General features: G+C 34.9%; 38 protein-coding genes and 1 riboswitch. Of the genes, 15 read left to right on the top strand and 23 right to left on the bottom strand.

All coding sequences use genetic code 11. The features are described from left to right. Positions 1–37: 37 nt before the first annotated feature. Positions 38–493 (bottom strand): DUF1307 domain-containing protein, encoded by a 456-nt coding sequence (locus HMPREF2597_RS09310; RefSeq protein WP_002478656.1) that lies wholly within the window; start codon positions 491–493, stop codon positions 38–40. A gap of 165 nt (positions 494–658) precedes the next feature. On the opposite strand from HMPREF2597_RS09310, the gene HMPREF2597_RS09305 reads away from it, so the two are divergent. From HMPREF2597_RS09305 to HMPREF2597_RS09290, 4 genes are all read left to right on the top strand, one after another. Beyond that, positions 659–1,735, top strand: a complete 1,077-nt coding sequence (locus tag HMPREF2597_RS09305) for a M42 family metallopeptidase (RefSeq protein ID WP_002478655.1) — start codon at positions 659–661, stop codon at positions 1,733–1,735. A gap of 234 nt (positions 1,736–1,969) precedes the next feature. After that, positions 1,970–3,517: an AbgT family transporter gene (locus HMPREF2597_RS09300; protein WP_002460377.1), complete on the top strand. Its 1,548-nt coding sequence runs from the start codon at positions 1,970–1,972 to the stop codon at positions 3,515–3,517. A gap of 309 nt (positions 3,518–3,826) precedes the next feature. After that, positions 3,827–5,365: an exopolyphosphatase gene (gene ppx, locus HMPREF2597_RS09295; protein ID WP_070817281.1), complete on the top strand. Its 1,539-nt coding sequence runs from the start codon at positions 3,827–3,829 to the stop codon at positions 5,363–5,365. 92 nt (positions 5,366–5,457) lie between these two features. Continuing rightward, positions 5,458–7,623 (top strand): RNA degradosome polyphosphate kinase, encoded by a 2,166-nt coding sequence (locus HMPREF2597_RS09290; protein ID WP_002478653.1) that lies wholly within the window; start codon positions 5,458–5,460, stop codon positions 7,621–7,623. A gap of 382 nt (positions 7,624–8,005) precedes the next feature. Here HMPREF2597_RS09290 and HMPREF2597_RS09285 read toward each other — a convergent pair whose 3' ends face one another. Further along, a complete protein-coding gene (locus HMPREF2597_RS09285; RefSeq protein WP_002460380.1) occupies positions 8,006–9,250 on the bottom strand; it encodes an acetylornithine deacetylase in 1,245 nt (414 codons plus the stop codon). 190 nt (positions 9,251–9,440) lie between these two features. After that, a complete protein-coding gene (locus HMPREF2597_RS09280; protein WP_002478651.1) occupies positions 9,441–10,136 on the bottom strand; it encodes an SDR family oxidoreductase in 696 nt (231 codons plus the stop codon). A 154-nt stretch (positions 10,137–10,290) separates the two neighbouring features. On the opposite strand from HMPREF2597_RS09280, the gene HMPREF2597_RS09275 reads away from it, so the two are divergent. Continuing rightward, positions 10,291–10,557 carry a DUF1413 domain-containing protein gene (locus HMPREF2597_RS09275; protein WP_002478650.1) on the top strand — a complete coding sequence of 89 codons (267 nt, stop codon included), beginning with the start codon at positions 10,291–10,293 and terminating at the stop codon, positions 10,555–10,557. A gap of 154 nt (positions 10,558–10,711) precedes the next feature. On the opposite strand, the gene HMPREF2597_RS09270 is transcribed toward HMPREF2597_RS09275, so the two are convergent. From HMPREF2597_RS09270 to HMPREF2597_RS09260, 3 genes are all read right to left on the bottom strand, one after another. Beyond that, entirely contained in the window at positions 10,712–10,903 is a 192-nt protein-coding gene (locus tag HMPREF2597_RS09270) for a hypothetical protein (RefSeq protein WP_002460385.1), read from the bottom strand. 183 nt (positions 10,904–11,086) lie between these two features. Next, the gene (lpdA, locus tag HMPREF2597_RS09265) at positions 11,087–12,439 is read right to left on the bottom strand and encodes a dihydrolipoyl dehydrogenase (RefSeq protein WP_002478649.1); all 1,353 of its coding nucleotides are present in this window, start codon (positions 12,437–12,439) and stop codon (positions 11,087–11,089) included. A 350-nt stretch (positions 12,440–12,789) separates the two neighbouring features. Beyond that, positions 12,790–14,283 (bottom strand): glycosyltransferase, encoded by a 1,494-nt coding sequence (locus HMPREF2597_RS09260; RefSeq protein ID WP_002478648.1) that lies wholly within the window; start codon positions 14,281–14,283, stop codon positions 12,790–12,792. A gap of 240 nt (positions 14,284–14,523) precedes the next feature. On the opposite strand from HMPREF2597_RS09260, the gene HMPREF2597_RS09255 reads away from it, so the two are divergent. Together HMPREF2597_RS09255 and HMPREF2597_RS12950 are read left to right on the top strand one after the other, a co-directional pair. Beyond that, a complete protein-coding gene (locus HMPREF2597_RS09255; RefSeq protein ID WP_070817280.1) occupies positions 14,524–16,164 on the top strand; it encodes a phospho-sugar mutase in 1,641 nt (546 codons plus the stop codon). A gap of 153 nt (positions 16,165–16,317) precedes the next feature. Then, positions 16,318–16,533: a DUF6007 family protein gene (locus HMPREF2597_RS12950; protein WP_371089512.1), complete on the top strand. Its 216-nt coding sequence runs from the start codon at positions 16,318–16,320 to the stop codon at positions 16,531–16,533. 69 nt (positions 16,534–16,602) lie between these two features. On the opposite strand, the gene HMPREF2597_RS12785 is transcribed toward HMPREF2597_RS12950, so the two are convergent. The 12 genes from HMPREF2597_RS12785 to HMPREF2597_RS09195 form a co-directional block, all read right to left on the bottom strand. Further along, entirely contained in the window at positions 16,603–16,911 is a 309-nt protein-coding gene (locus HMPREF2597_RS12785; RefSeq protein ID WP_002478645.1) for a DUF1433 domain-containing protein, read from the bottom strand. 410 nt (positions 16,912–17,321) lie between these two features. Beyond that, positions 17,322–18,188 carry a UTP--glucose-1-phosphate uridylyltransferase GalU gene (galU, locus tag HMPREF2597_RS09245; protein ID WP_002460395.1) on the bottom strand — a complete coding sequence of 289 codons (867 nt, stop codon included), beginning with the start codon at positions 18,186–18,188 and terminating at the stop codon, positions 17,322–17,324. Between the two features lie 117 nt (positions 18,189–18,305). Next, positions 18,306–19,664: a gluconate:H+ symporter gene (locus HMPREF2597_RS09240; RefSeq protein WP_002478644.1), complete on the bottom strand. Its 1,359-nt coding sequence runs from the start codon at positions 19,662–19,664 to the stop codon at positions 18,306–18,308. 26 nt (positions 19,665–19,690) lie between these two features. After that, on the bottom strand, positions 19,691–21,229 hold the full coding sequence (gene gntK, locus HMPREF2597_RS09235) for a gluconokinase (RefSeq protein ID WP_002478643.1): 1,539 nt from the start codon (positions 21,227–21,229) through the stop codon (positions 19,691–19,693). 24 nt (positions 21,230–21,253) lie between these two features. Continuing rightward, positions 21,254–21,934, bottom strand: coding sequence for a GntR family transcriptional regulator (locus HMPREF2597_RS09230; RefSeq protein ID WP_002460400.1), 681 nt, complete (start codon positions 21,932–21,934; stop codon positions 21,254–21,256). 210 nt (positions 21,935–22,144) lie between these two features. After that, a complete protein-coding gene (locus HMPREF2597_RS09225) occupies positions 22,145–22,855 on the bottom strand; it encodes a MerR family transcriptional regulator (RefSeq protein WP_070817279.1) in 711 nt (236 codons plus the stop codon). A gap of 105 nt (positions 22,856–22,960) precedes the next feature. Further along, the gene (locus HMPREF2597_RS09220) at positions 22,961–23,833 is read right to left on the bottom strand and encodes an alpha/beta fold hydrolase (protein ID WP_002478642.1); all 873 of its coding nucleotides are present in this window, start codon (positions 23,831–23,833) and stop codon (positions 22,961–22,963) included. 113 nt (positions 23,834–23,946) lie between these two features. Then, positions 23,947–24,642, bottom strand: a complete 696-nt coding sequence (locus HMPREF2597_RS09215) for a GTP pyrophosphokinase (RefSeq protein ID WP_002460404.1) — start codon at positions 24,640–24,642, stop codon at positions 23,947–23,949. Between the two features lie 259 nt (positions 24,643–24,901). After that, on the bottom strand, positions 24,902–25,318 hold the full coding sequence (locus HMPREF2597_RS09210) for a DUF2188 domain-containing protein (protein WP_002478641.1): 417 nt from the start codon (positions 25,316–25,318) through the stop codon (positions 24,902–24,904). 66 nt (positions 25,319–25,384) lie between these two features. Then, entirely contained in the window at positions 25,385–27,325 is a 1,941-nt protein-coding gene (locus HMPREF2597_RS09205) for an FUSC family protein (RefSeq protein ID WP_002478640.1), read from the bottom strand. Positions 27,326–27,592: 267 nt separating this feature from the next. Further along, positions 27,593–27,877 (bottom strand): putative quinol monooxygenase, encoded by a 285-nt coding sequence (locus HMPREF2597_RS09200; protein WP_002460409.1) that lies wholly within the window; start codon positions 27,875–27,877, stop codon positions 27,593–27,595. A 123-nt stretch (positions 27,878–28,000) separates the two neighbouring features. After that, positions 28,001–29,275 carry a pyruvate MFS transporter gene (locus HMPREF2597_RS09195; protein ID WP_002460411.1) on the bottom strand — a complete coding sequence of 425 codons (1,275 nt, stop codon included), beginning with the start codon at positions 29,273–29,275 and terminating at the stop codon, positions 28,001–28,003. A gap of 535 nt (positions 29,276–29,810) precedes the next feature. Next, a riboswitch (TPP riboswitch) is annotated at positions 29,811–29,922 on the top strand. A gap of 62 nt (positions 29,923–29,984) precedes the next feature. Here HMPREF2597_RS09195 and HMPREF2597_RS09190 point away from each other — a divergent pair. From HMPREF2597_RS09190 to HMPREF2597_RS09160, 7 genes are all read left to right on the top strand, one after another. Beyond that, positions 29,985–30,575 carry a thiamine phosphate synthase gene (locus HMPREF2597_RS09190; protein ID WP_002478639.1) on the top strand — a complete coding sequence of 197 codons (591 nt, stop codon included), beginning with the start codon at positions 29,985–29,987 and terminating at the stop codon, positions 30,573–30,575. Beyond that, positions 30,568–31,683 (top strand): glycine oxidase ThiO, encoded by a 1,116-nt coding sequence (gene thiO / locus HMPREF2597_RS09185; RefSeq protein ID WP_002460414.1) that lies wholly within the window; start codon positions 30,568–30,570, stop codon positions 31,681–31,683. Before HMPREF2597_RS09190 ends, thiO begins: the two co-directional genes overlap by 8 nt. Beyond that, positions 31,667–31,867, top strand: coding sequence for a sulfur carrier protein ThiS (gene thiS / locus HMPREF2597_RS09180; RefSeq protein ID WP_002460415.1), 201 nt, complete (start codon positions 31,667–31,669; stop codon positions 31,865–31,867). The genes thiO and thiS overlap by 17 nt, the downstream gene beginning before the upstream one ends. A gap of 1 nt (position 31,868) precedes the next feature. Further along, on the top strand, positions 31,869–32,636 hold the full coding sequence (locus HMPREF2597_RS09175) for a thiazole synthase (protein ID WP_002478638.1): 768 nt from the start codon (positions 31,869–31,871) through the stop codon (positions 32,634–32,636). Further along, positions 32,636–33,634, top strand: a complete 999-nt coding sequence (locus tag HMPREF2597_RS09170) for a ThiF family adenylyltransferase (RefSeq protein ID WP_070817278.1) — start codon at positions 32,636–32,638, stop codon at positions 33,632–33,634. Before HMPREF2597_RS09175 ends, HMPREF2597_RS09170 begins: the two co-directional genes overlap by 1 nt. A 141-nt stretch (positions 33,635–33,775) precedes the next feature. Continuing rightward, the gene (locus tag HMPREF2597_RS09165; RefSeq protein ID WP_002460418.1) at positions 33,776–34,390 is read left to right on the top strand and encodes an undecaprenyl phosphate transporter UptA; all 615 of its coding nucleotides are present in this window, start codon (positions 33,776–33,778) and stop codon (positions 34,388–34,390) included. 165 nt (positions 34,391–34,555) lie between these two features. Beyond that, positions 34,556–36,520, top strand: a complete 1,965-nt coding sequence (locus HMPREF2597_RS09160; RefSeq protein ID WP_002478636.1) for a fructose-bisphosphatase class III — start codon at positions 34,556–34,558, stop codon at positions 36,518–36,520. 58 nt (positions 36,521–36,578) lie between these two features. Here HMPREF2597_RS09160 and HMPREF2597_RS09155 read toward each other — a convergent pair whose 3' ends face one another. After that, positions 36,579–38,366, bottom strand: coding sequence for a cation:proton antiporter (locus tag HMPREF2597_RS09155; RefSeq protein WP_002478635.1), 1,788 nt, complete (start codon positions 38,364–38,366; stop codon positions 36,579–36,581). A 299-nt stretch (positions 38,367–38,665) separates the two neighbouring features. Between HMPREF2597_RS09155 and HMPREF2597_RS09150 the strand changes: the two genes are divergently transcribed. Further along, entirely contained in the window at positions 38,666–39,730 is a 1,065-nt protein-coding gene (locus HMPREF2597_RS09150) for a YkvI family membrane protein (protein ID WP_002478634.1), read from the top strand. Between the two features lie 53 nt (positions 39,731–39,783). Here HMPREF2597_RS09150 and HMPREF2597_RS09145 read toward each other — a convergent pair whose 3' ends face one another. The 4 genes from HMPREF2597_RS09145 to HMPREF2597_RS09130 form a co-directional block, all read right to left on the bottom strand. After that, positions 39,784–40,377, bottom strand: a complete 594-nt coding sequence (locus tag HMPREF2597_RS09145; protein WP_002478633.1) for a methylhydroquinone degradation carboxylesterase MhqD — start codon at positions 40,375–40,377, stop codon at positions 39,784–39,786. 19 nt (positions 40,378–40,396) lie between these two features. Further along, positions 40,397–41,302: a ring-cleaving dioxygenase gene (locus HMPREF2597_RS09140; RefSeq protein WP_002478632.1), complete on the bottom strand. Its 906-nt coding sequence runs from the start codon at positions 41,300–41,302 to the stop codon at positions 40,397–40,399. Positions 41,303–41,313: 11 nt separating this feature from the next. After that, on the bottom strand, positions 41,314–42,282 hold the full coding sequence (locus HMPREF2597_RS09135) for a ring-cleaving dioxygenase MhqE (RefSeq protein WP_012990722.1): 969 nt from the start codon (positions 42,280–42,282) through the stop codon (positions 41,314–41,316). Between the two features lie 67 nt (positions 42,283–42,349). Next, positions 42,350–42,784, bottom strand: coding sequence for a MarR family transcriptional regulator MhqR (locus HMPREF2597_RS09130; RefSeq protein WP_002478630.1), 435 nt, complete (start codon positions 42,782–42,784; stop codon positions 42,350–42,352). Between the last annotated feature and the right edge of the window lie 293 nt (positions 42,785–43,077).

Raw genomic sequence — 43,077 nt, 5'->3', positions numbered from 1 at the left:
CTGGTGAATTTCTTCTCGAAATTCTCTTTGTTGGCCCCTATTTGGTCATTTTGCTTTTTTCTTCGAAGCCTAGTTTTTTGAGGTATTTGACGCTATTTTCCATGTTGACTTTGTGGTTGTTTTTGTCGTATGAAAATAAGTCGAAGTTGCGTTTTATTTTTTGGATATCTGCTTTGTTATAATCGATATCTACTTTTTCGTCTATTTTATCCCGCTCACTCGTTAAACGGTAGTCGACGCCTTTAGCATTTTCTAAAGCTTTGTGTTTCTTAAATAATGCTTTTCCTTCTTTTTCTGATAAGCCCATGTCATCATATTTTAAAGTGCTTATTGTTGATTGTGATATCACTTTATTATTTTTATAGGTTAATGAAGTAATGACATGCTTACCATCAATGTCCCCTTCATATGTCTTTGTGCGCTCTTTATCACATGCTGATAAAGTCACTATTGTAATAACAACAATGGCTATCATTGCTATAAACTTCTTCATACCTTCACCTGCTCATTTTTAGTTTATTTTATTATACCACTATATAAAAAATTTAGAACTTGTATGTAATGATTATTATGCATTGTTTGAAAATTCTATATACTTTTATTTTCTAAAACAAAACATGTTACAATGTAGTTATTCCAAGCTTAGGGGGTTATACATATGAAAGCGTCGATAGAATTATTAAAGACATTAACCGATGTTAATGGTATCGCTGGTCAAGAAATGCAAGTTAAAGAAACAATGAGAGATTATCTAAACCCAATTAGTGATAGTATCATTGAAGATCATTTGGGTGGCATTTTTGGTAAAAGAGAAGCTACGTATGGAACTAAGTCGATTATGTTAGCAGGTCATTTAGATGAAATTGGCTTTATTGTTACGAAAATTGATAATGAAGGCTTTATTAAGTTTCAACCCATTGGTGGCTGGTGGAGCCAAGTCATGCTATCGCAAAAAGTGACAATTACAACGGATCAAGGACAAGAAATACGAGGCATTATTGGATCTAAACCGCCCCATGTCCTTGAAGCTGAAGAGCGTAAAAAGGCTGTTGATATTAAAGACATGTTTATTGATATTGGTGCACGCAGCCGTGAAGATGTTGAGCAGCATGGTATCGAAGTAGGAAATATGATTACGCCATATAGTGAATTTGAAACATTAGCCAACAGTAAATATTTGACGGCTAAAGCATTTGATAATCGTTATGGCTGTGCTGTAGCAGTTGAAGTATTAAAAAACCTTAAAGATGAAAACCTTGGCATTAATCTGTACGCAGGTGCTACAGTCCAAGAAGAAGTAGGTTTACGTGGTGCTAAAGTGGCAGCTCAAACCATTAAACCCGATTTAGCTATCGCAGTTGATGTATGTGTACCTTATGATATTCCTGGTATGTCGGGTCAAACAAGTGAAACCGCACTAGGTAATGGTCCTGTAGTAATTATGATGGATGCCTCAAGCATAGCACATCAAGGCTTACGTCAACATATTAAAGAAGTTGCGAAAAAGCATTATATCAGTGTTCAATGGGATACTACACCAGGTGGTGGTACCGATGCCGGTAGTATTCACGTCGCAAATGAAGGCATTCCAACTATCACAATTGGTGTAGCCTTGCGTTACATGCATTCTAATGTCTCTGTTTTACATACAGATGATTATGAAAACTCAGTTCGACTTATTACTGAAATTGTTCGTTCTTTAAATGACGAGACCTATCAACAAATTGTGTGGTAAGTTACTTGGGTCAACACGTTTGACATCCTCATTCGCTGTCAGACGTGTTTTTTTAAAGTCATCTTCTTTTATATTGTTCCAAAGACCAATCATCTTTTAAAAGATTAAAATTAAATCATATTATTATGTGCTATTACACACGATAAGTAAAACAAATTATAAAATATCGGAATATTCGCTTATTTAGTTATTGTATTTGATATACTGGGTGTTATCTTAAAGGAGGATGATGACATGCCCTCAAGTGTGAAACGTAAAGAGAAAGCATCGTTTATCACAAGATTTTTAAATGGCGTGGAATGGGTTGGAAATAAACTTCCTGACCCTGCAGTGTTATTCTTTATGATGTGTGTACTATTAGCCGTAATGACTTGGGTCATTTCTTGGTTCAATGTATCAGTCAAACATCCTGGTAATGGCCATACAATTCATATAAAAAGCATCATCAGTACTGACGGTATTGCTATGATTATGAATGATGCCATTAAGAACTTTTCAGAATTTCCTGCGCTTGGACTCGTATTAGCTGTAATGATTGGTATTGGCGCAGCAGAAAAATCTGGCTACTTTGACAAGCTTTTAATATCAGTCGTTAATCATGCGTCTAAAAAGCTCATTCTGCCAACAATTATATTTATCGGTATTATGGGCAGTATTGCTGGTGATGCAACGACCGTCATTTTACCACCCTTAGCTGCAATGTTATTCATTAAAATTGGCTATCACCCTATTGCTGGTCTAGCCATGGCATATGCTTCTTCATTAGGTGGCTTTGGCGCAAACTTAATTATTGGCATGCAAGATGCATTAGTGTATGCATTTACAAATCCAGCCACTAAAATTGTGACAGATAAAGTGAACACTAATGTTGCTATGAATTGGTACTTTATTGCCGCAAGCGTCTTTATGCTTATACCTACGTTGTATTTTACAACAACAAAATTAGTAATACCGCACTTAGGTAAATACGATGATAGTAAGGCTGAGTTAGACGATACAGACCAACCTTCATCAACGGTTACACCGATTGAACAACGTGCATTACGTTGGGCAAATATCTCATTTATCGTTCTAGTTGTCGCATTAATTATCTGCGCTATTCCTGAAGGCAGCTGGTTGCGTAATCCAAAGACAGGTAGTCTCATCGATAATTCGCCATTGATTAATGGCGTAGGATTAGTGATACTCGTCATTTTCCTGATTCCTGGTGTAATATATGGCGTCCTTAGTAAACAAATCAAATCTACTAAAGATTTAGGAAAGATGATTTCTGATTCGTTAGCTACAATGAGTTCTTTTATTCTGATCGTGTTCTTTGCTGCACAATTGCTTGCTTTCTTAAAATGGAGTAATTTAGGTGTTATTGTGGCAGTTAAAGGCGCAAATTTATTACAAGGTCAACATGGTATCGTATTAATTATCGGTATTTTAATATTAAGCGGCTTGGTCAATATGGTGATTGGCAGTGCCTCTGCAAAATGGGGTATTCTGGCACCTATCTTTGTTCCGATGATGCTGTTAATTGGTTTTCATCCTGCGTTTACCCAGATGATTTATCGCGTTGGCGACTCTATTACCAATCCAATAACGCCAATGATGCCGTATATGCCTTTACTGCTAACATATGCGCAAAAATATGATAAAAATATGAAACTCGGCTCCTTATTATCTAGCCTAATGCCATACACAATCGTCCTTTCCATTGTATGGACGCTCTTCCTCATTATTTGGTATTTACTAGGCATTCCAGTAGGTCCTGGAGGCCCAATAAAAGCAAATTAGCAGTATAATCAGTTTGGACATAAATATAGAAAAAATTCGACAAGCAAGTTGTCTCCTAAGCGAGCCCATAACACAAAGTATGGATTATCAAAAAAGCACAAAGACGATTTTTTATTTCAAATCATCTTTGTGCTTTTATTTGTTGCCCCACCTCATTTTCAATTTGAAAATAATTATTCCGAGAAAGATACAATGAAATTCAACTAAAATTCCCACTAATGTATTATAAAAACAAGGATTTTAATGTAGAATAATAGTAAAGAGGGTAATCATAATTAATAGACTATCCAAAGGCAATAGGAGGATACAATGGAAGAACGCATCGGCTTAATTGACATAGGATCCAACACAATTAGATTAGTCATTTTTAAATTTAGCAAAACAGCTGGCTTGAATGAAATACTAAACATTAAAACACCGGCAAGACTAAGTCAATACTTAACATCTAAAAAGGAAATGAGCAAAGACGGTATTAAAGTGCTCATTGAAGCGCTTAAAAGCTTTAAAAAAGTTGCGCAAGAATTTAACGTTACAGAGTTACATCCGATTGCAACAGCAGCTATCCGTCAATCTAAAAATAAAAACGCCATCATCAAACAGGTCAAAAAAGAATTAAATATTGATATGAAAATCATTCCAGAACTAGATGAAGCCTATTATGGCTTTTATGCCATCACACATACAACAGAAATTGCTAACGGTGTATCCGTTGATATTGGTGGTGGTTCAACCGAAGTAACATTATTTAAAGATAAGGAATTAGTTGAATCACATAGTTTTCCTTTTGGTGTCGTTACACTTACACGTATGTTTTTTGAAAATAAAGCACACAACAACAAATCAGCTATTAAAGATATGGAAAAATTCATCTCTTCACAATTTGATGAATTATCTTGGCTACAAGATAAAAAAGTAGCCCTTGTCGGTGTGGGTGGTTCTGCACGAAACGTGGCTCGTATTCATCAATCGGAACACTCATATCCAATTGGTGGCGTACATAATTACACAATGTCTGATAATGATATTGAGGAAGTGCTAGATATCATACGCAAAAGTGACCGCGATGACTTAACTAATCTAGATGGACTGAGTCGTGACCGAGTTGATATTATTTTACCAGCTGTTTGCGTATTTAAAGCATTGTATAAAAAAGTAAACGCGACTCAATTTACATTTTCAAGAAATGGGTTACGTGAAGGCTACATCATTAAACAAATTCGTGACCGTTATACAGATGTTTTTGATAAATATAACGTTCGTAAAGAAGCTATCCATTTTCTTGCGAATGAATATCAAATTGAAGAAAGTAGCTCTGCGAGTCGACTTAAATTAGCTAAATCCCTATTATCACAGATCATGCAATATTCAGAGTTCAATTTAAGCGATAAAGAGCAACGATTGTTTGAAGAAGGCGCGTATATCTATTACTTAGGTAGCTTTATCGATTCAGATTCAAGCTCACCGCATAGTTATTATATTATTGCGAACTCAATGATTAATGGTTATACACATAAAGACCGTGTGAAACTAGCCCTACTTGCCAGCTTTAAAAATAAATCATTGCTAAAATTCTATTGTACTGAGACAAACTGGTTTGGAAATAAAGAGGTCGATACCATTCAAATTCTTGGAGGCATTATTAAGTTTGTCAATGCACTCAATATTTCACACACAAGCTTTGTAGAAGATGTCTCATTGAAACCATTGAAAAAAGCTGAAGAAGATTTTGAACTCATCGTTCACCATAAAGGTGAACCTATTGCTGAAAAGTATCAGGCAATGCGCCAAAAAAAACATATAGAAAAAGTCTTAAAGGGTAAAGTTGCCATCACCTTTACAAAATATTAAAACTCTTATGCTATCTTTATGTTAGGTAAAACTGCCATAGCACGTACGTATATAACAAAAATTATGACTAAACGACAAGGTGTGTATAGACAATGCAAAATCAATTGGGAGAAAATAACATCAATTTACCGCAGTATTACAACAATCGAGAACTTAGCTGGTTAGATTTTAACTATCGTGTATTACAAGAAGCTTATGACGATAATAATCCTTTATTAGAAAAGTTAAATTTCATCTCTATCTTTAGCTCTAATTTAGATGAATTTTTTATGGTCCGGGTCGCTGGCTTAAAAGACCAAGTTAAAATGGGATATGATAAGCCTGAAAACAAAGCACAAATGACACCGCAAGAACAAGTTGATGCTATCCAAGAAAAGAATACCACATATGTTGATAAACAATATGAGCGCTATAATGAACTTATCGAAGAACTTCGACAATATGATATCGAAATGTCTCAACCTGAACAATTATCCAACCAACTATTAACTCGTCTTGAACAAGAGTTTAAGACAACCATATTGCCTACGCTTACACCTTTAGGTATTGATGCATATCATCCATTTCCAAAATTAAATAATAAAAGCTTAAATATCTTCGTTGATATTGATACGGAAGATGCGATAAATTCTGCTATTGTTCAAATTCCGTCATTAATACCTAGGTTCATTACACTCAATGAAGGTACAAAACAATATGTATTAATGGTTGAAGATGTGATTACTTATTTCATCAATTATCTATTCACGGGATACGAAGTTTTAAATACGTTTACATTCCGTATTACACGTAACGCCGATTTAACCATTCATGAGGATGGTGCTGAAGATTTACTTATCGAAATTGAACGTTTCTTGAAAGAACGTAAAAGTGGTTCAGCTGTGCGTTTAGAGGTTGACGGTCGCACCGCTAATTCAGACGATATTCCATGGCTCATTGATACGTTAGAAGTTGAGAACAATGACGTGTATTTTGTTAATGGACCACTCGATTTAACATTTTTATTTGGTTTGGTAGACCATTTATCACACAAATTAAAATTCTTAACTTATGAGCAATATACACCACAAGTACCGCGTTCTTTAGGTACTAATAATATTTATGAATTAGCTTTAAAACGCGATATTTTCTTCCATCATCCTTATGAATCATTTCAACCGATTGTCGACTTTATTCGCGAAGCTGCAGATGATCCTGATACAATTGCGATTAAACAAACATTGTACCGCGTAAGTAAAGATTCACCAATTATTAAAAGTTTAAAAGAAGCTGCCGAAAAAGGTAAACAAGTGACTGTACTTGTAGAATTAAAAGCGCGGTTTGATGAAGAAAATAATGTGCATTGGGCACGTATGTTAGAAGATGCTGGTTGTCATGTCATTTATGGTATGACACACTTAAAAACACATAGTAAAATTGCACTTGTAGTAAAACGTACTCATGGAACATTAACTTCATTCGTACATTTAGGTACAGGTAACTATAACGATAAAACAGCTAAACTCTATACAGATATGGGTATTATTACCACAAATAAAGAAATTGCGGAAGACGCGATTAATTTCTTTAATTATTTAAGTGGCTATTCGGTTAAGCCCGTATATAACAAATTAATCGTGGCACCATTTGATATTCGTGATGTCTTTATCGACCGTATCGACAAAGAAATTAAAAGTCACCACGAACATGGCAATGGCCATATTATCATGAAGATGAATTCATTAACTGATAAAGCAATCATCAAGAAATTGTTCGAAGCTTCTCAAGCAGGCGTTAAAATTCAGTTGATTATTCGTGGCATATGTTGTTTAAAACCTGGAATTCCTGGTATAAGTGAGAATATTGAAGTCGTTAGTATTGTAGGACGATTATTAGAACATTCTCGTATTTATTATTTCTATAATAATGGAGACCAACGTATTTATCTTTCTTCCGCTGACGTCATGACTCGGAATATGATTAAACGTGTTGAAATTTTATTCCCAGTTGAAGATAACGACATTGCCAAACGATTACTAGACTATATGAACTTACAATTATCAGACAATCAAAAGGGACGTTATCAAGATCAATATGGTCAATATCACTATATTAAAAACGATATGTCACCTTTAAATTCACAAGCCTATTTAATGCAAAAAGCAATTAAATATGGTAAACAATTAAAAAAGCTCGCGTCCCAGCCTTCAGGAGTTCCCGTCGTTTCTAAGCGAGGCGCTGGTTGGGTTAAGAAACTCCGTGATACCTTTAAACGATAATACAAACAGCATGGCATATAAATCCCAAAATAATAGCACAAAGATGGTTTAACATAAATCATCTTTGTGCTTCTTTATTTACAACAATATTTCGTATTGTTGGCTCGCATTCTTAGAGGACAACTTCGACACCCCAGCTTGCGTTGTACGTAGAAATGCTTTTCGCATTCCTCTTTGCTGGGGCCCCCACCCCAGCTTGCGTTGTACGTAGAAGTGCTTATCGTATTCCTCGTTGCTTGGCCCTCATCCCAGCTTGCTTTGTTAGTAAAAACTGATTTTGCCAGTTTTTATGTCTGCAAATAAGATTGTAGAAATCATAATGGAAGAAAAGAATCGAACGCTGGAACTCTAATCACTTACATGTATATCCCAACATGTTTTTCTAATTTTTTACTGGGTGCTGGTACCATTGTTTTAAATATTGATAGAGTACTTCACTATATGTTTGCAATTCTGTCGCAGTAATTTTTTCATCTACACTATGCGCTTCGGTCAAACTTCCGGGACCATATAAAATTGTTGGTATACCAAAGTGTGCTGTCCAACCACCGTCTGTAACTGTCGTACTCATACCATGTTCTAAAGGTTTATGGTGTACAAGTTCATGTGCCTGTTGCAAAGCTTTAAATCCTGGATGGGTCGTTGGGATTTCAAAACTTGGAAAAATCTCTCCTTTATCTTCAATCATTGATGCACCACCCCATTCAAAGGACAATGGATGATCTTTCAACCAAATATCAGCTGCAGCTACTTGGTTTAAATATGTTTCAATTTCTGCAATAACATCTTCATAGCATTCATTAGGTAAATAGTGTACCGTAATCCATAAACGACATTCATCAGCAATAAAAGCAGGATGTCGGCCTCCTTCAATAACAGCAGGATTTATTGTATTTGCGCCAGGTGGCATTCCTGGACTCGATTTCATCACTGCCCAATGCCGTTCTAATTCATTTAATGCTTGAATGACTTTCATCATTTTTTCAATAGCGCTGGCACCAAATAAGCCACCACCTGCATGTATGGTTTGATGACGTGCGCCATCGTGTATTGTGTGCTTACTTTTAACTGTAATCCAGCCTGTAATCACGCCACCTTGACCTAACGCCATATTATCACTCGTATCTAAGACTAATGCTAAGTCGGCTTTAGGTCCGATTTCACAAGCACGCTTTGTCCCTGCTTCACCAACCTCTTCCCCAACTACAGAATGAACAATAATATCACCTTGAGGGAGACGTCCTTCTTGATGTAATCGCTCTAAGACATAAAATAAAGCAGCCATGCCACCTTTCATGTCACTAACACCACGACCATAGAGCCAGTCGTTAACATGCGTTAATTCAAATGGCGGATAGTTCCACTCACGATCATCATCGACAGAAGCCACATCCACATGTCCATTTAAAATTAACTTTGGTGCTGTTGGATCCTCACCTTTTAACGTGGCTACAATAATACTGTCATTAGGATAAAGTACCTCACGTTGAATTGTAAAACCTAAATCCTCAAGCAAGCGTTGAATATCATCTTGCAAAGGATTTGTATTACGTCCAGGAGGGCTTTCTGTATTATATTTCACCAATAATTCTAACAAGTCGAATAATCTTTGTTCCAATATTGTCATCACCCTTCATTACTTAGAAATTAGGTTATTCTATAATATCAGTGTAACATTCCCCAAGACATGGTTAGCAACTGAATAAGTTAAACTTAATTTGATGTCAGAGCTTTAATCATTACCATAAACTGCATCGATTATTTTTAAAATTCCGATAGTTCATTAAAGCCTTGGCTTATATTTTACGAAAATATTTCTATACTGGTCGTATAGTAATTTGATTTACATTGACATGTGGCGGTTGCGTTATGGCATAACGTATACTTTCAGCTATGTCATAGGTCTCTAGCTTTTTGCGGCCTCCAAAATCACTCTGTTCAGTCATTGGCGTATCAACCATACCTGGTAAAATACTAGTCACTTTAATGCCTGTACGTGCTAAATCTTTTTCTAACCCTCGACTAATCATCTGGACAGCAGCTTTTGTTGCACTATACACAGTACTATCTTTAGTTACCTCTTCAGCACTAATAGATGCTAAATTAATAATATGTCCCTCTTTGTATTGCTGAAAATGTGGTAAAACTGCATTAATAGCATACAAAGTACCCTTTAGATTCGTGTCAATCATTGCATCCCAATCTTCAACTTGATGACTTGTGATTTGTGAACTTAAACTTAAACCTGCACTGTTAACAAGAATATCCACTCGACCAAAGTACTCAATCGCTTTAGCAATTAGTGCTTCTACCTCCTGACGTTGAGTCATATCTATTTCTACTATTAAGCGTTCATATTTACGCATATGCATAGCCACTTGATTTAATCTTTTTCTATTGCGTCCTGCTAATACAACTCTGAATCCCATGCTATGCATCGCTTTAGCAATTTCTTTACCAATACCACTACTTGCCCCAGTTATTACAGCAACACGTCCTACGATATTATCCATTTATAACTACATCCTTTTCTTTTTGGCTTAGTATCTTTATAACCACTGTTGTTAAAACTAAAACAACTTACAAATTCCATTTGTAAAATATAATATTAAGGTATAAAGTGGAAGTATGTCTAATTAAAATGGGTTTATAGAAAGGGAGATAATGATGACTTATCATGATCGCGTCATGAAATTAAGAGCAGAAAAGAAACGCATGGGATTCAGTTTTCGTTTTGAAGACTTATTTAGTGAAGAAGAATTACTGAATATGACGGTAGCACAACGTAAAACAGCCGAAAAAAAGTTTATTCGTGAAATTGATAACATGCATGATGTTCGTATGCCCTTTAGCAGTCAAGATGGCTTCAAAAATAAACTTTATAATTTAGAGTATCAATATAATGAGGTTAAAAAGAATTTTAAAGTTGTTTAATACTAAAAGCCCACAACCAGTACGCATTGGTTTGTGGGCTTTCCAGAGATTATTCAATGTTATTGGGGTATATATGATGCCCTTGATGTTCGCCAGGAAGGGCATACGATACTTGGGTCAAAAAAGTCGAGTTCTTTTTTAGGGGCTGTCTTGATTAACTAGGTACAACTTCCTTGTGTTCAAGACCATATTGATATAATCGTTCTGCATCGATATATGGCATAGAGTCGATAGTGATGTAACCATCTCTAATATCACCAATTAATCCTTGGTTTACGCCTGTATGCACATGAATTTTATAACTGCTTTCATTTGAAAAAATAACTTGTTCAATTACTTTTCGCATCAGTTATCACTCCAATTACTTATTCCTTACATCTACTATAATACGCTCTTTTTTTATTTTTTAAAGTAATATGTGATGTATTTCACAAATTAGTCATTTATCTTAAAATTCACTTTATTTGTATATTTCAACTAATTGGAAGCTGCTTAAATTTGAGGTAAACCGACTGCAATTGTGAACAATTTATTGATGTATAGCCTTATTAAAATACGCATTGGCAGTTTCACCAATTGTTTCTGATAGCGCTGGATGAGGTTGAATCATAGCAGCTAAGTCTTCAAGTTGACCATGTGCAGCTCGCATAGCTGACATTTGCCCGACCACATCCGTAGCATTAGGACCCGCAGCAAAAATACCTAAAATATGGTGCGTGGCTTTATCAATAACCATTTTTATTACACCATTTGTTTCCCCCTTTATTAAAGCTTTCGGCGCTTCTTTAAAGTTTGATTGTGTCACTTTTACGTCATAACCTTGAGCAATTGCTTGTGCTTCAGATAAACCTATTGACGCTGATTCAACTCGCGTATAAATACATCTTGGTATATCCTCTTGTTTCACAGGGTCGGGATTCAGTCCTGCAATTTTCTCAGCCACAACGGCACCATGTGCACTTGCTGTATGCGCCAGTTGATAACCGGCTACAAGATCTCCAATTGCATAGACATGTGGCACCGATGTTTCGTTAAACTCATTCACTTTAATTGTTTTATCTTCCATAGTTAAATTAAGAGATTCAAATGCTTGTAAATTAGGACGTCGCCCAGTTGCAAATAGTAGTGTACCATAGGGTAACTGTGAACCATTTTCTAAATAAACAGCATCAGTATCTACTTTATTGACACGCGCATGTGTAACAATCTTTACACCCTGATGATCTAATAACTTCCGTATCGACGCTTGAACATCTTTATCCTCAGAGCGCAATATATTGTCACCAGACTCTAAAATCGTTACATGAACACTTAAATCAGCCATGGCAGATGCGAGTTCTGTCGCAATGACACCACCACCGACAATCGTTAATTGTTCTGGTAAAGTGGAATGCTTAAAGAACGAATCCGTCGTTTCATAATCAATCTTATCAACATCCTCAATAGGTGGCACGAATGGTGAACTTCCAGTCGCTAATACAATATCATTGGCATGAAGTACGCGGCCATTGACTTCAACAGATAAATCACTATGAACTACCGCTTCTCCTTGTATGTAATTTACATGATTTTCATCAAAAAGATGGTGAACATTGCCAATAATCTCATCCACCACCTCATCCTTACGATGATTCATTTTGTTAATATCCAGCTCAATATGATTTGCAAAAATGCCCCAATCTTTCGCTTGATTCATTTCATAAACACGCTTGCCATGTTCAATCAACAGCTTAGATTGAATACATCCTACATTGAAACATGTGCCCCCCACACGGTCCTTTTCAATGACGGCAACCTTCATCCCTAATTGAGCAGCGCGAATACTCGCAACATAACCCCCGGGTCCAGCACCGACCACAATCAAATCAAACTGTTCAACCATCATCTAAACCCCTTTCACAATGTGTGTATTGTAAATTTATTGTAAACGCTTACTTCAATCCTCATCATTATCATATCGTTAAGGATTGAGACGTGCAAATGAAAACAAGAATTAAATGATTAGTATAAATAAATGATGAAACTTACTTCACTTTTAGCCATTCACTAAGAATTTCTAAATTATAAAGAGAGCGGTTAGAATTCATTGTGAATTCGTATTCCCGCCCCTGCATGGTTGACTTGAATTGAAAAAGCTTGGGATAAGCATATTTTTAATCCCGTCAACTACTTCCAATATAGAGTTCAGAGCCTAAAAAATTATGCCCTATCCCCCATTCTTATGATTCAACTTTAATATTTTAATGTTTGGAATAGCTGTTTATAGTTAGCGATGGCTTGAGTTTCCCTTAGTTGGTTTTTGGTCTGAACTTGTGAAAGAGGTTCTTTAACAATATCTGCCATTCTTTGGGCGAAGGCATCAATGTTGTTTGGTTCTACAAGATAACCGTTTGCGCCATCGTCGATAATTTCTGCTGGACCATATCGGACATCATATGAAATTACTGGGCAGCCTACTTCAATACTCTCCATAACGGTAAGTCCAAATCCCTCATATGCACTTGTGAGTAATGACGCTTTTGATTTTCTAAATTCGTCTAATGGATTTGATGTAAAATCATGAATTGTCACTTTATCTTGTATACCAAAATCATTAATTAAATCAAGCATCAGTTGCTTTTGTTTGTCTTCATCTGCACCAAACACGTCAAGTCTCGTGCCATAACCATAACTTAAGAAACGGTGATAAGCCTTAATCAGATGGTCAACTTGCTTTTGTAAACTTAATCTACCTATAAAGATAAAACGATCTTGTTGCTGGATACTATCATGTTGAGGATAAGGTTGAATAAAATGCGGTAAAACTGTAATTTGTTGTTCACTAATGTCAAACGTACTTTGGATATCGCGCTTTTGCATCTCTGTTAACAAGACATACTGCGCAACATTTTCTGAATGCTCTAATGCAAACCGATATGACCGATTTATTTGCTGTCCTTCTAAATGACTATTATGAAATACTAAAACATTTTTCGTCTTATGTGTTTGTTTGAGTAATGGCATATCTAACAATCTTGCATCATTAAAGACAATATCACCGTCTTGGAAGCGCTGTTGAAAGTAATATTGGAATAGTTCTTTTTCTGACTTAAAAGCACGATAAAATAAATTATTTTTATAAATTTGAATAAAATCAATGCGTTTTGCAACTGTAGAATCAAAAAATTTACGGCAATACACGTTACCTGTTTGATCGATATATTCTTCCATTATTTTACGAAATGTTTGTCGTGAATAAAATGTTTTCCGATGCATCTGTCCATATTGATTAAACTCTCTGCGTTCAATTTTCTTTTTAGAAATTGGAGACATGACATCTTCAAATTGCACAATATCTGTGTTTTCATAATATTTTCGATATAAAACATACGTTTTTTCATTGTAATAACGCACCACATTGCCATCGTCAGATACTTTATAAGTTAGCCCTTCAATATCACGATTTGTTTCATGATATATGGTCTTTTTTCTAAATTTTGTTGTAGGTATATTTAATAATTTAAAGCCAGATAACCAATCATACATATTTTCAAAAGCTGTAGACGGCGTTACTGTACCATCTTCTCTAAATTGATGATATACCTCTAAATAATTAGCATTATAATTGGTTGTATAAATTTTATTTTGAATTCCTAGGTGTTGATCTAATAGGCGTATTCGACTCAATAATGCCTTAGTTCTTCCACCGTGTACGGGTGGTAATATACTTGTTACCGTGTTAATCATATATACATCTTCACCTTTAACATCCCTTTATATTTAGTCAATATTAATCCATTATATACTTTTTGTTCTTCTAAATATACAGCAAACAACAAAATTGCCCTCATAAATAATGACTTAGAATATTTCAAAATTCTATTTTTCTGTTTATAATTAATGTGATTGAGTTTACATTTCAAATGAGGATGTATGTTTTTTAAATAGAAGAATGAACGTATAAATATAGAAAAGGATGTCGTCGAAATGAACAAAGACCAATGGATTGCTAAAGCCAAAGAAAGTTTAACGCATACTTTCTACGAACAGCAATCAGCTGAAGAACAAGATGAAGGATTTGATACTACGCTTGCCTTTGGTACTGCTGGTATTAGAGGGAAATTCGGTCTAGGGGAAGGCCGTTTGAATAAATTTACAGTAAATAAAGTGGCTATCGGACTATCACGTTTTCTGCTAAAACAGCACAAAACACCGTCTGCGGTCATACATTATGATACAAGACATTTATCACCAGAATTTGCTCAAATCATAGCAAATGTTCTCGCAAGTCATGATATCACTGTTTACTTATCAGACACCTATCGCACTACACCAGATTTATCATATGCCGTCAGATATTTAGAAGCAGATGCTGGCGTCATGATTACAGCAAGCCATAACCCTAAAGACTATAACGGTATTAAAGTTTATGGTGCTGATGGTGGGCAGTTATCTACCGAACCTTCTAATAAACTTAGTAACATCATAGCGCAACTGGGTGATCCACTCTCACTCAATACTTATGAAGACATTGGAAATAAAACAGAGAATATTTATGCTGTACCAACTGAGGTGCGTAACCATTACTTTAATGATGTTCAACGACTCGTAGGTAATATTCCATCATCAGATTTAAAGGTCGTCTTTACAAGTTTACACGGTACGAGTGTCCCTGTTGTCCCAAATATTTTGGATGAACTTCACTTTACGAATTACAAGTTAGTAGAAGCACAATGCCAACCAGATGCGGAGTTCAGCTCAGTGACAAGTGCAAACCCAGAGGATCATAAGGCCTTTGACCAAGCAGTGTCATTAGCTCAAGAAACGAACGCAGATTTACTGATTTGTACAGATCCAGATGCTGATCGCTTAGGAATTGCTGAACGTGACGCAGCTGGTCATATACATTATTATAATGGCAATCAAATTGGTGCTTTACTGTTAAATTATCGTATCAAGCAAACAGCAAAGATGACAAATCGTCTAATGATACAATCGATTGTCAGCAGCGAACTCAATGTGCGCCTAGCGCAGCATAACCATATCAACACTCGTCAAGTACTCACAGGCTTTAAATATATTGCTCAGGAAATCAGGCAGCTACCAGCTGATGAACACTTTATATTTGGATATGAAGAAAGTTATGGTTACCTAGCTGGTGACTTTGTACGCGATAAAGATGCAGTACAAATCGTCCCTTTGATTATTAAATATGCATCCCAATTGAAAAACGAAGGTAAAATGTTAAAAGATGTATTAAACCAAATTTATGAAACGGTTGAATATCACCATGATAAGTTGTTTTCTCATACCTTTGAAGGCACTGCTGGCAAACAAAAAATTCATGCACTTATGACAACCTTTAGACAACATACACCTCATCATATAGCAGGTCTAAAAGTTACAGCCATTGAAGATTTTGAAAAAGGAGAAAAAATCAATCTCGTATCACAAACCACATCGCCTATAACATTACCGACAGCTAACGTCATTAAAATTTATTTTAATGACGGCTTTATCGCATTACGCCCATCCGGCACAGAACCTAAAATCAAACTCTATGTATCTTTAAGTGTCGACCACTTTGAACAAACTGCACAAGCAATCAATCAAGCCGTTTTTAAATAATTTACTACAATCTCGCCTATGTAAAAGGTTGAATAACAACACCTACGTCTATATATTGGAACCAAGACGTAGGTGCTGTTATAATTCTTGTTTAAATTGTCATTCTATAACTTTAAATGACTAGAACAATGTGTTTACTAACTTTTTAATTATATGAGGTGCATAAGAATGAACAATTTTAGAGAGACATTAAAAGCAATAGGTTGGTGGGATTTAATCTTCCTTATACCAATGTTTCTCCTATTGAGCTACTTACCAATTTATAATGTTTTTAGCATAATATTAAACGTTATTATTGTATTCTTCTTTGCCATGGGACTGATTTTAACTACACATATCTTATGGGACTACTTTAAATCCAGACGTTAGTTCAAAACGTTTTAAATATATGACAAATGTAACCTATGGTCATCTCATTAAATATTATTTTAAGTCACTTTATATCCCCCAAATAAATGGTGGTTGTGCTTCATATTTTTCCTTGTCTAAATGTTCTTTTTTAATGATTTCATCTGCTCCTATTTTGTTTTTAGCCTCTTCCTCTTTAAATAATTTTCCAAGTGTTTTGGGGTTATACCCTACTTCTTTAGTGAATTTAAATTCATTAACTGAAGAAATCAGTATTTTAAAGTAATATTTCTTATTTCCATTGATATAGCCATGGACAAAGTAATCATCCATTGGATTTTTTGTAAAACTCGTGACTTTCATTGAATGATATTCTTTAAGATTGTGTTTAAAGTACAAATCAATCCGCTTCTACTGTACTTCTATGTAATGATCTTTTTGACGTTTATGTAGTAAAAAGATTGAAAAGCTGATAACTAGCAGTATAAAAAGCAAAACCAAAGCCATTCTTTTTCTTGAATTCATTATGCCCCACCTTTCCAGTATTTCCGCTTATTTTAAATAGTATTTTATTAGTAGAATTTATCAATGCTTTAAATTATTTATTTAATTTCATTTTAATATTTCATTCACTTTAAATTCTATTATATTACTGTATATAATGCTAATATAATTAAAACTATGGCCCAGGTGAACAACTATGACAATCAATTTAATACATAATAATAAAGAACACTTCACTTTTTTGTTAAGTTAAACAATAAGTGAAGTGCTCGTTTAGTGTTATCAATGTTTTTGAATTATCGAGTTTATAAATTTAAATCTTTAATAAACTGTGTTAATTCTTCTTTCATTTCTTGATCTTTGAGGGCATATTCTATCGTTGTTTTAACAAACCCAAGTTTTTCTCCAACATCGTAGCGATCACCTTCAAAATCGTATGCATATACTTGATCATCTTTGTTTAGGCGTTCGATAGCATCTGTCAATTGTATTTCATTTCCAGCGCCTCTTTTTTGTGTTTTTAGATAATCAAATATATTGGCAGTTAAGACGTATCGTCCCATAATAGCTAAATTTGACGGTGCAGTACCTTGTGCTGGTTTTTCAACGAATTGTTTTACTTCATAACGACGACCATGTTTCTCTAAAGGATCTATGATGCCATAACGGTGTGTGTCTGATTCTGCTACTTCTTGCACACCAATAACGGACTTACCAGTCTCATCATACGCATCCATTAGTTGTTTGATTGCTGGTGTATCTGATTCTACTATGTCATCACCTAATAATACCGCAAATGGCTCATCACCTATAAATTGTCGCGCTGAATAAATCGCATGTCCTAAACCTTTTTGTTCTTTTTGTCTCACATAAAAAATATTAGCTAAATCCGTAGAATATTGGACTTTTTTTAGTAATTCTGTTTTCCCTTTTTCTTCTAATACCATTTCCAATTCTTTTTGATTGTCAAAATGGTCTTCGATGGCACGTTTATGTTTCCCAGTCACGATAATAATATCTTCAATTCCCGCACGTGACGCTTCTTCAACGATATATTGAATCGTTGGTTTATCTAAAATGGGTAACATCTCTTTAGGCATCGCTTTAGTTGCTGGCAAGAAACGTGTCCCTAATCCAGCAGCAGGTATGATGGCTTTTTTTATTTGTTTCATATCGTTTAGTAACCCCTTTCAATTTCAGTTTAAATTTTATCATTATTTGTAGTGTATTGATAGGGATTTTAACTGATATTTCATACTACACTATATTATTGCTATGATGATATATGTTTAGACAAACAGACTTATGAACAAGATGAAAATAATTCCTGACACAGAGATTATCGTTTCTAACATTGACCATGTTAAGAAGGTTTCTTTAACAGTTAAACCAAAGTATTCTTTAAACATCCAAAAGCCAGCGTCATTTACATGTGATAAGATGACACTTCCTGCACCAATCGCTAGCACAACAAGTGCTACATTTGCGTCTGAATGTTGCAGTAAGGGTAGCACAATACCCGTTGTGGATATTGCTGCAACCGTTGCTGAACCCAATGATATTCTTAATACTGCAGCTACAATCCATGCAAGTAAAATAGGTGACATCGTTGAACCTTCAAACATTTTAGAGATGGTATCACCGACACCGCCATCAATCAGTACTTGTTTAAATGTACCTCCACCGCCAATGATTAAAATCATCATGCCAATAGGATAAATTGCATTCGTTACAGATTCCATTATGTCATTTATTTTTCTGCCACGATGTAAGCCCATTGAGAAAATAGCAAAGATAACTGCAATCAACATTGCTGTTCCTGCTGTACCTATAAAGTAAACAACAGATTCAAAACCATTAGTCGCTTTACTGTGACCTGTAATCAATTGTACGATTGTAGAAAACAACATTAACAATACAGGTAATATTGCCGTAAATATACTCAAACCAAAACTTGGCATTTCTGCTTCTGTAAATGTTTTTTGTGTACCTAATGATGAAATATCGCCAACCTTAGTATATGCAGACGGCACCATTTTTTGTGCAAGCTTATTAAAGACAGGTCCTGCAATAATCGTTACTGGAATCGCAATAATAATACCAAATAATAAGACTTGACCAATATCTGCTTTCAATTCTTTAGCGATAACCACAGGCCCTGGATGCGGTGGTAAAAATCCGTGTGTCACTGATAAAGCAGTGACCATTGGCAATCCTAATTTAAGCGCAGATACGTTTGCGCGTTTAGCAATCGTGAATACTAGCGGGATTAATAAGACTAATCCTACTTCAAAGAACAGTGCAATACCGACAATAAATGCAGCTATTAACATTGCCCATTGTACGTACTTTTGACCGAATTTGTTAATCAAAGTATCGGCAATACGGTTTGCACCGCCACCATCTGCAAGTAATTTTCCAAGCATAGCTCCGAGCCCAAATATTAACGCAATATGTCCAAGCGTACTACCCATTCCGGCTTCGATTGTCGTCATAATTTTGCTTAATGGCATCCCTAATAACATCGCAGTTATTACTGATGTAATAATTAATGCAATAAATGTATTGAGTTTCAAACCTATAATTAATCCTAGTAGAATGATAATGCCTAGGACAACACTGATTAATGGCCAAATTTCTCCAAACATGGCAATCCCCTCTTCTTTAATCATTTTTAATTTATATTCTTACGTTGAAATGCAGCTATTTCTGTATAGTGATCTTCAAGTGAACGGCTTAAGTTGATAAAGATAGATACTAATTGTTGATAAATCTGTACCGTATCCGGATTTGGCTCATGATGATGTGTTGTTCCTACCATATCTTCGATTACAGAAAAATCTTCAATCTCACCTAATGCTAATAAGCCTAAGACACATGCACCTAGACACGAACTTTCATAACTTTCTGGCACAATTAACTTAGTATCAAAAATATCCGCCATCATTTGACGCCATACTTCACTTTTCGCAAAACCACCTGTCGCTTTAATCTTATTTGGCGTTTCATTCATGACTTCTATCAAAGCTAAATACACCGTATATAAGTTGAATAATACACCTTCTAATGCTGCACGTATCATATGTTCCTTTTGATGTGATAGCGTTAAACCAAAGAAGGAGCCACGTGCATCAGCATTCCACAGCGGTGCACGCTCTCCCGCTAAATACGGATGAAAAATCAATCCCTCCGCTCCTGGTGTTACTCTGCTAGCAATTTTCGTTAACACATCATAAGGATCGACGCCTAAACGCTTTGCAGTCTCTACTTCACTGGCTAAAAGTTCATCACGTAACCAGCGCAAGATGACACCACCATTATTTACTGGACCACCAATCACATAATGATTTTCTGTCAACACATAACAGAAAATACGTCCTTTGTAATCCGTGCGTGGTTTATCAATAACCGTCCGTATTGCACCTGAAGTCCCTATTGTTACTGCAACTTCACCTTTCCGATAGCTATTCACACCTAAATTAGAAAGTACACCATCACTTGCGCCAACAATCACAGGGGTATTTTCATCTATGCCCATCAATGTTGCATAACGCTTTTTCATGCCTTTTAAAATATGCGTTGTCGATACAAGCTGAGGTAATTGATCTCTTGAAATACCTAGTAAATCAAGCACCTCATCATCCCAATCTAGCTTTTCTAAATTAAATAAGCCTGTAGCTGATGCCATCGAATGGTCGATGACAAACGTATCAAAAAGTTGGTGTAATATGTAAGATTTGATATCTAAAAAGTACGCTGTATGCTGAAATATTTCTGGTTGTTCATGTTTCATCCAAAATATTTTTGCTAGCGGCGACATCGGATGAATAGGTGTACCCGTACGTTGATAAATATTCAAACCGTGATGTTGTTTATTTAATCGTTCTGCGTAGTGACTGGCTCTATTATCCGCCCAAGTGATACTTTCAGTTAAGCGTTGGTGCGCTGCATTGACGGCTACGAGACTATGCATCTGTGCGCTAAAGGATATTAATTTAATATCTTCTTTAGCAATATCTGCCTCACGCACGACATATTTAACTGTCATTAGTACTGCATCGAATAATTCATCAGGATTTTCTTCTGAAATATCAACGTTTGGTGTATGCAGTGGATAACCAATATGATGTTTCATAATAAATTGTCCATGTTCATCGTAAAGTACTGATTTTGTGCTTGTCGTTCCAATATCGACACCAATCATATATTTCATAACGAACCCCTCTTTCTTTGTTATTTAACGTAACCAAAAGCTATCAATGTCTTTACCAACATCATCAAAGTTTAAATGAAATGCTTCACGTAACTTTGCTGTATCATAAGACGCAATAGCATCTATAAAAACGCTATGATTATGATGAATGCGTTCAAAATCCTCTATATCTTGCTGCATACGTTGTCGCATAGAAAGTAGAATTAGTGCTTCCATTACCGGTTTTAAATGATGCCAAAACGTTTTTAAATATTGATGATTAGTAGCAAAAATAACTGTTTCATGAAATTTAAAATCATGTTCTGTAAATGCTTCGGCATCCTCAAATTGCACTGCAACTTTCATCATTTCAAGATGTTTGCGCATATTTTTCGCAATACTTTGAAGGTCTTTATCTTTAATTTTGGCAAAAGCAAATGATTCAAGCATAAGCCGCAAGTCATACATTTCCTTTTTCTCTAGTTCACCAAATGCTAATACTTTCGCGCCCATACGTTCTAATTGAATCAGTTGATCGGTTTGTAATAACTTAAAGGCATCACGCACTGGGGACCGACTTACGTTATACTGCTTTGCCACTTGATTTTCGGTTAACAAAGTATCTGTTTGTATTGTACCTTTAACAATTTGTAAACGAATTTCGGCTGCCAGTGCTTCACCTTTCGTCATGCCTTCTTGCCAAGCAACTGGATAATGGTCAGTCATCTCATCACCTCACTTATTTTTATTACAATCTAACTTGTATACAAGTATATTAATATATCACCCTTACTTTTGCAAGCGCTTTCTTTTTGATTGCACAGCTGTATTGAACTAATCAATGATACATTTCAAGGTTATATTTTTACTTTTTAAGCATAAAAAAATCCCCCAACACTTTTTAATAAAAGTTTGGAGGATTGTATAACTGATGGACTATTTAACTTCAGCACAATAATGTGTTTCGTGACAATGTGGGCAAGAGAGCTTACGTGTATGCATCGTATGTCGCGCTTTAATAAATGACCACATTCCTGGTTTAAAGCGTGTGTGACAATTTGGGCATAAATAATAAATATAGTGTCGATAAAAATATACAATACCTATCCCATAAATCACCAACAATGATAGAACTTTGACAAATGGTAGCGCGCTGCGGTGTATAATACTAATAACAATACTTGTGTATTGAATAACCCCTATCACACCCGCACTTAACCATAGACGTCGATAAAAAGATTTAAGTTGTTTTGATTTTGTCATCATTAGATGAATGTCTGTAAATTCTTCTATTGGAGAAGTAGAATGTTGTGCAATCATCCTTTGTAATTGATTAATTGTATCGACAGTGCGTTTTGCATCATGCATGTCTTGTTCTAAGTTCTCTTTCTTCAATTGTAATATCAGTTTCAAAGATTTTAGTTGTTGATCGTCATTTAATAATTTCTTAATGTCATCAAGCGACAGTTCTAACTCTTTCAACAATAAGATTAATTTCAAACGTTTTAAACTTTGTTCATTGTACATACGTCGTTGTCCATCCGTTGTACTTGCAGGTAGCAATAAACCTTTTTTGTGATAATACTGTAATGTACGCACTGTAATATTAAATTGCTGTGCTACTTCTCCGATACTATATTGAGACATTCAAGTCACCTCCTACCGTTAACGTACGCTATGACCTTACGTCACGTGCAAGCTTTTTTTAAAAATTTTTAAAAATTTTAGACATACGGCAGTCTTAAAACCCACTTATGAAGCTACCCATGCTTTTATTTGATCGACAATACCTTTCGTATCATCTTCTTGAGATTCTAGGACCGTAGGAAAATCTAAATGACCGATACCAGGGTAAACAACTTCAACTGCAGTACCACCAAACTCTTGATATTTTAGTAGCGTTTCATGCGAATCAGTATAAGGAATAATTTCGTCATCTTCTCCAGATATAAATAGCAGTTTAGGAAATTGCTCAATCTCTTCAATGTCTGGTAAATAGTCCGCTTTAATTGAATATTCAATATCCGTTAATATCGTTTTTACTGGTGCTAAAAAGGAAAATATATCTTTAGCACTTTCAGTTTTGGCATAAACTGTTTTATCTAATATATACTGTGGCAAGTTTTTTATTGCTGCCATTTCATCCTTTAAATGTTCACGCTTACTATCACCTGAAAATAATCGCGACAGCATACTGGTATTCGGGGTTATCCGCGCTGCACTATTTAAATAGACAAGATGTGTAATTGGTAATGTATTAAATTTAAGTAGTCGTGTCGCTATCATGCCACCCATTGAATAGCCTAGCAACATCATCTTTTTAATTCCATGCTGCTCAACCACTTGACTCAATACATCATATATCCTCTCAGAATAATCATCTAAAGTGTCTTTCGTTGTTGTTAATTCGGAACTTTCTCCTCTGCCTGGACAATTGACAAAAATCATTTGATATTCTCTGAAGTACGGCTCGAACATTGCCATAATACGGTAAGTCATCATCGCACCATGAATAAAGACAATGATGTCTGATGATGATCTATCTCCAGCAAATACGACTTCGCTTTGCTCATGATCATAATGTTTCAATGTATATTGTTCTGTCGAAAAATTCTGTTTGTTCATTCTTATAACACCTTAATTATTTTTATATTAATAGTCACTATTATAGTGAACTTCTATATAGTTAAGCATACACCAGAACATGAAATGCTTGGCGTCTTCTTTTCCATGGTCGTTTATCGTTTTGATATTTCGGAATGCATTTGTTGCATTTTTGCTTCGACGTTTGTAATTTCATTGGCGCATTCTGTTAGGCGGTCTTTGTAGTCTTCCGTATTTGCGTTATTTTTATAGCGTATTTTATGTTCTAAGCTTGCCCACATATCCATGCCAATGGTTCTAATTTGAATTTCAACTGGTGTGATTTGGACACTATCTGATAAAAATACTGGAATTGTTACAACAAGATGTAAACTACGGTAACCATTTTCTTTAGGATGTTCAACATAATCTTTACGTTTTAATAATTCAACATCTTCTTGTTGTACAAGCATACGCTCAATCTCATAAATATCTTCTAAATAATTACAGACCACACGAATGCCGGCGATATCCATGATATGTTCTTTCGCATTTTGTGCATTGACAGGCAATCCTTTGCGCTTAAGCTTTTTCACTAAACTACTCATTTCCTTTATACGACGTTCCATATGGTGAATTGGATTATGCTTATAAACATAATTAAAGTTATCATCTAAAATATCTAGCTTAGTACAAATTTCTTTTAGTGCAGATGAATAAATATGATCTAATTCAACAAAGCCAATTAATGTATTAAAGGCTTCATCGCTATTTTTAAAATTGTTAATATTGCTATTAAATTCATGTCTTAAGTCTTCTATGTAAAGTGATGGCTTTCTTTCTACGTACATATTACTTCCTCCCGTCTTCGTTACATGTCTATTATAACGAATTTTGACTTAAACATAAGGAATTAACACTGTCATCACTCACATCATTATATAATTAAGGGAGCGGGACAGCATTCATTATGAATTCGTAGTCCCGCTCCGGCAAGATTGACTAGGATTGAAAAAAGCTTGGTATTAGCGTATTTTCAATCCTAGTCAACTAATGCCAATATAGAACTCAGAGCCTGAAATATAATTATATCCCAGACTCTTAGTAATATTATTGACTATTTTTCTTATGCGTGATTACGTGGGTATGTCGATTTTCTGCAATCTTTTGTGCACGTTCTACTGCTTGCTTTTTAGTATTATAAGTTGCTGTTGCCTGCTTTGCTCCTGATGTTTTAACTTTCCATTTTTCATCCTCAAAATATACATGAACGTTGTGATCATTTAGTTGTGGTTGCGCACTATTATCTTTCTCGTGTTGTGTAATATGTTTATGCTTTAGTTGCTCTAATTCTGATTCGGTTGCATCTTGATACCATTTTTCTGCTTGCTGTGTAGCAATTGGAATCACATCATGCTCATCATAACCATCCTTGAGCATTGCATTTCCAATGTCAATCGCTTTTTTACGTTCAAGTTGCGCTAAATTCTTCCAAGAAGGCGGATAATCGCTCATTGTCCAAGGCATGATAACACTCCTTCAATAACACGTATTTAATTAATAACATACCCTATACGCCATGATATAAACCCATCAGCCTTGTTGCGTAGCACTGCCATCTTCGGCATCCGAAATGTCTTTACGCTCAGCCAAACAATTGTTTTGTAGTTTCATCAAAGCCGATTTAATGTAGTTATATTGTGGTAAATCTGAAAGTGTATTTAAGGTTAACTGACTTTGAATATCGAAATGTTTCGCGATATTTTCAAATGTTACTAAATATTCTCCTAACTGTGTATCTGAAATGGTATAGCGCTGGTGATCAGCCATTGCGCGCATTAGCATAAAGTTGATTTCTTCTAACGCATAAATACTAGGATAGTAATAATTAATTACTTCTCTATTGCTAAAAATTTCACCACTTGCTGATTGATATACTTGAATCATATTCGACATTTTAACCGATAAATCCACACTTTCTGTACGTGTATACGCATCGTTGTCATAATAGTTTGCTGAAAATAAATAATGAAATACGCTAGCTTCTTTACGTACAACTTCTGCAATTGTATGAGGCAACATAGATGATGCCGTTTTACGATTTAATATTAAAATTCCTACTATAGCAATAGTAATTCCGATAATAACATCCAATATGCGTGTATAGGCAATCTCCATCGATAAATTTCCTGAAGCTAAACCATTGAGTAAAATGACCTGCGTGGTAATAAAAATAACGGCAAAAGCATAATTTGCACCTACAAAAGCTTCGGTCATAGCTGCAGCTGCCCCCATTAAAATAACGGCAATCATCGTATGAGGATGGAAATAAAGAATACCGGATAATAACAAAGCCCCAAGAATTGTTCCAATGCCACGAGCGAATGCACGGTCAAACATTCGAACAGTTGTCATACCAAGCATGACTGTATGAGCTGAAATTACAATCCAATATGACTTTTGAATATTAAATGCTAATGCCACGAAGATAGCAACTGCCATAACAAGCGCATAAATACAAGTGTTTTTAAAAACAAATGAATCAAGTGTTAAATTCTGAATAATACGTTTACTGTATAGTGGTTGACGGACTTTGGCCTCATGTTCAAGTTGTGTGTCTTGAGCATGAACTAACGCATCTATTTTTAAAATATGCTGTTCTAAATTATCGAATGTATTATCAATATCGACAGTTTTTGACCATAATTGCTGTTTTTCTCCTTTGCTAGTAGCATTATGTACAATCATTTCAACCATTTGAATTAAGTCTTGTGGCAAAGGGCGCACTTGGTTCTCATGTAATTCAAGTAATTCTGAATAAATACCTTGTGCTGTAGTATGTAAGAGTAATAACTTTTGAAAACGCGCGCTATATTTATCATGATGATTAGCTGCTGATGTGATTAAAAGTTTATCTGAATTATTAAAAGTTGCTACCGCAGATTGTGTTGCTTGTTTAAACGCATCGGGATTATCATAGTGATGCATTAAGTGTTGAATCATTTGGAAGTCCGCTTTAATTGCTTGGTCTTCAGGCTTTTCTTTGGTAAGACATATCGTAATTAAGACAACAATTGTTGCTAGTAATCCCCCAACTAACATTGCTAAACCTCTCACCCAAAAACTAGCCGGATCGACAGGCAAGTTACTAGATAAGGCAAATGTTACGATAAAGAATGTTGATGATGGCCCAGCGATTTTTAAAGCATTAAACATATAATACGGTATGACAGTAACAATAAGTAGTAAAAGCCCATACAACACAGGTTGTATAACAGTTAATGTGCCTAGCATCATACAGGTGGTAAAGGATAAAGAACAAACAATAACCGTTCTAATCATAGACTTTGCTGCACCTTTAAAAACATAAATATGAGATAATGTGCCTGTTGCCACCAGAATTCCAAGACTAAAGTAACCCATAAAGTAACCTATGAATGCTGGAATAATCATTAACAATCCTTGTCGTAAGCCTTTAAGATAATCTATTTTGTCTTTATTTATTTGGCTTAGCGATGTGAACAATGAAGTCACCTTTATCTCTCCTTTCTATCAATCATTTGAAACAATCCTCTATGTCACAATATTTTCTATTCTACCATTAACTATAGTGCTATGAGCAAGAGCTTTACACATCAAAAACCCCTCTTCCATGATTGGAAAAGAGGTTATTAAACGTGTAAACTTTACTGATGCTACTTATTGCACATGTGTTGTTAAAGCAATTTATTAAAACACACCACATTCATTTCAAATATACACTAGAATAATCCAAACATCATACTTACTAGCATATTATTCTCATTTGACTTCTGCAACATCAATCACAGGTTGCTCGCTCACGTACTTGCCAATATTATCACTAAATACTTTAAAATGTGCAGATTTATTATGTGCATCTACGGCTTGTTGATTGCGATAATTTTCAACAACTACAAATGAGTTAGGTTCTGTAACATCCTCATAGTGATGATAAAATAAATTACCAGGCTCTTGTTGTGTGGCATCTACCAAATCTTTCATTAGAGATAAATATGCCTCTCGATGTTCAGCTGCTACTTTTAATTTAGCGTTAATAATAATCATCACATTCACTCCTTTAAAGTTATACTTTTATTATAATCCTTCATGAATGAAATAAACAGCTGAAGACTTTTTATCTTCAACTGTTTATTTCAAATATAGTAGAGATTTCCTTTAGTAATAAGTTTATTTTAAAGTTTTACTTTCGTCTTTAAGCAATGGTTTGTCTGGTGCTACAAAGAACCAAAGTATTACTGCAATTACTGCTGGAATAATAAGCAATTGGAAAGTCATTGTCCATCCCAAAGAACTTACTAACGCACCTGCTAAGAATGGACTTACTAATGCACCGATATTGCCCCATAGGTTCATCCAACCTGATACAGTACCTGCAAAATTACGTCCAATATCATTAGCTGCTGCCCAACTCATTCCCATTGAAATACCCATACCACCAAGTCCTAATGATAACCAGAAAATAGTGACATATAGATTTTCCGTATGCACGGCAAAGAAAATGGCTACAGCAAAAACAATAAATCCTACAATCGCAATCACACCTCTAGATACAAAACGTGATTGACCTGTACTTAAAATTTTATCTGAGATTGCACCCGCTGATAAAATGAGGAAGAACATAATTAACCAAGGCAATGAACTAATTGCCATATCTTTAAAAGCAACATGATATTGTTCAGTTAAATATGTAGGCAACCAAATTAAGAATAATGTAATGATAAATTGCACTACAAAGTATTGTCCTGCAATGGCATAGAAACTAAAACGACGGAAGAATTGTCCCCAAGGTGCTACTGATTTTGATGTTTGCACAATATCACGATTTTCCATAATAAAACGTTTTTCTGCTTCATTTACCATTTTATGCTGTTCTGGTAAATCTTTAGCGATAATTCCCCAAAGAATCGCAATTAATATACCTGCAGCACCAAAAATATAGAACACTGCCTCCCAGTTAAATGCATTAACAATGGCTATCGTTACAATAGGTGCGAGCACAGGGCCAAAATAAGAACCTGCAAGCAATGCACTTGAAGCACGACCTTTTTCTGTTTTAGAGAACCATGTCGAGTTAAAAACTGCATTTGATGGATACATTGGTGCTTCCCCAACACCAAATAAAAATCTTACAAAGTAAAGCAAGCCATGGTGCTTAATCATACCTGTAAAAATAGTAAAAGCACTCCACCATAATAATGCTATCGTAATCATTTTTCTTGGCCCAAATTTTTCGGCTAACATTCCTGAAGGTACCTGCATTAATGCATAACCTAATGAGAAGAATGAAGCTAATAACCCAAATTGCTTTTTGTCCATTCCTAAATCTGCCATCATTTGTGGCGCGATATAAGAAATATTTGAACGGTCCATGTACGCAATGACACCAATAATAAAGAACGCGATTGCAAAGTACCAACGAACATTACTTCTTTTTTGAATCATAACTTTTGTTACTCCTTAAATTTTGTCGTTTCTTAAATTGCTGTTGAAGAAGTTTCAAAAAAAGTCTGTCTAACGATGTTATATGACTCCCTTTTTAACACTGTCATCATAGGCTTTTTAAGTTATTTTTTTATCATATTAGCAGATTGCGGAAGCGGTTTCAATATTAAATTCACATTTTTGTCAATTTTTTTATATTTTTTGCATATTCTTAGCCGTCACATCGGAATAATTTGACTATTTTTATGTTAAATGCCCATAAAATCAGTACCTCAATGAATTTTAACTAATTATTTGAATTTAATTTCTATAAACTTTAATGCATAAAACCAACAAATATACATCGAATTATTTGCAATAATTTGAATTACCTATTAAAACAATTAATATTTGTTATTTTGCCTTTATTCATGCACATTTAAGCATATATCTTTTATCAAAAACGTATCTCTATAAATTAAAAACAGTATTAAAATTTGAATTCAGCCATATTCTTTTGTAGAATGTAGTTAAATTAAACGCTAATAATCATATAATCATCCACTGGAAGTGCCTTTTATCTTAAGGCTGAGAGTAAAGAAGAGACTTTATAATTCCTGGAACCTGATCCAGACAGTACTGGCGTAGGGAAGTGGCGAAGGATATAAAGTAACGATACTATACGCTATTCCCTACTTGGGTTTAGCGTTTTTTTAATTTAAATGAGGTGATGTTCATTTTCATTGCGATAACAGAATATAAATTTTTAGACAACAACGATTTGCAGCACTTTCTTACTATCGAGCAGGACATAGATTTTTTACTTTTTAGAACTTCTATGTCTCAGAAGGAATTACAGCACTTTATTCAACAGTTAATTTATCAGGGATTTCCAAAATCTAAGATGATGATACACAGTGATGTCAAGCTGTTAAATACATTGGGATTACAGAATATTCACTTCCGAGAAAATGACGCACAAGCATTTCATCTTAAGTCTAAATATCCTGACATACACGTATCTATGTCTACACATCATTTATCTTCGGTAATCCGGGCTTATGAAGCGGGACTTGACGCGGTCTTTTTTGGGCATATTTTTCCTACACCTTCAAAACCCAATTTACCGCCACGTTCTCAAGTTGAAATCGATTCGGTATTAGAAGTTCCCATCCCTGTATATGCAATTGGTGGTATAACAACGGATACTATCCGCAAACTATCCCCCAAATTTGCTGGAATATGTGCAATTTCTTTCTTTATGAAATCATCCGCTTCAGTTATTCATCAATTTCGAAAGGAGTGGCATCATCATGCATGATGTACTAATTATTGGTTCAGGTGTCATCGGCATGTCCATTGCACGTTCTTTAAGTGAAAGCCATTTGGATATTGCGATTGTTGATAGAGATGTTCCTGGCAAACATGCTTCTTATAAGGCAGGTGGAATGTTAGGCGCTCAAAATGAATTTACTTATGACAGCGCTCTATTTCGTCTCGCGCTTGAATCGCGAGCTATGTTTCCTGATTTAGCCGCAGACTTATTTCAAGAAACAGGTATCGACATTCAGTTTCAAAATTCTGGGTTAATTAAAGTAGCTAGCAGCAAAGATGATGTTAATCACTTAATGGCTCAGTATGAATTTTTAAATGCACATGATTCAAGTGTCACTAAATTAAGCGATAACGCTTTAAAGCAACTTTCACATGGCACAATCAATCCTAGTCCATTATCAATTTATATCCCAAAAGACGGACAAATTAATGCACATCATTACACACAAGCCTTATTAAAATCGATTTTAAAGCGTGATATTCATCGATACTATGAAACAGAAGTTACCAATATACGTAAAGATAATGGCTTTTATCAAGTTATGACAACAACCGGTACATTATATGCGCAAAAAGTGATTGTCGCAGGAGGTGCATGGTCATCAGAATTACTTGAACATTATCATTTGCCACGTAAAGTTATCGGGGTAAAAGGTGAAGTTATTTTAGTCGAACATAATGACTTGAAACTTACCGAAACCGTTTTTATGACAAATGGTTGCTATATTGTACCTAAGAAACCTAACCGTTTCTTAATTGGTGCAACCAGCGACTTTGATAATTATTCTGTCGGCAATACCGATGATGGAATACATTGGTTACTTGAAAAGTCAAGCGAACGCATTCCAGCATTAGCGCACAGTAAAATCATTAAACAATGGTCTGGTGTGCGACCATACACTGAACAAGAACTACCGATTATGGATCGCATTGATGATGGTCTATTTGCCATTACTGGTCACTACCGTAACGGTATTTTATTGTCACCTATTATTGGCAGAGATATTGCAAATTGGTTGTTATCTGGTATCAAACCAGATATTTATAACACATTTTCAGCGACTAGGAGGGAAACATATGAAGTGCATGATTAATGGTGACCCTTTCACATTTGACAAGGAACAATCCATTCAAGATGTGTTACTTGCATTAGAATTAGATCCGAAACGTGTCATCGTTGAATATAATGACACTTTAATTAAACAAGATGACTACCACAGTCACACGGTAAGACAAGACGATAAATTAGAATTACTAGAATTTGTTGGAGGCGGATAATATGTTTAAAATTGGCTCATTAGAATTAAAATCACGTTTATTATTAGGCACAGGTAAATTTGACAATGAAGACATTCAAACCAAAGCGATTGAAGCGTCAGAAACAAATGTCTTAACTTTTGCGGTAAGACGCATGAACTTATATGACAAAAATTTACCAAACCCACTTGCAAATATTAATCTCAAAGATTTTATTACATTCCCAAATACAGCTGGAGCAAAAACAGCGAAAGAAGCGATTCGTATTGCTGAAATTGCTAATCATGCCGGTGTATGTGACATGATTAAAGTTGAAGTGATTGGTGATGATGAAACACTCTTACCCGATCCATTTGAAACGTATGAAGCTTGTAAAGTATTGTTAGAAAAAGGCTATATCGTTTGCCCTTATATTTCTAATGATGTCGTCCTAGCAAAACGATTGGAAGAACTAGGCGTTCATGCGGTAATGCCGCTTGCTTCACCTATTGGTACAGGCCGAGGTATTAATAATCAGCTTAACTTAAGTTATATCATTAAAAATTCCAATGTTCCTGTAATTGTTGATGCCGGCATTGGATCACCAAAAGATGCATGTCATGCTATGGAATTAGGGGCTGATGGTATCTTACTCAATACAGCTGTGTCAGGGGCAAAAGACCCTGTAAAAATGGCAGAAGCAATGAAATTAGGTATCCAAGCAGGTCGCTTATCTTATGAGGCAGGACGTATTCCAGTTAAATATACTGCACAAGCATCTAGCCCAACTGAAGGACTCGGTTTCTTATAATGTCTCGTTATGAGCGACAAATACGTTTTGCCCCTTTTGGCGAACATGGACAAACTGCACTATCGCACGCGCAAATTTTAATTATGGGTGCTGGTGCGCTAGGCAGTCATGTTGCTGCACAACTAGCTCGTATGGGGGCGCGAAATTTATATATTGTTGACATGGATATCATTGAAACATCTAATTTGCATCGTCAATCACTCTATACTGAAGAAGACGCAGATAATATGCTACCTAAAGTAGAGGCTATCAAACAACATATTCAACACATTAATAGTGAGGTTAATGTAACGACCTTCTATCAAGAAGTCGAGTCCTCAACGATAGAAGCATTATTGACAAGCGTGCAACCAGACATTGTGATTGACGGTATGGATCATTTTAAAATTCGTTATTTAATAAATGAAGTATGCCATAAATATCAAATTCCTTGGGTTTATGGTGCTGCGGTTGGCAGTAAAGGAACGGTGTATGGCATAGATTTTAAAGGTCCTTGTTTAAAATGCTTGCTACAATATATTCCTGAGACGGGTGAAAGTTGTGCAATAAATGGTGTTCTTCCATCTATCATTTCACAAGTCGCAAGTTATGAAGTGATGGAAGCCGTTCGATACCTCATTGGTGTAGGCTTTTCAAAACAATTAATTACACTCGATGTATTCAACGTCTCATATAAGGCTATTAACGTCGATGCATTACAAGATGACAACTGTCAAGTATGTGTGCAAGGTTATTATGAGATATTGGAAACCAAACAACAAACACATATCGAAAATTTATGTGGAAAAACATATTTATTTCGTTTCCAAACACACGCCTTTGACTATGCACATCATTTCCCAGGACATATCATTAAAGAAACACCTTTCGCTAAGCTGATACACTATCAAAATTACCGCATGACACTGTTTCAAGATGGTCGTATGAACGTCTATGGCGTCACAAACAATGAAGAAGCGCAACAGTTATACCATCAGTTCTTAAAAGCATTAAAATGAGTTAATAACTTCAAAATTATAGCTAAATAAATGATAAAGCAAGCAATTCATAGTAAATTTGATTATAATGAATTTACTATGAATTTTTTGTTTGATATAACTAAAGTGGATTGTTAAATCTTAAAGGAGTTTACTGTCTTTATGGAACAAATCATTACTGATTTTATAAATCAATGGGGCTATACTGCCATTTTTATTTTAATTTTGTTAGAAAATGTCTTACCCGTCGTACCATCTGAAATTATTTTAACCTTTGCCGGTTTAATGTCTGTGAAATCCGGCCTATCTATTGCAATATTATTTACGATTTCAACAATCGCTTCTTTTATTGGTTTATTAATTTTATTCTATCTCTGCCGTCTTATTTCAGAAAACAGTCTATATCGATTTGTTGATAAATATGGCAAATGGGTTAAATTAAAAAGCAAAGATTTAAAACGTGCAAACGATTGGTTCAAGAAATATGGGGCTTGGGCGGTATTATTATGTCGCTTTATTCCTGTATTGCGTGTCTTGATTACCATTCCAGCAGGTATTAACCGCATGAATGTTGTTAAGTTCGTAACACTGTCATTATTAGGTACTACGATTTGGAACTTTGCGCTCATTTTATTAGGTCGTGTACTTAGCGATAGCTTCGACGTACTGATGAATGCACTTCATACTTATTCTTATGTAATGTATATCATTCTAATTATTGCAATCCTTTATCTTGCTTATCGACTCTTTTTCAAAAAACGTAAAAATATCAAATAATAAATAGAGAACTTAGAAGTGACGCAACATAACTTCTAAGTTTTTTTATTCTTAAGCGCTTATGTTGAAATGTTCTGTATTTTTGTTAATAATTTATGTAAGCGATTTAATCATTGATATAGAAGTATTATTTCGATTTAAACTATATACAGGAGTGACGCAATTATGACACCGAATACACTAAGTGAACTTAAGCAAAAGTATTTAGATTTACTTTCCCATCATTACGATAGCCCAGAAAAATTAGCAACTGAGATTATTAATTTAGAGTCTATTTTAGAATTACCAAAAGGCACGGAACACTTTGTCAGTGATTTACACGGTGAATATGATTCGTTCCAACATGTATTGCGCAATGGTTCAGGCAACGTACGCGCGAAAATAAATGATATCTTTAAAGATAAATTAACCACTAAAGAAATTAATGATTTAGCTGCCCTTGTTTATTATCCCGAAGAAAAGTTAAAGCTAATTAAAAATGAATTTAATTCTAGAGGACAACTCAATCTGTGGTATATCACTACGATTGAACGCCTAATTGAACTTATTACATACTGTTCTTCTAAATATACACGTTCAAAATTGCGGAAAGCTTTACCGACGCAATATGTCTACATTGTTGAAGAACTATTGTACAAAAGCAATGAATTTAATAACAAAAAATCTTATTATGAAACACTCGTGAACCAAATTATTGAACTTGAACAATCAGATGATTTAATTATCGGTTTATCTTATACAATTCAACGATTAGTCGTAAACCATCTCCATGTTGTTGGTGACATTTATGACCGTGGACCTCAACCAGATAAAATTATGGATACACTTATCGATTATCATTCTGTCGATATCCAATGGGGTAATCATGACGTATTATGGATTGGTGCCTATGCCGGTTCAAAGGTGTGTTTAGCCAACTTACTTCGCATTTGCGCGCGTTATGATAACTTAGATATTATCGAAGATGCATATGGCATTAATTTACGACCGTTACTCACTCTTGCGGAAGCCTATTATGACGGGAACAATCCTGCTTTCAAGCCTAAAAAACGGCCGGATAAAAAAGCTGCTTTAACGAAACTAGAAGAAGATCAAATAACAAAAATACATCAAGCGATTGCCATAATCCAATTCAAATTAGAAATACCTATTATTAAACGACGTCCAAACTTTGAAATGGAAGAGCGTCTCGTGCTTGAAAAAACAGATTATGACAACAACAAGATTACTGTGTATGGTAAGACCTACCCATTAACAAATACGTGCTTTACTACTGTGGATCCACAAAATCCTGGTCAATTGTTACCTGAAGAAGAAGATGTTATTAATAAGCTGTTATTGTCATTCCAACAATCAGAAAAATTAAAACGTCATATGTCATTTTTAATGCAAAAAGGTACATTATATCTCCCTTATAACGGTAATTTACTCATCCATGGCTGTATTCCTGTTGATGAAAATGGAGAAATGGAAGCTTTTGAAATTGAAGGTGTGAAACATCAAGGACGTGATTTACTAGATGTATTTGAAACGCATGTACGTGAAGCATTTGACCATAAGGATATTACAGACGACTTATCTACTGACCTAGTGTGGTATTTATGGACTGGTAAATATAGTTCATTATTTGGTAAACGTGCCATGACAACATTTGAACGTTATTTTATTGAAGATAAGGTCTCACATAAAGAAGAAAAGAACCCTTATTATCACCTACGTGAAGATGTGGACATGATTCGTAAAATGTTAAAAGACTTTGGTCTGAATCCTGATGAAGGACGTATTATCAATGGGCATACACCTGTTAAGGAAATTGATGGAGAAGACCCAATTAAAGCTGATGGTAAAATGCTTGTAATTGATGGTGGTTTCTCAAAAGCCTATCAAAAAACTACAGGTATTGCTGGCTATACATTATTATACAATTCATTCGGTATGCAGCTTGTTGCTCACCAAGAATTTAATACGAAAGATAAAGTACTATCTGATGGGGCTGATGAACTATCTGTACGTCGAGTCGTAGATGAAGAGCTACAACGCAAAAAAATACGTGATACCAATGATGGTTACCATATTCAAGAACAAATCGATATTCTCAAGACATTAATGCATGATCGCTATCTTAATTAGCTGACACATTTTTTCAATAAAAACGCGCATCTTTTTCTATTGATGCGCGTTTGTTATTTTAAACATTATATACATTTTTAAGCACGCCATAAATACCGTCTTCATAATGTGGCATCTTTTTAGTACTATGATTAAACCTAACAACCTGATTGTCATCAATATGATAAATAATCATATCAGATGAATGATCATAATCAAATTGTGCAGCTGGAACATCGATAATATTTTGATTAACAATGCAGTTGTCAAACCATTTCGGACTATGATTTTCATCAAATAAAATATGATGTCGTAAAGGGCCATTCAAGTTATTTCGAGCTTGTTCATCAGTAAAGGATACAGGCATCATATCCACATTAGTTAAGCCAAATTCAGGTACCAATTCATTAAAAGCCAGACTATTAAAAATAAATGACTTAGTCATCAGTAAACATTTATTATAGCGAATTAAATCGGCATAGATGCGGTCATTGCTTGACAACAAGTTACCTTCAAACACTTCAAAGCCTAATTGTTGAGCTTCTTCTGTCGTATTGGTAAATAAGTTGAAGACCATAACGGGAATATGATGTTCACGCAATTTTGATCCTAAATGAAACGAAAAGGCACTTTCCCCAACGATGATGACACCAGGTGGTTCTGTACTAGCTAATCCAAGTCCTTTACTAAGCGGTGTAAAGCTAAAGCCATAAATCACGACAGTAATAAAGACTAAACCAAACGTTACGGGCGTGATGTAAGATGCCATTTTTACACCATTATCCATAAATAAAGCCCCAAAAAATTGTGCCACGGTTAATACCACGATTCCTCTAGGTGCCATCATTGCGACTAAGGCACGCTCTTTTTTCGTTATCTCAGTGCCTATAGTTGAAAGCAGAACGGATATAGGGCGAACAAGAACAATCATTACTAATGCAAACAGAACTAATTGCCATGACAATATATTGACTAAAATATCTGATGTTAAAGATGATGTGATAAGTATAAATACAGTTGACACCAGAATAGATGATAAATTTTCAATAAAATGATCTGATTCTTTAAAAATTAAATCATGTCGTTTTTGACGCGCCATCATCAAACCAAAAATAGTAACAGCCAGCAAACCTGATTCAGGTAGTATTTGATCACATATACTAAAAACTAATAAAATAAAGACTAGTTGAATTGACGGCATAAGGCCTTGTGAAATAAAGTCTAATTTAATTAGCCAATTGAACAAGAATGATGCACCAAATCCAATCGCAATCGTACCAATAATCTGACAGCCGAATATAAGTATCACATGCAAACCAAAACCTTCATCAATAATTTGATAAATATAAAAGGCACTTAACGCTAATATGGGGCCAATGGGATCAAGAATAATACTTTCCCAACGTAAAATAGAATCGACATTTTTTCGTACTTTCGCTTGCTTGAGCAGTGGTTGAATGACAGTTGGTCCCGTGATTAAAAACAATCCAGCAACAACGATAGCAACGGCTATAGGAAAATGTAAAATCATATGTAATGCTATAGCACCTAATACCCAAGCAATCGCAGCACCTACAGTGATGATACGTAATATAGCTTTAGAAATACCTTTCAATTCACGAAAGTCTAGGTTGCTGCTCCCTTCAAATAAAATAATCGCAACCGCTAATGAAACAATAGGACTAAAAATGTCAGAACCAAGCGTTTCTTTAGGATTTGCTAAACCCAATATCGGACCAACTAATAAACCTACAATCGACATGACGACGATTGACGGCCATTTAATACGATTGGCAAGCCATTGACTAAATATTCCTAGTGTTAAAAACAACACGATGACTAACATAATTGGCAGATTAAACGACATAGTGCCCCCCTTTTACGATATACTTTCTTATGAATCATGCTATATATTAGCAAATTTTAATGCTAAATGCATTAAGACTGTCTAACCCATTCTTGATTAAACTTAAGATGTATTTATACCATACACGTTATAGGGGAAATATCGCTATTTGTATATTCCAAAAATACAACTTTACTCTTGAGACAAACTTCCCATTTCTTTTTTTCTCAAAATAGTCTAATATATATAGATATTGCTTTATATAATAAATTTAATTTTAAATGTATATATATACTATTTGGTTAGAAAGGATAACATACATGAGTTCATTTAGAGAATCAATGATGGTCGCCTTTGCTTTTGTAGGTGTCGTTGTTGGTGCAGGGTTTGCCACTGGTCAAGAAATTTTTCAATTCTTTACGATTCATGGGAGTGGCAGTATTCCTGGTCTGATTATTACAGGAGCAATGATTACTGTTGGTGGTATCTTCGTTCTTAATACAGGATATCGTCTCAGAGCGTACAATCATTCACAAGCAATTCGTTACTATTTACACCCAACAATCGCCCAATTTTTTGATATTGTTTTAACATTATTTTTACTTTCTTTAGCTATTATTATGACGGCTGGCGGTGCCTCTACAATACATGAAAGCTTTAAATTACCATATTGGATTAGCTCGCTCTTATTAGTGCTATTAATCTTAGCTACACTATTTTTAAAATTCGAACGTCTTATTACTGTTTTAGGCATGGTCACTCCTTTCCTAATCATTGTAGTAACAATTATTGCTGTTTATTACTTTATAACTGGACATCTCGATTTTTCAATTGTGGATTCAGACAATAACAAACTTCAAACACATTCGCCTGGTTGGTGGTTTGATGGCTTAAACTATGCAAGTTTACAAATTGCAGCTGCTTTTAGCTTTTTATCTGTGATGGGTGGTCGTCTCCAATATAAATCTTCGACGCTTTGGGGCGGATTATGCGGAGGGCTAATTGTAACTTTTTTAATACTAATGATTAATCTTGGATTATTAACGAAATACACGGAAATCAAAGGTGTTGCCTTACCTTCACTTTTACTTGCTCAACATATATCTCCTATTTTGGGGACGATTATGTCTGTGATTATGGTGTTAGTGATTTATAACACTGTTGTCGGCTTAATGTATGCCTTTGCTGCACGTTTTAGTGAACCATTTACTACTAAATACTATGTCATGATTATCATCATGGCGATAGCAACGTACATTTGCACATTTATTGGCTTTATTTCTTTAATCGGAAAAGTCTTCCCTATTATGGGATTATTCGGCTTCATTCTACTTATTCCAATTATATTTAAAGGTTTTAAACGCTTAAAAACACTTAAAAGTTAAATTAAAAAGTTCCTAAAGCGTTTTGACTCCCTTTAGGAACTTTAATTTTTAAGTTATTTAGCTAAAAGTTCTTGCCCTTTTTCTAGTCCTTCTTGAGTTATTTCATGACTATTTACCCAAACTTCTGTAATCGTAGCACCATTCTGTTTAAATAGATTAATCACTTTTCGACTTTGTTCTAATGGTACTATCGGATCATTTTGTCCCATAGATAATAGGACTTGAACGTTACTCATATCTCTAGTTAACGTCACATCAACTGGATATAGTGGTGCGTATAGCAATGCTTTTTTAAATGGCGCTTCTGGACGTAACATTAAATTAATAGCTATATTAGAACCATTTGAGAACCCTACTAATACCGCTTTATCTAAATCAAAATGATATTGCTTTGTCGCTTCATGAATAAAATCTAATAAACGCTGTCCACGATAATTAAGATCGGCTTCATCATAAACACCTTCAGCCAGACGTTTAAAATAACGATTCATTCCATTTTCATTCACTTCACCACGAATACCTAGCAAATTATAATCAGAATTCAAAGCCGTTCCGAATGGAATTAAATCGGCTTCATCACCACCTGTGCCATGTAATAATATTAACGTTGGTGCATCTTCTTGACCTTTTCTAAAAATATGTTCCATTTCTATCCCCACTTTCTCACTATGAATTTAATTTTAATGGTGTTAAGGCTGCTTCAATTTCATGACGACGTGCTTCATAGAACGGTGGCAATTGAAGTGCTGTACCTAATTCATCGATATCTTCATCAACCATAAACCCTGGTCCTACAGTAGCAAATTCAAAGATTATATGCCCAGGTTCTTTAGAGTAAATTGCATGAAAGTAAAAACGTTCTTTCACATCTGTAACGTTAAACCCTTTATTCACCATATATTTACGCCACTCTAGTTGCGATTCATTATTAGGCACGGCCCAAGCAATATGATGAAAGATACCTGTACCCCAGCGCACACGTTGTGGATTGACAAAATTTTTGACAATAACTTGATGATGAATGTCTCCTACAGTTTGAAGTTGAACATTGTCGCTCGTAGTTTGAACATGTTCCAAACCTAAGTCATTGTGTAATAATTGTCGAGTGGCTTCTGGATTAGCAGAAAGCATAGTGACACCATGAAACCCAATAATGTCATTTGTTTTCATTTCTTCATCACTTTCAACCATTGCTAACGTTAAACCATGTATATCTTCAAATTCTAACGTAGGTTGATTAAATGATTGCGTTTGACGTGTTTTGACTCCGTGTGCATTTAAGTGCATTTCCCAACTTGTCATACTATCTTTAGGAATTCTAAATGCTAAACGACCAATCTGTCCTGAACCAATACGTCCCCTATATTGATTTGGCCAGTTAAAGAAAGTTAACACCATGTCTGAATTTACTTTCTCGTTTGAAAAATATAAGTGATACGTATCGATATCTTCAAAATTAACTGTTTGCTTAATTAATTTTAAGTTTAAAATATTTGTGTAAAAATCATAAGTCTCTTGTGCATTTCCAACAATTGCAGAAATATGATGAATGCGTTGAATCGATTCCATCATGTTCGTCCTCCTTATTTATAGCTTTTACCCGTTGTGTCAAATGGTCTTACTTGTGTTTCAATATAATCTCTTTGTTCTTCTAAAAAAGGTGGTAATGATAATTTCTCGCCTAACGTTTCATATGGCTCATCACCCATAAATCCAGGTCCATCTGTTGAAATTTCAAGTAATATGTGGCCGAGACGTGCATAAAGTGCTTCGAAATAGAAGCGATCGACTAATCCAGAGTTTGGAATGCGTGCTTCTGAGTATTTTTTAATCCATTGTTCAATCGCTTCATGATTTTTAACTCTAAATGATACGTGGTGAACTTCACCATATCCTTGAAAGGCATTCGGACTTTTAGAATCTCTTCTTAAAATGACTTGTCCCCCATTACCACCTTCACCAACTTCTAATAGTGCAACATCATCTTCGCTAACAACGACTTTCATGCCATATATATCTTCTAATAACTTTTTAAAATCATCGAAGTAACTTACTGTAATTTCAATTGGTCCTAAGCCATAGATTGCTTTGTCTTCTGGCACTGGTCCATTTTTCCATGGTTTACCAGGTGCTACGCCAGTATTGCCTTCATCAGATACTAATTGATAATCTTGACCATCTTCTTCTTGAAATGGTAATACCTTTTTACCAAATAATGTTTGGATTCCTTCATGTTCAACACCATATTCGTCAAAACGTTTTAAATAATACTCTAATGCATCATCATTAGGTACGCGAAATGATGGTTTTGTTATTGAATTTGTGCCTTTACGGCCTTTTGGAATACCAAGAAAATCAAAAAATGTCATATCCGTTCCTGCAGAACCAACATCGTCAGCAAAGAAAGTGTGATATGTTTGAATATCATCTTGGTTAACTGTCTTTTTAACGAGTCTCATACCTAGAATTTCAGTAAAAAATTTATAATTGCGTGCTGCATCATCTGTAATTGCAGTGACATGATGAATACCTAATAATTGATTGTTTGTCATAAATAATGCCTCCTCTATCTTATTTCGATTTCGAGATAATTTTAAATTGAAAGAAAAGTGCACATTTTTACACGTCGGCATTTTGTGCACTTAGCTTTTTGAATGTTTGTTGTAATGTCACTAATTCTTCATCTGATAACACTGAAAATGCGTGTTCTAATGTTATCGCATGTTGCGGGAATATGTCCGCCATAAACTGTTGACCTTTTTCAGTTAACGTTGCATTGTATATGCGCTTATCTCTTAAATCCTTCTCTCGTAATAGCCACCCTTTCTCCTCAAGCTGACTCACTACATACGAAATACTGCTGCTAGCAATCAGTACTCTATCCCTAATACGTTGAATGGGTTGAGGACCTTTGTTATAAAGTAACTCTAGTACAGCAAATTCTGTAATATTAAGTCCATAATTTTTCACATCTCGTTGGACAATTTTTTCCAAAGTATCTAAAGTTCGATTTAGACCGACAAAAGCTTTTAATGATTGTTGCGTGCGATCCACATCCTCACCACCCTTCAATTTATTTCGATTTCGAGATAAATTATACACGCTAATATTTTTATAGTCAATACTTTTGTTTTATGCGATATAACTTCGATGCTAAATTTGGTTGCTTCTCTAATTTTCTAAGTCATGCATTGCTTATTAATTTGTAGCAACTGAAAGATTTTAAAAATTAAGCTATTCATACGTATTCTCAATCATATCTTTGTTAATTCTTTTCGTTTTTATATTTATCCCAGTTGCCCCCATCCATAGATATTTCTTTTGTTTGTCTTTTTAATTTGCCATCT

The organism is Staphylococcus sp. HMSC063A07, from assembly GCF_001836955.1.
GTDB classification, from domain to species: Bacteria; Bacillota; Bacilli; order Staphylococcales; family Staphylococcaceae; genus Staphylococcus; species Staphylococcus lugdunensis.
The sequence above is the reverse complement of the archived record's forward strand: the minus strand, read 5'-3'. Positions and strand labels throughout refer to the sequence as shown.

Excerpts from the sequence above, each read along its gene's own strand:
- HMPREF2597_RS09310 (WP_002478656.1), bottom strand. The coding sequence starts at position 493 with ATGAAGAAGTTTATAGCAATGATAGCCATTGTTGTTATTACAATAGTG.
- HMPREF2597_RS09305 (WP_002478655.1), top strand. The coding sequence starts at position 659 with ATGAAAGCGTCGATAGAATTATTAAAGACATTAACCGATGTTAATGGT.
- HMPREF2597_RS09300 (WP_002460377.1), top strand. The coding sequence starts at position 1,970 with ATGCCCTCAAGTGTGAAACGTAAAGAGAAAGCATCGTTTATCACAAGA.
- ppx (WP_070817281.1), top strand. The coding sequence starts at position 3,827 with ATGGAAGAACGCATCGGCTTAATTGACATAGGATCCAACACAATTAGA.
- HMPREF2597_RS09290 (WP_002478653.1), top strand. The coding sequence starts at position 5,458 with ATGCAAAATCAATTGGGAGAAAATAACATCAATTTACCGCAGTATTAC.
- HMPREF2597_RS09285 (WP_002460380.1), bottom strand. The coding sequence starts at position 9,250 with ATGACAATATTGGAACAAAGATTATTCGACTTGTTAGAATTATTGGTG.
- HMPREF2597_RS09280 (WP_002478651.1), bottom strand. The coding sequence starts at position 10,136 with ATGGATAATATCGTAGGACGTGTTGCTGTAATAACTGGGGCAAGTAGT.
- HMPREF2597_RS09275 (WP_002478650.1), top strand. The coding sequence starts at position 10,291 with ATGACTTATCATGATCGCGTCATGAAATTAAGAGCAGAAAAGAAACGC.
- HMPREF2597_RS09270 (WP_002460385.1), bottom strand. The coding sequence starts at position 10,903 with ATGCGAAAAGTAATTGAACAAGTTATTTTTTCAAATGAAAGCAGTTAT.
- lpdA (WP_002478649.1), bottom strand. The coding sequence starts at position 12,439 with ATGGTTGAACAGTTTGATTTGATTGTGGTCGGTGCTGGACCCGGGGGT.
- HMPREF2597_RS09260 (WP_002478648.1), bottom strand. The coding sequence starts at position 14,283 with ATGATTAACACGGTAACAAGTATATTACCACCCGTACACGGTGGAAGA.
- HMPREF2597_RS09255 (WP_070817280.1), top strand. The coding sequence starts at position 14,524 with ATGAACAAAGACCAATGGATTGCTAAAGCCAAAGAAAGTTTAACGCAT.
- HMPREF2597_RS12950 (WP_371089512.1), top strand. The coding sequence starts at position 16,318 with ATGAGGTGCATAAGAATGAACAATTTTAGAGAGACATTAAAAGCAATA.
- galU (WP_002460395.1), bottom strand. The coding sequence starts at position 18,188 with ATGAAACAAATAAAAAAAGCCATCATACCTGCTGCTGGATTAGGGACA.
- HMPREF2597_RS09240 (WP_002478644.1), bottom strand. The coding sequence starts at position 19,664 with ATGTTTGGAGAAATTTGGCCATTAATCAGTGTTGTCCTAGGCATTATC.
- gntK (WP_002478643.1), bottom strand. The coding sequence starts at position 21,229 with ATGAAATATATGATTGGTGTCGATATTGGAACGACAAGCACAAAATCA.
- HMPREF2597_RS09230 (WP_002460400.1), bottom strand. The coding sequence starts at position 21,934 with ATGACTGACCATTATCCAGTTGCTTGGCAAGAAGGCATGACGAAAGGT.
- HMPREF2597_RS09225 (WP_070817279.1), bottom strand. The coding sequence starts at position 22,855 with ATGTCTCAATATAGTATCGGAGAAGTAGCACAGCAATTTAATATTACA.
- HMPREF2597_RS09220 (WP_002478642.1), bottom strand. The coding sequence starts at position 23,833 with ATGAACAAACAGAATTTTTCGACAGAACAATATACATTGAAACATTAT.
- HMPREF2597_RS09215 (WP_002460404.1), bottom strand. The coding sequence starts at position 24,642 with ATGTACGTAGAAAGAAAGCCATCACTTTACATAGAAGACTTAAGACAT.
- HMPREF2597_RS09210 (WP_002478641.1), bottom strand. The coding sequence starts at position 25,318 with ATGCCTTGGACAATGAGCGATTATCCGCCTTCTTGGAAGAATTTAGCG.
- HMPREF2597_RS09200 (WP_002460409.1), bottom strand. The coding sequence starts at position 27,877 with ATGATTATTATTAACGCTAAATTAAAAGTAGCAGCTGAACATCGAGAG.
- HMPREF2597_RS09195 (WP_002460411.1), bottom strand. The coding sequence starts at position 29,275 with ATGATTCAAAAAAGAAGTAATGTTCGTTGGTACTTTGCAATCGCGTTC.
- HMPREF2597_RS09190 (WP_002478639.1), top strand. The coding sequence starts at position 29,985 with ATGTTCATTTTCATTGCGATAACAGAATATAAATTTTTAGACAACAAC.
- thiO (WP_002460414.1), top strand. The coding sequence starts at position 30,568 with ATGCATGATGTACTAATTATTGGTTCAGGTGTCATCGGCATGTCCATT.
- thiS (WP_002460415.1), top strand. The coding sequence starts at position 31,667 with ATGAAGTGCATGATTAATGGTGACCCTTTCACATTTGACAAGGAACAA.
- HMPREF2597_RS09175 (WP_002478638.1), top strand. The coding sequence starts at position 31,869 with ATGTTTAAAATTGGCTCATTAGAATTAAAATCACGTTTATTATTAGGC.
- HMPREF2597_RS09170 (WP_070817278.1), top strand. The coding sequence starts at position 32,636 with ATGTCTCGTTATGAGCGACAAATACGTTTTGCCCCTTTTGGCGAACAT.
- HMPREF2597_RS09165 (WP_002460418.1), top strand. The coding sequence starts at position 33,776 with ATGGAACAAATCATTACTGATTTTATAAATCAATGGGGCTATACTGCC.
- HMPREF2597_RS09160 (WP_002478636.1), top strand. The coding sequence starts at position 34,556 with ATGACACCGAATACACTAAGTGAACTTAAGCAAAAGTATTTAGATTTA.
- HMPREF2597_RS09155 (WP_002478635.1), bottom strand. The coding sequence starts at position 38,366 with ATGTCGTTTAATCTGCCAATTATGTTAGTCATCGTGTTGTTTTTAACA.
- HMPREF2597_RS09150 (WP_002478634.1), top strand. The coding sequence starts at position 38,666 with ATGAGTTCATTTAGAGAATCAATGATGGTCGCCTTTGCTTTTGTAGGT.
- HMPREF2597_RS09145 (WP_002478633.1), bottom strand. The coding sequence starts at position 40,377 with ATGGAACATATTTTTAGAAAAGGTCAAGAAGATGCACCAACGTTAATA.
- HMPREF2597_RS09140 (WP_002478632.1), bottom strand. The coding sequence starts at position 41,302 with ATGATGGAATCGATTCAACGCATTCATCATATTTCTGCAATTGTTGGA.
- HMPREF2597_RS09135 (WP_012990722.1), bottom strand. The coding sequence starts at position 42,282 with ATGACAAACAATCAATTATTAGGTATTCATCATGTCACTGCAATTACA.